This window comes from Pseudomonas sp. PNPG3, from assembly GCF_023093815.1.
In the GTDB taxonomy this organism is placed as follows: domain Bacteria; phylum Pseudomonadota; class Gammaproteobacteria; order Pseudomonadales; family Pseudomonadaceae; genus Aquipseudomonas; species Aquipseudomonas asiatica.
Genome location: NZ_JALLKV010000012.1, coordinates 1 through 55,592, shown reverse-complemented (window position 1 = coordinate 55,592; position 55,592 = coordinate 1). Strand labels below are relative to the sequence as shown.

General features: G+C 63.8%; 52 protein-coding genes. 26 read left to right on the top strand and 26 right to left on the bottom strand.

Going from position 1 to position 55,592, the window contains the following annotated elements; translation table 11 throughout:
• Window positions 1–41: 41 nt before the first annotated feature.
• Entirely contained in the window at window positions 42–470 is a 429-nt protein-coding gene (locus MJ643_RS10835; protein WP_013974196.1) for a PAS domain S-box protein, read from the bottom strand.
• Window positions 471–598: 128 nt separating this feature from the next.
• On the opposite strand from MJ643_RS10835, the gene MJ643_RS10830 reads away from it, so the two are divergent.
• Window positions 599–1,054 carry a flavodoxin gene (locus MJ643_RS10830; RefSeq protein WP_013974195.1) on the top strand — a complete coding sequence of 152 codons (456 nt, stop codon included), beginning with the start codon at window positions 599–601 and terminating at the stop codon, window positions 1,052–1,054.
• Window positions 1,055–1,181: 127 nt separating this feature from the next.
• On the opposite strand, the gene MJ643_RS10825 is transcribed toward MJ643_RS10830, so the two are convergent.
• Window positions 1,182–2,078, bottom strand: a complete 897-nt coding sequence (locus tag MJ643_RS10825) for a LysR family transcriptional regulator (protein ID WP_024087733.1) — start codon at window positions 2,076–2,078, stop codon at window positions 1,182–1,184.
• Between the two features lie 96 nt (window positions 2,079–2,174).
• On the opposite strand from MJ643_RS10825, the gene MJ643_RS10820 reads away from it, so the two are divergent.
• From MJ643_RS10820 to MJ643_RS10805, 4 genes are all read left to right on the top strand, one after another.
• On the top strand, window positions 2,175–2,561 hold the full coding sequence (locus tag MJ643_RS10820) for a CidA/LrgA family protein (RefSeq protein ID WP_013974193.1): 387 nt from the start codon (window positions 2,175–2,177) through the stop codon (window positions 2,559–2,561).
• Window positions 2,551–3,237 (top strand): LrgB family protein, encoded by a 687-nt coding sequence (locus MJ643_RS10815; protein WP_024087732.1) that lies wholly within the window; start codon window positions 2,551–2,553, stop codon window positions 3,235–3,237. Before MJ643_RS10820 ends, MJ643_RS10815 begins: the two co-directional genes overlap by 11 nt.
• A 176-nt stretch (window positions 3,238–3,413) precedes the next feature.
• Complete coding sequence (locus tag MJ643_RS10810) at window positions 3,414–4,319, top strand: alpha/beta hydrolase (protein ID WP_024087731.1); 906 nt, start codon at window positions 3,414–3,416, stop codon at window positions 4,317–4,319.
• A gap of 220 nt (window positions 4,320–4,539) precedes the next feature.
• Window positions 4,540–5,454 (top strand): SDR family oxidoreductase, encoded by a 915-nt coding sequence (locus MJ643_RS10805; protein WP_024087730.1) that lies wholly within the window; start codon window positions 4,540–4,542, stop codon window positions 5,452–5,454.
• A gap of 351 nt (window positions 5,455–5,805) precedes the next feature.
• Here MJ643_RS10805 and MJ643_RS10800 read toward each other — a convergent pair whose 3' ends face one another.
• Window positions 5,806–6,588, bottom strand: a complete 783-nt coding sequence (locus tag MJ643_RS10800; RefSeq protein WP_023661854.1) for an IclR family transcriptional regulator — start codon at window positions 6,586–6,588, stop codon at window positions 5,806–5,808.
• Between the two features lie 174 nt (window positions 6,589–6,762).
• On the opposite strand from MJ643_RS10800, the gene hmgA reads away from it, so the two are divergent.
• From hmgA to maiA, 3 genes are read left to right on the top strand one after another with little or no spacing between them, the layout of a single operon-like run.
• A complete protein-coding gene (gene hmgA, locus MJ643_RS10795) occupies window positions 6,763–8,064 on the top strand; it encodes a homogentisate 1,2-dioxygenase (RefSeq protein WP_013974188.1) in 1,302 nt (433 codons plus the stop codon).
• A gap of 3 nt (window positions 8,065–8,067) precedes the next feature.
• A complete protein-coding gene (gene fahA / locus MJ643_RS10790; RefSeq protein ID WP_013974187.1) occupies window positions 8,068–9,360 on the top strand; it encodes a fumarylacetoacetase in 1,293 nt (430 codons plus the stop codon).
• A gap of 12 nt (window positions 9,361–9,372) precedes the next feature.
• Entirely contained in the window at window positions 9,373–10,005 is a 633-nt protein-coding gene (maiA, locus tag MJ643_RS10785) for a maleylacetoacetate isomerase (RefSeq protein WP_013974186.1), read from the top strand.
• On the opposite strand, the gene MJ643_RS10780 is transcribed toward maiA, so the two are convergent.
• Window positions 9,999–10,805 carry a tetratricopeptide repeat protein gene (locus MJ643_RS10780; protein WP_013974185.1) on the bottom strand — a complete coding sequence of 269 codons (807 nt, stop codon included), beginning with the start codon at window positions 10,803–10,805 and terminating at the stop codon, window positions 9,999–10,001. The two genes, maiA and MJ643_RS10780, sit on opposite strands and share 7 nt — an antisense overlap.
• 124 nt (window positions 10,806–10,929) lie before the next feature.
• On the opposite strand from MJ643_RS10780, the gene MJ643_RS10775 reads away from it, so the two are divergent.
• Entirely contained in the window at window positions 10,930–11,949 is a 1,020-nt protein-coding gene (locus tag MJ643_RS10775; protein WP_013974184.1) for a Glu/Leu/Phe/Val dehydrogenase dimerization domain-containing protein, read from the top strand.
• Window positions 11,950–12,191: 242 nt separating this feature from the next.
• Here the strand turns inward: MJ643_RS10775 and MJ643_RS10770 are convergent, their stop codons facing one another.
• Window positions 12,192–12,455, bottom strand: coding sequence for a YebG family protein (locus tag MJ643_RS10770; RefSeq protein WP_003260692.1), 264 nt, complete (start codon window positions 12,453–12,455; stop codon window positions 12,192–12,194).
• A gap of 500 nt (window positions 12,456–12,955) precedes the next feature.
• On the opposite strand from MJ643_RS10770, the gene MJ643_RS10765 reads away from it, so the two are divergent.
• Entirely contained in the window at window positions 12,956–13,426 is a 471-nt protein-coding gene (locus MJ643_RS10765) for a phosphate-starvation-inducible PsiE family protein (RefSeq protein WP_013974183.1), read from the top strand.
• 3 nt (window positions 13,427–13,429) lie between these two features.
• On the opposite strand, the gene MJ643_RS10760 is transcribed toward MJ643_RS10765, so the two are convergent.
• Both MJ643_RS10760 and MJ643_RS10755 read right to left on the bottom strand, forming a co-directional pair.
• Window positions 13,430–13,720 carry a DUF3509 domain-containing protein gene (locus MJ643_RS10760; RefSeq protein ID WP_024087728.1) on the bottom strand — a complete coding sequence of 97 codons (291 nt, stop codon included), beginning with the start codon at window positions 13,718–13,720 and terminating at the stop codon, window positions 13,430–13,432.
• A 121-nt stretch (window positions 13,721–13,841) separates the two neighbouring features.
• Complete coding sequence (locus tag MJ643_RS10755; RefSeq protein WP_003260689.1) at window positions 13,842–14,189, bottom strand: HPF/RaiA family ribosome-associated protein; 348 nt, start codon at window positions 14,187–14,189, stop codon at window positions 13,842–13,844.
• A gap of 232 nt (window positions 14,190–14,421) precedes the next feature.
• Between MJ643_RS10755 and MJ643_RS10750 the strand changes: the two genes are divergently transcribed.
• The 6 genes from MJ643_RS10750 to MJ643_RS10725 all read left to right on the top strand — a co-directional run bounded on the left by MJ643_RS10750 (window position 14,422) and on the right by MJ643_RS10725 (window position 20,796).
• Window positions 14,422–14,727 (top strand): DUF3649 domain-containing protein, encoded by a 306-nt coding sequence (locus tag MJ643_RS10750; RefSeq protein ID WP_013974181.1) that lies wholly within the window; start codon window positions 14,422–14,424, stop codon window positions 14,725–14,727.
• Window positions 14,724–16,301 carry a PepSY-associated TM helix domain-containing protein gene (locus tag MJ643_RS10745; protein ID WP_208209247.1) on the top strand — a complete coding sequence of 526 codons (1,578 nt, stop codon included), beginning with the start codon at window positions 14,724–14,726 and terminating at the stop codon, window positions 16,299–16,301. Before MJ643_RS10750 ends, MJ643_RS10745 begins: the two co-directional genes overlap by 4 nt.
• On the top strand, window positions 16,301–16,627 hold the full coding sequence (locus MJ643_RS10740) for a DUF3325 domain-containing protein (protein ID WP_013974179.1): 327 nt from the start codon (window positions 16,301–16,303) through the stop codon (window positions 16,625–16,627). Before MJ643_RS10745 ends, MJ643_RS10740 begins: the two co-directional genes overlap by 1 nt.
• A 4-nt stretch (window positions 16,628–16,631) precedes the next feature.
• Window positions 16,632–17,207: an RNA polymerase sigma factor gene (locus MJ643_RS10735; protein ID WP_013974178.1), complete on the top strand. Its 576-nt coding sequence runs from the start codon at window positions 16,632–16,634 to the stop codon at window positions 17,205–17,207.
• Window positions 17,204–18,187 carry a FecR domain-containing protein gene (locus MJ643_RS10730; protein WP_024087726.1) on the top strand — a complete coding sequence of 328 codons (984 nt, stop codon included), beginning with the start codon at window positions 17,204–17,206 and terminating at the stop codon, window positions 18,185–18,187. Before MJ643_RS10735 ends, MJ643_RS10730 begins: the two co-directional genes overlap by 4 nt.
• Window positions 18,188–18,405: 218 nt before the next feature.
• On the top strand, window positions 18,406–20,796 hold the full coding sequence (locus tag MJ643_RS10725) for a TonB-dependent receptor (RefSeq protein WP_023661926.1): 2,391 nt from the start codon (window positions 18,406–18,408) through the stop codon (window positions 20,794–20,796).
• Window positions 20,797–20,886: 90 nt separating this feature from the next.
• Here MJ643_RS10725 and MJ643_RS10720 read toward each other — a convergent pair whose 3' ends face one another.
• Window positions 20,887–21,762, bottom strand: a complete 876-nt coding sequence (locus MJ643_RS10720) for an AraC family transcriptional regulator (protein ID WP_013974175.1) — start codon at window positions 21,760–21,762, stop codon at window positions 20,887–20,889.
• Between the two features lie 264 nt (window positions 21,763–22,026).
• On the opposite strand from MJ643_RS10720, the gene MJ643_RS10715 reads away from it, so the two are divergent.
• Complete coding sequence (locus MJ643_RS10715) at window positions 22,027–22,929, top strand: EamA family transporter (RefSeq protein ID WP_013974174.1); 903 nt, start codon at window positions 22,027–22,029, stop codon at window positions 22,927–22,929.
• Window positions 22,930–23,053: 124 nt separating this feature from the next.
• Here the strand turns inward: MJ643_RS10715 and MJ643_RS10710 are convergent, their stop codons facing one another.
• From MJ643_RS10710 to MJ643_RS10700, 3 genes are all read right to left on the bottom strand, one after another.
• Window positions 23,054–23,599, bottom strand: coding sequence for a hypothetical protein (locus MJ643_RS10710; RefSeq protein WP_208209246.1), 546 nt, complete (start codon window positions 23,597–23,599; stop codon window positions 23,054–23,056).
• A 217-nt stretch (window positions 23,600–23,816) separates the two neighbouring features.
• Window positions 23,817–24,791, bottom strand: a complete 975-nt coding sequence (locus MJ643_RS10705; RefSeq protein WP_013974173.1) for a D-glycerate dehydrogenase — start codon at window positions 24,789–24,791, stop codon at window positions 23,817–23,819.
• Window positions 24,792–24,968: 177 nt separating this feature from the next.
• A complete protein-coding gene (locus MJ643_RS10700; RefSeq protein WP_013974172.1) occupies window positions 24,969–25,916 on the bottom strand; it encodes a LysR family transcriptional regulator in 948 nt (315 codons plus the stop codon).
• Between the two features lie 191 nt (window positions 25,917–26,107).
• Between MJ643_RS10700 and MJ643_RS10695 the strand changes: the two genes are divergently transcribed.
• From MJ643_RS10695 to MJ643_RS10680, 4 genes are read left to right on the top strand one after another with little or no spacing between them, the layout of a single operon-like run.
• Window positions 26,108–27,637, top strand: coding sequence for an efflux transporter outer membrane subunit (locus tag MJ643_RS10695; protein ID WP_013974171.1), 1,530 nt, complete (start codon window positions 26,108–26,110; stop codon window positions 27,635–27,637).
• Window positions 27,634–29,811 carry an FUSC family protein gene (locus tag MJ643_RS10690; RefSeq protein WP_038410136.1) on the top strand — a complete coding sequence of 726 codons (2,178 nt, stop codon included), beginning with the start codon at window positions 27,634–27,636 and terminating at the stop codon, window positions 29,809–29,811. Before MJ643_RS10695 ends, MJ643_RS10690 begins: the two co-directional genes overlap by 4 nt.
• Before the next feature lie 4 nt (window positions 29,812–29,815).
• Window positions 29,816–30,016, top strand: coding sequence for a DUF1656 domain-containing protein (locus MJ643_RS10685; protein ID WP_003257154.1), 201 nt, complete (start codon window positions 29,816–29,818; stop codon window positions 30,014–30,016).
• Window positions 30,017–30,026: 10 nt separating this feature from the next.
• Window positions 30,027–30,887 carry an HlyD family secretion protein gene (locus MJ643_RS10680; RefSeq protein WP_013974168.1) on the top strand — a complete coding sequence of 287 codons (861 nt, stop codon included), beginning with the start codon at window positions 30,027–30,029 and terminating at the stop codon, window positions 30,885–30,887.
• A gap of 105 nt (window positions 30,888–30,992) precedes the next feature.
• On the opposite strand, the gene MJ643_RS10675 is transcribed toward MJ643_RS10680, so the two are convergent.
• Window positions 30,993–31,442, bottom strand: a complete 450-nt coding sequence (locus tag MJ643_RS10675; protein ID WP_013974167.1) for a universal stress protein — start codon at window positions 31,440–31,442, stop codon at window positions 30,993–30,995.
• 271 nt (window positions 31,443–31,713) lie between these two features.
• On the opposite strand from MJ643_RS10675, the gene MJ643_RS10670 reads away from it, so the two are divergent.
• From MJ643_RS10670 to MJ643_RS10650, 5 genes are all read left to right on the top strand, one after another.
• Window positions 31,714–32,622, top strand: a complete 909-nt coding sequence (locus tag MJ643_RS10670) for a LysR family transcriptional regulator (RefSeq protein WP_024087722.1) — start codon at window positions 31,714–31,716, stop codon at window positions 32,620–32,622.
• A gap of 236 nt (window positions 32,623–32,858) precedes the next feature.
• Entirely contained in the window at window positions 32,859–34,400 is a 1,542-nt protein-coding gene (locus MJ643_RS10665) for an MFS transporter (RefSeq protein ID WP_024087721.1), read from the top strand.
• A gap of 28 nt (window positions 34,401–34,428) precedes the next feature.
• Entirely contained in the window at window positions 34,429–35,490 is a 1,062-nt protein-coding gene (locus MJ643_RS10660; RefSeq protein WP_013974164.1) for an HlyD family secretion protein, read from the top strand.
• Complete coding sequence (locus MJ643_RS10655; protein WP_013974163.1) at window positions 35,487–36,938, top strand: efflux transporter outer membrane subunit; 1,452 nt, start codon at window positions 35,487–35,489, stop codon at window positions 36,936–36,938. The genes MJ643_RS10660 and MJ643_RS10655 overlap by 4 nt, the downstream gene beginning before the upstream one ends.
• A 56-nt stretch (window positions 36,939–36,994) precedes the next feature.
• Complete coding sequence (locus tag MJ643_RS10650) at window positions 36,995–37,789, top strand: SDR family oxidoreductase (protein WP_024087720.1); 795 nt, start codon at window positions 36,995–36,997, stop codon at window positions 37,787–37,789.
• A gap of 130 nt (window positions 37,790–37,919) precedes the next feature.
• On the opposite strand, the gene MJ643_RS10645 is transcribed toward MJ643_RS10650, so the two are convergent.
• The 14 genes from MJ643_RS10645 to MJ643_RS10580 all read right to left on the bottom strand — a co-directional run bounded on the left by MJ643_RS10645 (window position 37,920) and on the right by MJ643_RS10580 (window position 55,548).
• Window positions 37,920–38,732 carry an SDR family oxidoreductase gene (locus MJ643_RS10645; protein WP_208209245.1) on the bottom strand — a complete coding sequence of 271 codons (813 nt, stop codon included), beginning with the start codon at window positions 38,730–38,732 and terminating at the stop codon, window positions 37,920–37,922.
• Window positions 38,733–38,882: 150 nt separating this feature from the next.
• The gene (locus MJ643_RS10640; protein WP_023660659.1) at window positions 38,883–39,347 is read right to left on the bottom strand and encodes a hypothetical protein; all 465 of its coding nucleotides are present in this window, start codon (window positions 39,345–39,347) and stop codon (window positions 38,883–38,885) included.
• 97 nt (window positions 39,348–39,444) lie between these two features.
• Window positions 39,445–40,899 carry a mannose-1-phosphate guanylyltransferase/mannose-6-phosphate isomerase gene (locus MJ643_RS10635; RefSeq protein ID WP_024087718.1) on the bottom strand — a complete coding sequence of 485 codons (1,455 nt, stop codon included), beginning with the start codon at window positions 40,897–40,899 and terminating at the stop codon, window positions 39,445–39,447.
• A 35-nt stretch (window positions 40,900–40,934) separates the two neighbouring features.
• Window positions 40,935–41,582: an alginate O-acetyltransferase AlgF gene (locus MJ643_RS10630; protein ID WP_013974158.1), complete on the bottom strand. Its 648-nt coding sequence runs from the start codon at window positions 41,580–41,582 to the stop codon at window positions 40,935–40,937.
• Between the two features lie 16 nt (window positions 41,583–41,598).
• Window positions 41,599–42,756 (bottom strand): alginate O-acetyltransferase, encoded by a 1,158-nt coding sequence (locus MJ643_RS10625; protein ID WP_247726791.1) that lies wholly within the window; start codon window positions 42,754–42,756, stop codon window positions 41,599–41,601.
• A 10-nt stretch (window positions 42,757–42,766) separates the two neighbouring features.
• Entirely contained in the window at window positions 42,767–44,224 is a 1,458-nt protein-coding gene (locus tag MJ643_RS10620) for an MBOAT family protein (RefSeq protein ID WP_013974157.1), read from the bottom strand.
• 182 nt (window positions 44,225–44,406) lie between these two features.
• Complete coding sequence (locus tag MJ643_RS10615) at window positions 44,407–45,510, bottom strand: mannuronate-specific alginate lyase (protein ID WP_013974156.1); 1,104 nt, start codon at window positions 45,508–45,510, stop codon at window positions 44,407–44,409.
• Between the two features lie 7 nt (window positions 45,511–45,517).
• Window positions 45,518–46,960 (bottom strand): alginate O-acetyltransferase, encoded by a 1,443-nt coding sequence (locus MJ643_RS10610; RefSeq protein WP_013974155.1) that lies wholly within the window; start codon window positions 46,958–46,960, stop codon window positions 45,518–45,520.
• 13 nt (window positions 46,961–46,973) lie between these two features.
• Window positions 46,974–48,533, bottom strand: coding sequence for a mannuronan 5-epimerase AlgG (gene algG, locus MJ643_RS10605; RefSeq protein ID WP_208209244.1), 1,560 nt, complete (start codon window positions 48,531–48,533; stop codon window positions 46,974–46,976).
• Between the two features lie 22 nt (window positions 48,534–48,555).
• On the bottom strand, window positions 48,556–50,034 hold the full coding sequence (locus MJ643_RS10600; RefSeq protein WP_013974153.1) for an alginate export family protein: 1,479 nt from the start codon (window positions 50,032–50,034) through the stop codon (window positions 48,556–48,558).
• Complete coding sequence (algK, locus tag MJ643_RS10595) at window positions 50,031–51,458, bottom strand: alginate biosynthesis TPR repeat lipoprotein AlgK (RefSeq protein ID WP_196184561.1); 1,428 nt, start codon at window positions 51,456–51,458, stop codon at window positions 50,031–50,033. Before algK ends, MJ643_RS10600 begins: the two co-directional genes overlap by 4 nt.
• 12 nt (window positions 51,459–51,470) lie before the next feature.
• Entirely contained in the window at window positions 51,471–52,637 is a 1,167-nt protein-coding gene (locus MJ643_RS10590; protein ID WP_013974151.1) for an alginate biosynthesis protein Alg44, read from the bottom strand.
• A 36-nt stretch (window positions 52,638–52,673) separates the two neighbouring features.
• Window positions 52,674–54,155 (bottom strand): glycosyltransferase family 2 protein, encoded by a 1,482-nt coding sequence (locus MJ643_RS10585; protein ID WP_031324250.1) that lies wholly within the window; start codon window positions 54,153–54,155, stop codon window positions 52,674–52,676.
• 73 nt (window positions 54,156–54,228) lie between these two features.
• A complete protein-coding gene (locus MJ643_RS10580) occupies window positions 54,229–55,548 on the bottom strand; it encodes a UDP-glucose/GDP-mannose dehydrogenase family protein (RefSeq protein WP_247726792.1) in 1,320 nt (439 codons plus the stop codon).
• Window positions 55,549–55,592 lie beyond the last annotated feature (44 nt).

Below are 55,592 nucleotides of genomic sequence, written 5' to 3'. Positions count from 1 at the left end.
CGATTTCTTCAACGGGATTGACCGTGCGTGGCGAACTTGGTTCAGGTGCGTTCGTCGGGTTTCTGACGAACGCGCAGTTGTGCCAGTTCCCGCTCCAGTTCGACCTGGCGAGTGACGTCTTTCTGGATACCGATGAAATAGGTGCGCTGTTCAGTGTCGTGCCTTACCGGGGTGATCGACAGTTCGTTCCAGAAAGGGCTGCCATCCTTGCGGTAGTTGCGCAGCACTTCGCGGCACGGGCGGCCTTCGGCCAGGGCCTTGCGGATGCGGGCGCGGCCAAGCTGGTCGCGATCGTCGGCCTGCAGGAAGCGGCAATCCTGATAGAGGATTTCGTCACGGCCGTAGCCGGTCAGGCGTTCGAAGGCCGCGTTCACGTAGATGAGGATGGTGTCGTCGCCTTCCTGTTCGGCGACCACGATGCCGTCGTTGGACGCATCGACCATGGATTGCAGTAGTTGCGCATTGATCATGTTCGGGCCATTGAGTGAACAAAGGTGCGAAGCAGGGTTGAGGATGGTGACTTTGGTAGAGGCGGCCTTTTGCCAGCGCCGGATGCTAGTATCCTACGTTTTCACTCAGTTTCGGAATCCTCTACCCGATGAAAGTCGCCATTATTTCCGGATCGGTCTACGGCACCGCCGAAGAAGTCGCCCGTCACGCTGAATCGCTGCTCAAGGCTGCTGGCCTGGAGGCCTGGCATGCGGCGCGCGCCACCTTGCAGGACCTTGAAGGTTTCGCCCCCGACGCCTTGCTGGCCGTGACCTCGACCACTGGCATGGGCGAACTGCCGGACAACCTCATGCCGTTGTATTGCAGCATTCGCGATACCCTGCCTGCGGCCTGGCGTGGCCTGCCGGGTGCGGTGATTGCCTTGGGCGACAGCAGTTATGGCGATACCTATTGCGGTGGAGGCGAGCAGATGCGCGAACTTTTTGCCGAACTGGGCGTGCGCGAAGTGCAACCGATGTTGCGCCTGGATGCCAGCGAGACGGTGACTCCGGAGGCGGATGCAGAGCCTTGGTTGGCTGAGTTGGTGAGTACACTTAAAGCCTGACGGGTATTTTTCGCCTGTACCGGCCTCTTCGCGGGTGAACCCGCTCCCACAGGTACTGCACAGATTTCAGAGGCTGTGGTGTTCCTGTGGGAGCGGGTTTACCCGCGAAGAGGACGGCAAGGGCAACTCATCCCTTGCTGCCGAGCACCGGCCACCCGCTCACCAGTGCCAACCACGCCTGCGCCGCCCGTGACAGATACGCCCCGCGCCGCCAGATGAACGCGATATCCCAACGCAAATCTGCCGGCGAGCGCAGCGGCAAGCGCACCACACCGGGGCGCTCCAGCGCTTTCGCCACCACACGGGGCAGCAACACCACGCCCTGGCCCGCCGCTGCCAGCGCTGCGAGGAAATCCGCCTGGCCACTGCGCCCGCCTTCCTTGGGGGTAAAACCCTGCTGCTGGCACGCCTTCAGCAGCCGGTCATTGAGCACGAAGCTGCGTTGGTAAAGCAGGAACGGCGTATCGGCCAGCTGCCGCAGATCTACCACTTCCTGGCCTGCCAGCTCGTGCCCGGCAGGCAACAGGGCATCCATTGGCTCGTTGCAGAAGGGCTGGTAGTCGAACGCCTCGTCACTGGGCGTCAGGCTGCCACCCAGTTCCAGTTCGCCACTCCTGACCGCCTGTTCGATGCTGCGGCTGCCGCCTTCGAGCAACTGGATCGCGATGTTCGGGTGACGCCGCCGATATTCGGCGAACAACCCGGCGAACAGCGCGTCGCTGCCCAGCATCGGCAAGCCCAGGCGCAGCTCACCGCGGCCCATCTGGCTGAGGTCGTCCAGTTCGCTGAGCAGTGCCTGACGCTGGCGCAGCAAGGCTTCGCCACGCTCCAGCACGATGCGCCCGGCAGCGGTCAGGTGCAACTGCGAGGCCTGGCGCTCCAGCAGCGGCTGGCCCACATCTTGCTCCAACTGAGCCACCTGCTTGCTCACCGCCGACTGGCTGATGTGCAGGGTCTGCGCGGCCTGGGTAAAACCGCCGCGGTGGACCACTTCGATAAAGCTGCGCAGCTGTTTGAATTCCATGATCACCATTCCATTCTGGAATGGTGTTCAGTCTAACAATTCGCTTCTGGCCTAGGCAGCCAAATCTTAAAATGAGGGCCTGTAGAGGAACCCCCCATGAAACCCGCGTTGTTGAAAAAAGCCCTGCGCCTGCTCGTCGAGTTGGCGATCCTCTGTGCTCTGTTCCTGCTCGGTGGCCAGCTTGCCACTTGGCTGGGCTGGCCGATTCCTGGCGGCGTGATGGGCCTGGCATTGCTGCTGTTGCTGTTCGCCTCGGGTGTGCTCAAGCCGGCCATGCTGCAACTGGGCGCCGGCTGGCTGATGGCTGAGATGCTGCTGTTCTTCATCCCGGCGCTGATGAGCCTGCTCGATTACGGCGCCCTGATTCGTGACGAGGGCTGGCGCATCCTGCTGGTGATCGCCGTGAGCACCCTGATGGTAATGGTTGTGACCGCGTTGACCGTGGAACTGGTGTGCCGCTGGAGGTTGCGCCATGAGCCTTGAACCTATGCCGCTGTTCTGGCTGGCCCTGACCTTGCTGGCGTACCTGGGCAGCCGCTGGTTGTACCGGCGCAGCGGGCGCTACCTGCTGTCGCCGCTGATCCTGGTGCCGGTTTTGTTGCTGGCGGTGGCCGTGCCGCTGCACACCGCCTATGCCGAGTACGCCCGCAACACCCACTGGCTGATGAGCGTGCTTGGCCCGGTGACCGTGGCCTTCGCGGTGCCGATCTGGCAGCAACGGGCCATGCTGGCGCGCCACTGGCCGGCACTGATGGTGGGCATGGTCGCCGGCAGCAGCGCTTCGATCGCCAGTTCCTGGGGGTTGGCTCATATGTTGGCGCTGGACAGCGCGACCAGCCTGTCGCTGGTGCCGCGTTCGATCACCACGCCCTTTGCCATGCCATTGGCCCATGACCTGGGTGGTGTACCGGAGCTCACGGCGGTGTTCGTGATGTTCACCGGCGTGCTGGGCGCCATGTTCGGCGGTGTGCTGCTGCGCTGGTTGCCGTTGCGCACGCCGCTGGCGCGGGGCGCGCTGTTCGGCGTGGGCGCCCATGGTGCCGGTGTCAGCCGGGCACAGGAGGTAGGCCGCGAAGAGGGCTCGGTGGCCGGCCTGGTCATGGTCCTGACCGGGCTGCTGAACCTGTTCGCGGCACCGCTGCTGGCCATGCTGCTCTGACCGTTCGTGCCACTGACTCGCCAAGTCATCAAGCTGGCTGGCAACGCAAGTTCCAGCCCATGGGCTGCTGGCTAGACTCAGCCTCGACATAGAGAGCACATGTAAGTGCCGAGGTGACATGCAATGACCGCAGCCTTGCTCTATTCCGCCAACACCACTTCACCGGGACCGTTCTGATGCCCATGGCCGAAATTCCATTGTGCGTCTGGCGTACCCGGGGACAGAGTTTCAGCTTCCGGGGCCAGAGCATCCGCTACTGGACCGCAGGGCAAGGAGAGCCCCTGCTTCTGTTGCACGGTTTCCCCACCGCCAGCTGGGATTGGCACTACCTGTGGGGGCCTTTGGCCCAGCGCTTCCGGGTTATCGCCTGTGACATGCTCGGCTTTGGCGATTCGGCCAAACCGGTCGATCACGTGTATAGCCTGATGGAGCAGGCCGACCTGCAGCAGGCTTTGCTCGCCGAGCTGAAGGTCGACCAGCCGGTGCATCTGTTGGCCCATGACTACGGCGGCAGTGTGGCCCAGGAAATGCTGGCGCGGCATCATGAACAGCGCGCCAGCATTGCCAGCTGCGTGTTCCTGAACAGCGGGCTGTTCCCCGAAAGCTGCCGCATGCTGCTGGTACAGAAGCTGTTGCTCAGCCGCCTGGGCTGGCTGGTAGGGCGCTCGTTCGGTCGCGACGACCTGGTGCGCAACTTGACCCAGGTCTACGGCCCTTGCACCCACCCCAGTGAAAGTGCGCTGGATGACTGCTGGAGCCTGATAGCCGCCAACCGTGGCACGCGCATCCTGCACAAGCTGGTGGGTTACATGCCAGAGCGCAGGTTGCACCGGGACCGCTGGGTTGGCGCGATGCAGCACGAAGGCGTGCCGCTGCGCTTTATCAATGGCGTGGACGACCCGCTTTCCGGCGCACACATGGTGGAGCGCTACCGGCAACTGGTGCCGGAGCCGGACACCGTGCAGTTGCACGGCATCGGCCATTACCCGCATACCGAAGCGCCGGTGCAGGTGCTGCGCCATTACCTGGCCTTTCGTGAACAACCGTTGAGCTGTTTCCAGCAGAAAGTGGCGTGGTCCTGACAGGGCCTCATCGCCGGCAAGCTGGCTCCCACAGGTACAGCGCATGCCTGGAGGCCGGCGCGGTTGGTTTGGGAGCTGGCTTGCCGGCGATGGGCCGCAAAGCGGCCCCGTAACCATCGTGCTGCGTTATTGCCAGGCATTCAGCCTGCGTGAGCTTGATTGTCCACCCGCCGCTGGCGGCAGACACTCGGCCTACCTGAATCTGCCTGGAGCCATGAGCATGAGCGAGCCTGTCTGTCTGCAAGATCGCGTGGTGATAGTCACCGGAGCCGGGGGCGGCCTGGGCCGTGCCCATGCGCTGCTGTTCGCTGCCCGTGGTGCGCGGGTGGTGGTCAACGACCTCGGCGGGTCCACCCACGGTGAAGGTGCCAGCGCCTCCGCCGCCGACCGAGTTGTAGCGGAGATCCGCGCCGCTGGTGGCAGTGCCATTGCCAACCATGATTCGGTCAGCCAAGGCGCGCGTATTGTCGAGCAGGCCCTGGACAGCTTCGGCCGGGTCGATGTGCTGGTGAACAATGCCGGCATCCTGCGTGACAAAACCTTCCACAAGATGGAAGACAGCGACTGGGAGCAGGTGTATCAGGTGCATGTCGAGGGGGCTTACAAGGTCACCCGCGCCGCCTGGCCGCACCTGCGTGAGCAGAACTGGGGGCGGGTGATCTTCACCGCTTCCACATCCGGCATCTACGGCAACTTCGGCCAGGCCAACTACGGCATGGCCAAGCTGGGCCTGTATGGGCTGACACGTACCCTGGCGATCGAAGGGCGCAAGCATGGCATCCTGGTCAACGCCATCGCCCCCACGGGTGGCACCCGCATGACCGAAGGGTTGATCCCGCCCCAGGTGTTCGAGCGGCTCAAGCCTGAGCTGGTCAGCCCGCTGGTTGTGTACCTGGGCAGCGAGCAGTGCCAGGGCAGTGGTGAGTTGTTCGAAGTGGGTGGCGGTTGGGTGGGCAAGGTGCGTTGGGAGCGCAGCCTGGGGGTAGGCTTCGATCCGCGTGAAGGCTTTACTCCGGAGCAGGTGGCGGAGAACTGGGCACGGATTGGCGACTTCGACGGGGCAGTGCACCCACAGGACAGCTTGCAGGCGTTGCAGCAGATGATGGCGAACTTGCAGAAGTATCCGCTGGGCTGAAACTTGTATGCCTGTGCTGACCTCTTCGCGGGTAAACCCGCTCCCACAGGTACACCACAAGCCCCTGGGGTAGTGATATCTCTGTGGGAGCGGGTTTACCCGCGAAGAGGCCAGCACAGGCGAAGAAATTTTCAGGGCAGATAAAAAAGGCCGCTGCAAGCCGCAGCGGCCAATCGAGACGTCAGATCAAGGAGCTTCAAAATCTACGTCGGTGAACCTCGCAGGCCTGAAAGGCGGGGGGGAGAGCCCTTCATGCCGGCCAGTGAGGTAAGAATAAGCGCCTGATCCTGCAGGAAAAATAGCCGCTTATGACATTCACCTTTACGTATCGGGCAATAGTGCCGAAGGCGCTCAGTTGGCGGGCGAATAGCCCATGCGCCAGCTGGTTTCCCGTGCTGCTGCCAGCAACCGTTGCGCCGCCGGACCATGCTCGTCGGCATGGAAGATCGAGGTCGGCCCGACCACCGTCATCACCGCGGCGATCTGCCCCATGGCATTGAACACCGGGGCCGACAGCGCATCCACGCCCGGCATCAACAGCCCGTGCACATGGTGCAGGCCACGTTCACGAATGCCCGCCAGTACTGCCTGGTAGTCGGCGGCGCTGTGCTGCAGGGCGGCCAGTTCCCGGTCACGCAACTCCACGGTCTCGCGCTCGGGAAGATAGGCGGCGAACACCAGCCCGGTGGACGAAGTGAGTAGCGGCAGAACCGAGCCGATCTGCGTTACCACCGTGACCGCGCGTACTGCCGGCTCGATGCTGACCACTGTCGCGCCTTGGTTGCCCCATACGGCAACGAAGCAGCTCTCGTTCAGTTCATCGCGCAGCTGTGACAACGGCAGCGCGGCAATCTTCAGCACATCGATACTACCCAGCGCCGCCAGCCCTACCCGCAGAGCCTCGCGCCCCAGGCCGTAATGGTTGGTGGCCGCATCCTGTTCGGCAAAACCGCTGGCGATCAATGCCTGAAGGTAACGGTGCACCTTGCTCGCTGGCATCTGCACATGTTCCGCCAGGCGCGACAGAGAGGTGGACGGGGAGAGCTCGGCAAGAGCCTTCAGGATGTCGGTGCCGACCTCCGCCGAGCGGACTTTCTGCTTGCCGTTGTCGGCGGGGGAGCTGGCTTTGGCCATGGACATCTTCTTCCGGATTCGTCGAGTCGCGCCTTTATAGCTTGACGCATTGCCCGTAGCAAATTACGTTATTCGTAATCTGATTACGATAAAAACAATGCAGACGCGCTGCCACCCCGCCCCGGGCCAGCAGCCAGCTGCCAGCAACGGCTCGGCCAGAGCCCGGAGGCATCGATGAATCGCGATACGTCACCCGACCTTCACTACCTCAGCGGCTTCGGCAACGAGTTTGCCAGCGAAGCGCTGCCTGGGGCCTTGCCGGTCGGGCAGAACTCGCCGCAGAAGGCGCCCTATGGGCTGTATGCCGAGCTGCTCTCGGGCACGGCGTTCACCATGACCCGCAGCGAGCTGCGCCGCACCTGGCTGTATCGTATTCGTCCGTCTGCCTTGCACCCGCGTTTCGAGCGCCTGGCGCGTCAGCCGCTGACCGGCCCGCTGGGGCCCATCACTCCCAACCGCCTGCGCTGGAACCCCCAGCCGATCCCCGTCGAACCGACCGATTTCATCGAGGGCTGGCTGCCCATGGTGGCCAACGCCGCTGCGGAAAAACCGGCCGGCGTGAGCATCTACATCTACCGCGCCAACCGGTCGATGGAGCGGGTGTTCTTCAACGCCGACGGTGAACTACTGCTGGTGCCGCAACAGGGCCGCCTGCGCATTGCCACCGAACTGGGGGTGATGGAAGTCGAGCCGCTGGAAATCGCGGTCATCCCGCGTGGCATGAAGTTTCGCGTCGAACTGCTCGACGGCGAGGCCCGCGGCTATATCGCCGAAAACCACGGCGCACCGCTGCGCATCCCGGACCTGGGCCCGATAGGCAGCAACGGCCTGGCCAACCCGCGCGACTTCCTCACCCCTGTGGCGCACTACGAAGAGGCCGATGGCCCGGTGCAGCTGGTGCAGAAGTTCCTGGGCGAACATTGGGCCTGCGAACTGCAGCACTCGCCGCTGGACGTGGTCGCCTGGCACGGCAGCAACGTGCCGTACAAGTACGACCTGCGTCGCTTCAACACCATCGGCACGGTCAGCTTCGACCACCCGGACCCGTCGATCTTCACTGTGCTGACCTCGCCGACCAGCGTGCATGGCATGGCCAACATGGACTTCGTGATCTTCCCGCCACGCTGGATGGTGGCCGAGAACACCTTCCGTCCACCATGGTTCCACCGCAACCTGATGAACGAGTTCATGGGCCTGATCAATGGTGCCTACGACGCCAAGGCCGAGGGCTTCCTGCCGGGTGGCGCCTCGCTGCACGGGGTTATGAGCGCCCATGGCCCCGACGCCGAAACCTGCGAAAAGGCTATTGCTGCCGACCTGGCACCGCACAAGATCGACAACACCATGGCCTTCATGTTCGAGACCAGCCAGGTGCTGCGCCCGAGCCTGCAAGCCCTTGAATGCCCGCAGTTGCAGGCCGACTACGATAGTTGCTGGGCCACCTTGCCGAGCACCTTCAACCCGAACCGGAGATAACCCATGAATCAGACCGCCATTGCCCGTAGCTGGGTCGAGCACGCCAACGGGCACAGCGACTTCCCGCTGCAGAACCTGCCGTTGGGCATCTTCAGCCGGCCGGGTGAAGCCAAGCGCTGTGGCGTGGCCATCGGCGACGCGATCCTGGACCTGGAGGCGGTGCTGGCCGCCGGCCTGTTCGACGGTGCAGCCAAGGCCGCGGTCGAGGCCACCCGTGGTGGGGTCTTGAACGCATTCTTCGCCCTCGGCCGCGGTGCCCGCGTTGCCCTGCGCGAGCGCCTGCTGGTGCTGCTGGGCGAACACAGTGAACATAAGGCGGCTCTGCAGGCCGCACTGTACCCGGCAACCGCCTGCCAGCTGCATGTACCGGCGCAGATCGGTGACTACACCGACTTCTACGTGGGCATCGAGCACGCCAAGAACGTGGGCAAGCTGTTCCGCCCCGACAACCCGCTGCTGCCCAACTACAAGTACGTGCCGATCGGTTATCACGGCCGCGCCTCGACCATCCGCCCATCCGGCACCGATGTGCGCCGGCCCAAGGGCCAGACTCTGTCGGCCGGGCACACCGAGCCAAGCTTCGGCCCCTGCGCGCGCCTGGACTACGAGCTGGAGCTGGGTATCTGGATCGGCCAGGGCAACGACATTGGCCAGGCGATCCCGGTAGGCGATGCCGCCGAGCACGTGGCTGGCCTGTGCCTGCTCAACGACTGGTCGGCGCGCGATATCCAGGCCTGGGAATACCAGCCGCTGGGGCCGTTCCTGTCCAAGAGCTTCATCACCACCATCTCGCCTTGGGTAGTTACCGCCGAAGCGCTTGAGCCGTTCCGCTGTGCCCAGCCGTCACGCCCGGAGGGCGACCCGCAGCCACTGTCGTACCTGCTGGACAAGCGCGACCAGGCCGCAGGTGCATTCGATATCGAGCTTGAGGTATTGCTGCTGACCGAGCAAATGCGCGAGCAGGGCCTCGCCCCGCACCGCCTGACCCTGAGCAACACCCGCAGCATGTACTGGACCGTGGCGCAGCTGGTCGCGCACCACAGCGTCAACGGCTGCCAGCTGCAACCGGGCGACCTGTTCGGTTCGGGCACGCTGTCGGGCGCCACGCCAGGTTCGTTCGGCAGCCTGCTGGAGATAACCGAAGGTGGCAAGCACCCGGTGGAACTGGCCAGTGGCGAGGTGCGCAAGTTCCTCGAAGACGGCGACGAGATCATCCTGCGTGCCCGCTGCGTGCGTGAGGGCGTGGCCAGCATCGGTTTCGGCGAATGCCGCGGCAAGGTCGTCGCGGCCAACTGAGGAGGCAGGGGCATGGAGCTGTACACCTATTACCGTTCCACCTCGTCCTACCGGGTACGCATTGCTTTGGCACTGAAGGGGCTGGGTTACCAGTCCCTTCCGGTCAACCTGCTGCAGGGCGAACAGCGCGGCGCGGGTTATGTCGCGGTCAACCCGCAGGGGCGCGTTCCGGCGTTGCGTACCGATGGCGGTGAGCTGCTGGTGCAGTCGCCGGCGATCATCGAGTACCTGGAAGAGGTTTATCCACAACCTGCGCTGTTACCGGCCACGGCCGAGGCGCGTGCCAAGGTGCGGGGCGTGGCGGCGATCATCGGCTGCGATATCCATCCGCTGCACAACGTCAGCGTGCTCAACCGGCTGCGCCAGGCCGGCCAGGACGAAAGCCAGGTCAACCAATGGATTGGTCACTGGATCAGCCAAGGGTTGGGGGCAGTTGAGCAACTGATAGGCGATCATGGCTTCTGCTTCGGCGATGAGCCGGGCCTGGCGGATGTCTATCTGATCCCGCAGTTGTACGCGGCCGAACGTTTCAACGTCGACCTCGACAGCTTCCCGCGCATCCTTCGGGTTGCCGCCCTTGCGGCCGAGCACGCGGCGTTCGCCCAGGCCCACCCCGCCCGGCAGCCGGACAGCCCGGCTCAGTGAATGGAACGGTTCGCCGCCGGAAGCTTGCCGATACGTTCGGAAAGCTTCAGGCGCTGGACCGGGTCCTCTGTCAGCAATAACGCATGCTCCAGATCGAAGCGCTCGGCCTGCGGGCAATCCAGATGCTGGTATAGCGAAGCGCGAGTCACATAGTCGCTGACCTGCACCGGGCCCAGTTGCATGACCCGCTCGGCATCGATCAGTGCCGCCAGGTGGTTGTCGTTGCTTATATGCAACTGGCGCAGGTTGCGTGACAGGCGTTGCAGCATCTGCAGCGGGCTGGCACTGCGCATGTGCTCGGCAGTCAGCGCTACATGCGGGCCGAACTGGCGAGCCAGCAGCTCACGGCAGTCGTTGGGGTAGAGACGCCGGCCGCCACAGGGGTCAAGCAGGTGATCGGCACCCGGCACGCGCAGCAGGAAATGGCCAGGGAAGCCTACGCCCTCAAGGGGTATGGACAGACGCCGGGCCAGTTCCAGGGCGAGGATGGCAAGTGTCAGCGGTTGGCCACGTCGGCGTTGCAGCACCTTGTCCATCATCGCGGCATGCGGGCGCAGCGGGTGATATTCATCCTGCTGGAAGCCCAGGGCATTGAGTTGGCGCAACAATGGCTGTGCCAGTTCGCACAGCGGCAGCATCGGCAGATTGGTGCTTATCTCACGCTGCAGGTCATGCAGCTTGGCAAGGCTGGCCGCGGGCTCGACGCTTCGGTCGTGCTCGGCAGCAATCCATAATGCGGCTTCCAGCAGGGCGACGGGCTCGCGTTCCAGGCAGGCCAGGCAGGCTTGACGTGGCTTCATGGGGCTTCTCCACACACGCTTGAGTATTAGCCGCGGTGCGCGGTTTCGTCCAGTGGTCCGGCGGCGCTACCAGCCCAAGGGCCGTGCCTATACTGGAAAGAGCACCTCGTAGGGGAGCCTGTCGATGTTCGCGCTGATGCAAAGCACCCGTACCCAGTCGCTGCACTTGTTCACCGATCCGCCTACCGGCCTGAAGGCTGTGGTGGTGATCCACAGCGAGCAGTTGGGCCCCGCCATGGGCGGTTGCCGCTACCTGCCTTATGCCGATGATGAAAGCGCCATGACAGACGCCATTCGCCTTGCCCAGGGTATGAGCTACAAGGCGGCGCTGGCTGGCCTGCCATTGGGGGGCGGCAAGGCGGTGATCATGCGCAACCCGCATGTGGAAAACCGTGCCGCGCTGTTCGAGGCCTTCGGCCGCTTCATCGACACCTTGCAAGGGCGCTTCATCATCGCCGTGGACAGCGGCACCTCGACCCTGGACATGGACTGCATTGCCCAGAGCACACCGCATGTGACCAGCACCACGGCCTCGGGTGACCCCTCCCCGCATGCGGCGATGGGGGTTTTTGCCGGCATTCGTGCCACCACTTCGTTCCGCCTTGGCAGTGATGACCTGCAAGGGCTTCGGGTTGCGGTGCAAGGGCTGGGCAATGTCGGTTATGCGCTGGCGGAGCAACTGCATGCGGCGGGTGCTGACCTGCTGGTGAGCGACCTGGACCCCGGGCGGGTGCGGCTGGCGGTGGAGCAGTTCAATGCCCATCCGGTGACCAACGATGCGTTGATCAGCACCCCTTGCGACATCTTTGCCCCTTGCGGTGTGGGGCCGGTGTTGAACGGGCAGAGCGTGATGCAGTTGCGTTGTGCGGCCGTGGCGGGGGCGGCGAACAACCAGCTGACCACCTTGCAGGTAGCCGACCAGCTGGAGTCGCGCGGGATACTGTATGCGCCCGATTACGTGATCAATGCCGGTGGGTTGATCTACGTGGCACTTACCCATCGTGGCGAAGACCTGGGCAACATCACCGCGCACCTGGCGCGGATACCTTCACGGCTGACCGAAGTGTTTGGCCATGCACAGGCAGAGAAGCGCTCGCCGGCGCGGGTGGCGCAGATGTTGGCAGAGCGGTTGCTCTACGGCTGAGGGGCGATACCGGCTTTGCTGGCCTCTTCGCGGGCACGCCCGCTCCCACAGGGATAGCGCCCGAGCTCAGCGCTTGTGCCGTACCTGAAGCAGCAACTGTTCTGCCCAAAACTCTGAAAACCTGCGCGGTCCTTGTGGGAGCGGGCGTGCCCGCGAACACGGGCGCAGCCCGTGCCATCCACCTTGACCGCGCTGAACCTCAAGCCATGCGCAATCCTTGCAGAAGCGGCCAGTGCAGGTAATTACTCGGCCGCTGGCGCTTCGAGCAACTCGGCCAGCGCATCCGGCTGGCTCTTGAACGCCCGGGCGAACACATCGCGGTTCTTGGCCATGTAGATACCGGCTTCCTCAACCTGTTTCTCGCTCAGCGAGGGCACTGCCTTGTGCAGTACTTCGGCCAGGCGCTCGGCCAGTTCGAGCATCTTGTCGTGACGGTCTGCTTCGGCCTTATCCATGAACAAGCGCTCCGGGTCGCGGCTGCTGCGGTACACCACTTCGACGGCCATTCATCACCTCTATGCCTTTTGCTGGTTGCGTTTCGATTTACTGTATCTATATACAGTAATAGCAATGTTGATTGCTTCGCAAGCAGAAATTGTAGCGTGGTGCAGAGGGCTTACGGCTTCATGCCCAACTCAACATCATCCATCAGCGCCTTAGCCATCCGGGCCCTTTCGCGGGTGAACCCGCTCCCACAGGTACGGCATCTACCTCAAGGCCTGTGGAGATCCTGTGGGAGCGGGTTTACCCGCGAAAAGGCCAGCCCAGACAACGCAACACTCAAACCTCAGTGCAAACTCCGAGGCTCAGCGGGCATCTGCACCTGAACCAGTGCCGACTCAAGCAAAGCCCGCAACGTCTCTAGCTTATGCAACTTGCCACGCCTCAAGGTGCCTTGCGGCAATCGGTCGCCTTCCAAGGCAGGGGCCTGGCCCTTTAACTGCATGGCACAAGCGTCACACCGGTGACGCATCATCCTTCAAGACGTATCGGGGAATGGAACATCGTGAACATCAAATGGGCAGAAAAGCTGCGAAAGGGTCTGCACGGCTCGGCCGACTCGCTGGGAAACCTGTGCGTCGAGGCATTCCATTACCTGGCGCTGTTCGGCATTGGCGCGATCACCGCCTATGCGGCGGTGATGACGTTCCTCGACATGCTCGGCAAGGGCGGGGTCAGTGTCGATGACATCCTGCTGCTGTTCATCTACCTGGAGCTGGGGGCGATGGTCGGCATCTACTTCAAGACCAACCACATGCCGATCCGCTTCCTGCTGTACGTGGCCATCACCGCGCTGACCCGCCTGCTGATCGGCGACGTCTCGCACCACAAGGCGCCAGACGTAGGGCTGTTGTACCTGTGCGGTGGCATCCTGTTGCTGGCGTTCGCGATCCTGGTGGTGCGCTACGCCTCGTACCGCTACCCCTCGACCAAGGTACTGGATGCCAGCGGCAAGGAAGTGGAGGAGGGCAAGTAGCCCTCAGTTGGCGATGAAATGGCGCGGCTCGTGGCGGGCGTCACGGGTCAGCGCGGCCAGCACCTGAAGGGGGTTCTGGTTGTGCTCGATGGCCAGGCCCAGGCGGATGCTGTCGATCACCCGCTGCAGGCGCACCGGGTCATTGCGCTGGGCCTGGGTGATGAGGCGCTTGGCGACCACGCCAGCGTCGTCGGACAGGGTCAGCATGATGCTGCCGTCGAGGTTTGCAATGCTCAGGTTGACCCGGTATTCGGGGGCGAATGCAGCACTGATTCGTTCGAATGGGTTGTTCATGGTCATGCTTCTGCGGTGAATGAATGCAGAAGTTGACCGGGGAAATTACCTGTTGGTTCAGCGCCATCGATCGATACAAACGAAAACGCCCGGCATCAGGCCGGGCGTCTTGCGTTGCCGATCAGGCGTCTGGGTCACTCAGTTCCAGGGCGCCGCGCTTGCTGCGCAGTTTGCCGTAGAAGTGTTCCAGCGCGTGGTTGAGCTTGGTGGCGGCACCATCGACCGCCTGGTCCAGCGAAGTGGCGGTGTGGGTCACGGAAATCGGTTGATGGCCTTTGGGGCGAGCCTCCATCTGGCAGCGTTTGTCATGCGGTCCGGGCTTGGCGCCGTTCTCGTCGCGCAGGTGAACCTCGATGCGGGTGAGGTCGTCTTCGTAACGTTCCAGCGAGTTCTGCAGTGTGCTGCGGACCCACTGGTCGAGCCGGGCGTTGCCTTCGAAATGGTTGCTGCTGTTGACCTGGATTTGCATGATTCAATCCTTATTCAGCTTGCTCGCATGGAGACGCGCCTAGGCCTCTGAGACCCTTGGTATTTCTGCGTCTCTTGACTCTAAGGTCAGGCAACGGCGAAACGAATTCAAGCCCTTTTTGAAAATAAATTTCTTGTTGCATTCAAGGCAGCAGGCGGCTCATCGCGTGGCCTTTGCTTATGAGAATTGAAATCATTATTATTGCAGCCCCGAAAACGCCCGGACCATCGCCATGACGCGCAAAACCGCCGGTCTCTCGCTCAGCTATCGCCTGGCCGTGACGTCACGCAGCCTTGCCGCGCTGCTGGGTGGCTACCTGCTGGCGTCCGTGGCCAGCGTCTGCATTTCCCTGGTAGCGCCGCTGCCACGGGTCGATGCCACGCTCACCGGCCTGCTGCTGTCATTCGTTTTCTACCTGCTGGCGTTCATCTGGTGCTTTGCCTGCCGCAGCGCTTTGCGCGCCTGGCTGGGCGTACTGGCGCCAAGCGTGCTGCTGGGGGTGATCAGCGGGTTGGCTTACTGGATGAAAACCCCATGAAAGAAGGCTTCCGCCAGGCCATGGCCTGGCTGCACACCTGGACCGGCCTGATCTTCGGCTGGCTTTTGTTCGCCATCTTCCTCACTGGCACGCTGTCGTATTTCAAGGAAGAAATCACGCACTGGACGCAACCAGAAGTACGAAGCCATGCGCTGGACCCGAGCCATAGCCTGGAGGTGGCCCAGCGTTATCTGCAGGACAATGCAGGGCATTCGGGCACCTGGCTGATTCGTATGCCCAACGCACGCGAGGCCGCCTTGAACGTGGGTTATCGCGACCCAAATGGCGGGCCACGCGGTTTCGTCACCAAGACCCTTGATACCCAGACCGGGCAGCCGGTGGCGGCACGCGACAGTCGCGGTGGCGAGTTCTTCTACCGCTTCCACTTCCAGTTGCAGATGCCACACCCTTTCGGCCGATGGCTATCGACGTTGTGCGCCTTCATCATGCTGTTGGGGCTGGTCACCGGCATCATCACCCATAAGAAAATCTTCAAGGAGTTCTTCACTTTCCGCCCAGGCAAGGGCCAGCGCTCCTGGCTGGACGGGCACAACGCCATTGGCGTGCTGGTGCTGCCCTTCCACCTGATGATCAGCTACAGCAGCCTGGTGTTGTTCATGTACATGGTGATGCCGGCTGGCATCATGGCCAGCTACGGCAATGACACCGGCAAGTACTTCAACGAACTGTTCGGCCGTAACAATGCGCCCAAGGCGGCCCATGTGGCCGCGCCGCTGGTACCGTTGCCGAGCCTCTATGCCAAGGTGCAGGGCCTGCAACCGGGCGCGCGTATCGGCCGTATCCAGGTGGAAAATGCCGGCGACAGCAATGCCCGCGTTACCTTCACGCAATCGGCTGCCGACCACGTGGCTTACCGGCGTAGCGCCAACTGGACCTTCGATGGCGTCAGCGGTGTGCTGTTGAGCCAGGGCAAACCGGAGAGTGGGGCAATGATGACCGCCTTCAGCTTTGCCGGCCTGCACATGGGCAATTTCGCCGGGCCCTGGCTGCGCTGGCTGTACTTCTTCTTTGGCGTGGCCGGTACTGCGGTGATTGGCACCGGCCTGGTGATGTGGCTGGGCAAGCGCCAGCTCAAGCATGCCAGGAGCGAACGCCTGCCGGGTGAACTACGCCTGGTCGAGGTGCTCAATATCGCCAGCATGAGCGGCCTGTTGCTGGCCGTGGCGGGCTTCTTCTGGGCCAACCGCCTGATCCCGATGGGTGTCGAAGGCCGGGCCGACTGGGAGGTCAACGCCTTCTTCACCGCCTGGGGCCTGTCACTGGTGCACGCTGTGCTGCGTAGTGGGCGGCGGGCATGGGGCGAGCAACTGGCACTGGGCGCGCTGGCCTTCGCCTTGCTGCCGCTGCTTAACGGCCTGACCACCGGCCAGGGCCTGAACCATTCGCTACCTGCGGGTGACTGGGTCATGGCTGGTTTCGACCTGACAGCGCTGGGCACCGGCCTGTTCCTGGCCTGGATGGCCGGCAAGATGTTACACAGCCCGAAGGCTGTGGCCATGCGGGCCCCTCGTGCGGCAAGGAAGCCAAGCACTGAGACGGCGGAGGCGAGCTGATGCTGGGTAATGCACTGATCGCTTACGCCGGCTTCGTTGCCCTGTGCCTGGCCATGGAGAAGCACTTCGTCGACCTGCTCGGGCGCAAGCCGCGCCCCGGGCCGTTGCGCCTGTTGCGCAGTGCCGGTTGGCTGTTGCTGGTGCTGTCGCTGGTGCTCAGCGTGCACCTGCGGGGCTGGGCCCATGGCTTGGTGGAGTGGACCGCAGTGATGATGGCCGGGGTGACCCTGTGGGTGTTCGGCCTGCCATACCAGCCCCGCCTGTTGCTGGGCCTGGCCGCCGCCAGCGTGGTGCTGGGGCCGTTGCTGGCCGTGTTCGCCGAGTGACCAGGTGAGCGAACCGGGCGACATGATCGAGGCGGATGCCGAAAGCGGCGGCGGACGTGCGCGTTTCGTCCAGGTGTTCCAGGCCCAGCGGGCACGCATGGAAGCCCTGGTGAGCCGCCGGGTCGGCTGCCGGGCGACGGCATCGGACCTGGTCCAGGAGCTGTTCCTGCGCTTCTGGCGTCGCCCTGAGGTCAAGGTCGAGGCGCTGGATACCTACTTGCTGCGTTGCGCCGGGAACCTCGCCATCGACCACCTGCGCAGCGAAGGCAGCCGCGAGCGCGCAGCCGAAGCTGTGTTGCCGCTGGATGAAGCGGCCATGGCCCAGGCCCCGGAACAGGCCGTGGAGGTCGATCACGACTTGCAGCGCATCGACGCTGCCTTGCGCGCCTTGCCCGAGCGCACCCGGCAGATCTTCCTGCTCAACCGTATCCACGGCTGCAAGTACGGCGAGATCGCCAAGGCCATGCAACTGTCCCAGAGTGCGGTGGAAAAGCATATGATGCGCGCCCTCGAAGCGTGCAAGGCGAGTGTTGCCGAGCCCGCGTCCACCCCACGCCGGCCAGGGAGTGCCCGTCGATGAGCCGTTTACCGCCGATCACCGAGGCGCAGTCCCGTGCTGCACTTCAATGGCTCAGCCGCATCAACGAGCAGCCTGCGCAAGCCGAGGGCGCGGCGTTCAAGCGCTGGCTGCTGGCCGAACCTGGGCACCGTGAGGCCTACGCCCAGGCCCAGGCGCTGTGGCAGAACAGCGCCGCCCCGGCGGCGCGCCTGGCCGCTGAAGAACAGGCAAGCCTGCAACGTTACCTGGATGCGATGGCCAGGCCACCGACCAGGCACCCCTGGCGGCAGCGGGTCGCGGCGCTGGCGGTGGCTGCGTGCCTGGTACTGGCCGTGGGCGTTGCCGGTGGTTGGCACCCGGCCCTGTGGCTGCAGGACCTGCAGGCCGACTACAGCAGTGCTGGTCAAGTTCGCCAGGTGACCTTGGCCGACCAGTCGCAGGTGACGCTGGATGCGGGGAGCGCGATTGCAGTCGATTTTGTGCAGGGCGAGCGCCGCGTGCGGTTGTTGCATGGCGCGGCGTTTTTCCAGGTCACGCATACCGGCACGCCGTTCGTAGTGGAAGCTGCCGGTGGCGAGGTGCGCGTGCTTGGCACCCAGTTCGAAGTGCGCGAGCAGGTCGAGGGGGCCCAGGTCACTGTGAGCAGCGGGCGGGTGGCGGTGAGCCCGGCGCCGGGTGCAGCAGCGCGTGAACTGACGGCCAACCAGCAGGTGGCCTATGCTGCCGGCCAAGTCGGCGACACCCTGGCGGTGGATAGTGACAACCGCCTGGCCTGGCGCCAGGGCTGGCTGAATTACTACCAGGTGCCGCTGGCGCAGGTGGTCGAAGACTTGGGGCGCTACTACCCGGGGCGCATCCTGTTGCTCGAGGATGAGTTGGGGCAGCGCAAGGTCAGTGGCAGTTTCCCCGTGGCCGAGCCGTTGCTGGCGCTGGATTCGCTGGGCAAGGTGATGGGTTTTTCGCGGCAGACTGTGCTGGGGCGGTTGACCCTGATCCGGTAGTCGCCTGTGCGGGCCTCTTCGCGGGTGAACCCGCTCCCACAGGAAGGGCGCAAGTTTCAAATCCTGTGCAGTACCTGTGGGAGCGGGTTCACCCGCGAAGAGGCCCGCACAGGCAAAAATATTTTCAGATAGCGGGTGAGGTAACAGGACGTGGCATCCGTGTAATGAGTGGAAGTGCGATTCATTCGCAGTCATATCCCTCTCACAGGTCAGCGTCCATGAAGTTCACCCCGCGTTGCGTCCCTCTCTGGCTCGGCCTTTCCGCGCTCCCGGCATTCGCTGTCGCCCCCCTGGCCTGTGCCGCCGAGCAGCAGCAGGCGTATACCTTCGCCCAGCCGGCGCAACCCCTTGCCCAGGCACTCAGCGCCTTCAGCCGCACCACCGGCCAGAGCGTGGTCTACACCCTGGAACTGCCAGGTGTGCAGGCGCCGGCATTGAACGGCAGGTTCAGCGCCGAACAGGCCCTGCAACAGCTGCTGGGTACTACCGGGCTGGCCTGGCGCCGCGTCGATTCGCGCACGCTCACCCTCGAAGCGGTGGACACTTCCGGCGCCCTCAACCTGCAGGCCATCACCGTGACCTCGCAACTGGACGACTACAGCTATCAGCCCCCCGCTACCGCCTCGATCATGCGCGGGCAGGGCCCGAGCCAGGACATCCCCCAGGCCATCAATGTGGTACCGGTCCAGGTCATCCGTGACCAGGCCCCACGCAACCTTGATGACGCTCTGGCCAATGTCAGCGGCATCACCCAGGGCAACAATTTCGGTGGTACCTCCGATACCGTGATGAAGCGCGGCTTCGGCGACAACCGCGACGGCTCGATCATGCGCGATGGCATGCCCATCGTGCAGGGCCGCAGCCTCAACGCCAGCACCGAGCGGGTCGAAGTGCTCAAGGGCCCGGTCTCGCTGCTGTACGGCATCCAGGACCCGGGCGGGGTGATCAACGTGGTCAGCAAGCGCCCGCAACTCGAGCAGTACAACGCCCTGACCGTGCGCGGTTCTACCTACGGCAGCGGCAAGAACGGCAGCGGTGGCGGGTTCGACAGTACCGGCGCACTGGGCGACAGCAACTTCGCCTATCGGCTGATCGTCGACCACGAAGATGAGGACTACTGGCGCAACTACGGCGTGCACCGCGAATCGCTGGTAGCGCCGTCGCTGGCCTGGCTGGGCGAAGACACCCAGGTGGTGCTGGCCTACGAGCATCGCGAGTTTCTCTACCCCTTCGACCGTGGCACGGCGTTCGGCAACAACGGCCACCCGCTGGACATCCCAGCCACGCGGCGCCTGGACGAGCCCTTCAACGACATGGAAGGGCGCTCCGACCTTTACCGTCTGGAAGTCGACCACCAGCTGGCCGATGACTGGAAGCTGCACTTCGGCTACAGCTTCAACCGCGAAACCTATGATGCCAGCCAGGTGCGGGTGACCGGCGTGAATGAAAATAGCGGCACGCTGTCGCGCAGCATCGACGGCACCCACAACGCCATGAGCCGTGACCAGTTCGCCACCTTGAGCCTGGCCGGTAATGTGCAACTGGCCGGGATGCAGAACGACCTGCTGTTCGGCATTGATCACGAGGACCGCAAGATTTTCCGCGGTGACATGATCCGGCAGACCGCCCAATCCACCTTCAGCTATATGAACCCGGTCTACGGGCAGGAAGTGGAGGGCACCACTGTCAAAGCCAGTGACAGCGACCAGACCGACAAGCTGCGCACCGACGCGTTGTTCGTGCAGGACGCGCTGCACCTGGATGATCACTGGATCCTGGTGGCTGGTGCGCGCTTCCAGCAGTTCGACCAGTACGCTGGCCGTGGCCGCCCTTTCAAGGCCAACACCGACATCAATGGCCAGGCGTGGGTGCCGCATGCAGGTATCGTCTACAAGGTCGATGACCAACTGTCTTTTTATGGCAGCTATAGCGAGTCGTTCAAGCCCAACTCGACTATCGCGCCGCTGGTCGGCAATGTAGTGCTCGACTCGTCGGTGGCGCCGGAGGAGGGCAAATCGTGGGAACTGGGCGCCAAGCTCGACATGCCGGGCCGCCTGACAGGCACTCTGGCGTTGTTCGATATCACCAAGCGCAACGTACTGGTTTCCAACTTTGATACCAGTACTCGTGAAACGGTGTACAGCAATGCCGGGGAGGTCGGTTCACGGGGCGTTGAGCTGGACCTGACTGGCCAGCTGAGTGAGCGATGGAGCCTGATTGGCAGCTATGCCTACACCGATGCCAAGGTAACCAAGGACCCGGCCCTGCAGGGCAACCGCCTGCAGAACGTGGCCCGGCACAGTGGTTCGCTGTCGGCGGTGTATGACTATGGCAGCCTGTTCGGTGGCGACCGCTTGCGTCTCGGTGCCGGTGCAAGGTATGTCGGCGAGCGCGCGGGTAACTCGACCAACACCTTCGACCTGCCGTCCTATACCGTGGCCGATGCCTTTGCCAGCTACGAGACCAGGCTCGACGAGCACAAGGTGCTGCTGCAGCTGAACGTGAAGAACCTGTTCGACAAGGTTTACTACAGCTCGGCGGTGAACCAGTACTTTGTGGCCATTGGTGATGCGCGGCAGGTGAGCTTGTCCAGTACCTTCGAGTTCTAGGCCAGCCTGAACCGGCCTCTTCGCGGCTAAAGCCGCTCCCACAGGTACTGCACTGCCCTTGAGGGTGGCGCGATCCCTGTGGGAGCGGCTTTAGCCGCGAATGGCCGTACGGTATTCGCCTGGCGTTGCACCGACCGCCTGGCGGAACCGGTTGCTGAAATGGCTGGCACTGGCAAACCCGCACAACAGGGCAATCTCCCCCAGCGGCATCACCCCCAGCCGCAACAGCTGGCAGGCCCGATGCAGCCGTCGAGCCAGCAGGTACTGGTGCGGCGGCAGCCCGAAACTGGCGCGGAACATACGGGCAAAGTGGTATTCGGACAGGTTGCAGCGCAAGGCCAGTTCACCCAGGGTAATGGGCTGGTCCAGGTGCGCTTCGATGTAGTCGACCAGTTGCCGGCGCAGGCTCGGTGCCAGCCCGCCTTTCAGGCGCAGGCCCTGGCGCAGCCCGACCTGGTTGAGCAGCGCATGGTCGACGATCTCGTGCGCCAGGCTGCTGGCCAGCAGGCGTTCGCCAGGTTCATCCCAGTCCAGGGTTATCAGCTGGCGAAAGCGCTTGGCTTGCTGCGGGTCGTCGAGAAAGGTCGCTTCCTGCAGTTGCAGCTCACGGGGTTCACGATCGAGCAGGCGCACGCAGCCCAGGGCGAACTGCGTTTCGCTGACATACAGGTGCGCCAGGCGTATCGCACCATTGACCACCCAGTTCGATTCCTGTCCGGCTGGCATCACGCACAGCTTGTCGGGCGCCCCTTTGTCGCCGGGGCGCTGGCGGCGAAAGGTGCCAGTGCCGTCGGCGATGTAGCACGACAGGGTGTGATGGCTCGGTGCCTGGTAGTCGCGGGCATCGTCGCGGTTGCTCCACAACGCCGCCGCCAGCCCGTCGCCCAGGTGCGCGCTCAGCTCCAGCCGGGCGTGGGGCGAGGCGTGCATGGCGTTGAACACTTGCAGCTGGGTGAGTGGCGTCATGGGCGGTTCCTCTTGCCTGCCATCCTACTGCGCCTTGGGCAGGCTTACAGCAACCCGCGGGACAAATGCGCAAGTTTGTGCAAGCGCGTGGGTGTTCGACAGGAGAACACTGAGATGCCTCGGCGAGGGCTGCGCCCTCGATTCGCGGGTGAACCCGCTCCTACCGGGACCGCGCCAGCCTCGAGAGCAGCGCGGTCCTTGTGGGAGCGGCTTTGGCCGCGAAGCGCCGGGCACCGATCTTGAAAGGCCCAAGGAACCGTCGCCATGAACCTGTCACTCTACCTGCTAACCGTCCTGATCTGGGGCACCACCTGGATCGCCTTGAAACTCCAACTGGGCGTGGTCGCCATTCCGGTCTCGATCGTCTACCGCTTCGCCCTGGCCGGGCTGATCCTGTTCGCCTTCCTGCTGCTCACCCGCCGCCTGCAGCCAATGAACCGGCGTGGCCACCAGATCTGCCTGGCCCAGGGCTTGTGCCTGTTCTGTGTCAACTTCATCTGCTTCCTCAGCGCCAGCCAGTGGATTGCCAGCGGCCTGATCGCCGTGGTGTTCTCCACCGCCACCCTGTGGAACGCACTCAACGCGCGGATCTTCTTCGGCCAGAAGATCGCCAGCAACGTGCTCGGCGGCGGCGCCTTGGGGCTACTTGGCCTGGGGCTGCTGTTCTGGCCCGAGCTGTCCCACCACGCGGCCAGCCGCGAAACCCTGTACGGCCTTGGCCTGGCCCTGCTCGGCACGCTGTGCTTCTCGGCCGGCAACATGCTGTCGAGCATGCAGCAGAAGGCCGGGCTCAAACCCATGACCACCAATGCCTGGGGAATGGTCTACGGGGCGGTGATGCTGGCGGTGTTCTGCGTGGTCAGCGGTGTGCCATTCAGCATGGAGTGGAACGTGCGGTACATAGGCTCGTTGCTGTACCTGGTGGTGCCGGGCTCGGTGATCGCCTTTACCGCCTACCTGACCCTGGTCGGGCGCATGGGGCCGGAGCGGGCAGCGTACTGCACGGTGCTGTTCCCGTTGGTGGCGCTGAATGTGTCGGCGGTGGCCGAGGGGTATCAGTGGACAGCGCCGGCCTTGTTGGGGCTGGTGGCGGTGATGGCGGGGAATGTGCTGGTGTTTCGCAAGCCGAAGGGCCGGGTCATTGAGGCCGCTGCGGTAGCGAAGTGAAGCGTACATAGTCTGCACCGGCCCCCTCTTGAGCTTGTCGAGAAGAGCCCGGTGCAGGAGGTTCCAATAGAAGACCGTTCCAGATCCTGCGACTTCGTGCCATGAACGCTGGCAGCGAGAATATCTAGTCAGCTTCAACGGTGATTAGTGAATACCCCCAAAAGTCATCATTACTCTTGTCGTTGGCAAGAATGACTGTAGTTAAAGGGTTGTCGCCAGAGCTATAGTACTCGCCATTTTTTGGGTCCACGCGACCGTTACCGGTCAATGTATACCACTCCGTACTTTCCAGAGGGATTTCTACCCATCCTTCCAATTTTCTGTTTCTGTAAACTCGCAGCAGTTTCTGATTGTTGGAGGCTTCTAGTTCAATCTTGTACGAATTCGAAGTGAGATTGGTTGTTAGTATGGTCGCACTGTAGTACTTCCCATCTTTGAAAGCTGTCACGATGTCCTTTTTGAAATACGAAAGGATATCGTCAGATTCTCCGGGAATTATTTCATCTGGGGAAGTATAAATAGCATTTGCTCCCTCCTCTTTTAGTGTTCCCAGTTTTTCTCCTTCTAGCTCCCAGCGCAAGGGGGTATTCAAGGATGACTTAAGTGTGAAGCTTTGTCTCAGAGGGAGAATTAGAAAATTTGGCTTGATAGTGTCGATGGTGATTTTCATCATGCGCCTCCATGTGTTGAGGCGTTATTGTTCTATCGGTCCGCTAAAAAATGAAACTGGCAATTTTATCAGTTGTAAAACGACTTCAGATGCTTTCCTGCCGCTGATAGAGGGGCAATTTTTGACTTTGAGCTTTGTTCGCGGCGCTTACTGTGTTTAGACAGGTCGCGCCGTAAAGGTTACATGGCACTTTTGAAAAGAAGTGAATCTGAAGCTGTCAATTCCTCCACACCTGCGGGTTCACCAGGTCCCGCGGCCGCTCACCCAGCAGCGCCGCGCGCAGGTTGTCGATTGCCCGGTTGGCCATGGCCTCGCGGGTTTCGGCAGTGGCCGAGCCAATGTGCGGCAAGGTCAGGGCATTGGGCAGCTTGAACAGCGGCGAATCGCTCAGCGGTTCTTTTTCGTACACATCCAGGCCCGCACCGCGAATGGTGCCGTTCTGCAGTGCCTCGATCAGCGCCGCCTCGTCCACCACCGGCCCGCGGGCGATGTTGATCAGGAACGCGCTCGGCTTCATCAGTTGCAACTCACGCGCACCGATCAGCTTGCGGGTGGCATCGGACAACGGCACAACGATGCAGACGAAGTCGGCCTCGGCCAGCAGTTGCTCCAGGCTGCGGAACTGTGCGCCCAGCTCTTGCTCCAGTGCGGTCTTGCGACTGTTGCCGGAATAGATCACCGGCATGTTGAAACCGAACCGGCCGCGACGGGCAATGGCGGCACCGATGTTGCCCATGCCGACGATGCCCAAGGTCTTGCCGTGCACATCGCTGCCGAAGTGGGCCGGGCCTACGGTAGCTTGCCAGTTGCCGGCCTTGGTCCAGGCATCCAGCTCGGCGGTGCGGCGGGCGCAGCCCATGATCAGCGAAAAGCCCAGGTCGGCGGTGCTTTCGGTCAGCACGTCGGGGGTGTTGGTCAGGGCGATGCCGCGTTCGTTGAAGTAGTCCAGGTCGTAGTTGTCGTAGCCGACCGACACGCTGGATACCACCTCCAGCCTGGTCGCCCCTTCGAGTTGCGCCCGGCCGAGCTTGCGGCCAACGCCGATCAGGCCATGGGCCTCGGGCAGGGCTTCGTTGAACTGGGCATTGATGTCGCCGAGCTTGGGGTTCGGCACGATCACGTTGAAGTCTTGCTGCAGGCGTTCGGCCATGGCCGGGGTGATACGGCTGAAGGCCAGGACGGTCTTTTTCATCGGGCAACTTCTCTGCAAGGCGTGGGACGGTGGGGGCTTCTTCGCGGGCACGCCCGCTCCCACAGGTACCGCACAGATTGAAGGCCTGTGCATTACCTGTGGGAGCGGGCGTGCCCGCGAATGGCCTGACAATGGTTAGCAACCTACCATTGTCCGCCCCCGCAATGCAGCAGCTTTTTAGTTGGCAATCATCACCTGATGGGTTTTCAGGTCTGCCTCATGGGCTGCCAGAATCTCCGGCAGCGAGTTGCGCAGGTACTCGACCCAGGTCTTGATCTTGGCATCCAGGTACTGCCGCGACGGGTAGATGGCGTACAGGTTCAGCTCCTGCAGCCGGTACTCGGGCAGCACCCGTACCAGGCTGCCATCGCGCAGGCCGTCGATGGCCGAATAGATTGGCAGCACGCCCACGCCCATGCCGCTGCGGATGGCGGTCTTCATGGCATCGGCAGTATTGACCATGAACGGCGAGCTGGTGATGTTGACCATTTCCTGGCCTTCCGGCCCGTCGAACAGCCATTTTTCCAACGGGATCACCGGGCTGACCATGCGCAGGCAGGCGTGCTTGAGCAGGTCGGCAGGCTTGTGCGCCACGCCGTGGCGGGCGATGTAGGCGGGCGAGGCGCAGACGATGCTGTAGGTGATGCCCAGGCGCTGGGACACGAACCCCGAGTCGGGCAGTTCGGTGGCCAGCACGATGGACACGTCATAGCCCTCGTCGAGCAGGTCAGGCACGCGGTTGGCCATGGTCAGGTCGAAGGTCACGTCCGGGTGCGATTCGCGGTAGCGGGCGATGGCGTCGACCACGAAGTGCTGACCGACCCCGGTCATCGAGTGCACCTTCAACTGCCCGGCCGGGCGGGCATGGGCGTCGCTGGCCTCGGCTTCGGCTTCTTCGACATAGGTAAGAATCTGTTCGCAACGCATCAGGTAGCGCTTGCCGGCTTCGGTCAGCGCAATGCGGCGGGTGGTGCGGTTGAGCAGCCTTGTTTGCAGATGGGCTTCCAGGTTGGAGACCGCCCGCGACACGTTCGCGGTGGTCGTATCCAGTTGCCCGGCGGCAGCGGTAAAGCTGCCGAGTTGGGCTACGCAACTGAAAGCACGCATGTTTTGCAGGGTGTCCATGGGTCACTCTCGATGTAGAGGACAAAATTGTGTCACGAAGTAACGTAAAAGAGATGAAAAGTTGCCTTCGACCAAAGGCGGATTATCGCTGTTTTGGTAACAAAGATTCGCAGGAATCCACGCTTATCGCCAGTGCTGCCGCCCCCTAGAATTGCCCGGCCCCTTCACCTCTTCCTCGGGAAATCGCAGCTGTGCCGCGTCGCATCATCAGAACGCTCAATGCGTTCAGTGCCTGTGCCCTTGCCCTCACCTTGAGCGGCTGTATCGGAACCTGGGGCATTGCCCCGCAAAGCAAGACGCTGCAAGCCAATACCCTGACCACCGACGCGGCCATACGCGAAGCCGCGACCGACGCCCACTGGCCCGACCAGCAGTGGTGGCACGCCTATGGCGACCCACAACTGGACCGCTGGGTTGCCCTGGCCGTGGCCGGCAGCCCGAGCCTGGCCATGGCTGCGGCGCGGGTGCGCGAAGCCAAGGCCATGGCCGGCGTGGTCGAGTCGGCGGAAAAACTCCAGGGCAACGGCCAGGCCACGCTCAAGCGCCACAACTGGCCTGAAGACCAGTTCTATGGCCCGGGCGCGCTGTCCGGCGCCAATACCTGGGACAACAACGCCGCCATTGGCTTCAGCTATGCGCTCGACCTGTGGGGCCGCGAACGCAACGCCAGCGAGCAGGCCGTGGACCAGGCGCACATGAGCGTGGCCGAAGCCCGCCAGGCGCAGCTGGAGCTGCAGAACAACGTGGTGCGCGCCTACATCCAGCTGAGCCTGCACTTCGCCCAGCGCGATATCGTCAAGGCCGAGCTGGAACAGCAGGAGCAGATCCTGGCCCTGGCCAAGCGCCGCCTGGATGCCGGCATCGGCACTCACTTCGAAGTCAGCCAGGCCGAAGCACCGTTGCCGGAAACCCACCGCCAGCTCGACAGCCTGGACGAAGAAATTGCCCTGGCCCGCAACCAGCTGGCCGCCCTGGCCGGCAAGGGCCCGGGGGAGGGCGCGCAGTTGCAGCGCCCGAGCCTGGCCCTGGCCGCGCCGCTGAGGCTGCCGTCGAACCTGCCGGCCGAACTGGTCGGCCAGCGCCCCGACGTGGTCGCCAGCCGTTGGCAGGTAGCCGCCCAGGCGCGGGGCATCGATGTCGCTCACGCCGGCTTCTTCCCCAACGTCGACCTGGTCGGCAGCCTTGGCTTCATGGCAACCGGTGGTGGCCCGCTGGAATTCCTCACCGGGCGCAAGTTCAACTACAACGTTGGCCCGGCCATCAGCTTGCCGATCTTCGACGGTGGCCGCCTGCGCTCGCAGCTGGGCGTGGCCTCGGCGGGCTATGACGTGGCCGTGGCGCGCTACAACCAGACCGTGGTCGGTGCGCTGAAGAACATCTCCGACCAGCTGATTCGCCGTGAGTCGATGAAAGAGCAGTCGCACTTCGCCGCCGAGTCGGTAGCGGCCGCGCAGAAAACCTACGACATTGCCATGGTCGCCTTCCAGCGTGGCCTTACCGACTACCTCAACGTGCTCAACGCCCAGACCTTGCTGTTCCGCCAGCAGCAGGTGCAACAGCAGGTGCAGGCTGCCCGCCTGATTGCCCATGCCGAGCTGGTCACCGCCCTGGGCGGTGGCTTGCAGGCTGGTCAGGATGTGCCGAAAGAGGAGCGCCAGGCCGCACCGAAAACCCCGGCCACCCTGGCCATTCTCGACAAGAAGCCGGATAACGCCGAATGAGCACTTCCAGTTTGCCCGTGCGCTGGCTGCAGAGCCTGGAATGGCGCCGGGGCTTCTTTGCCTGGGCGCGCACCGACGGGGTGACCTGGGTGTACATCTTCAAGGTGCTGGCCGCTGCGTTCATCACCCTGTGGCTGGCCATGCGCCTGGAGCTGCCGCAACCGCGCACGGCGATGATCACCGTGTTCATCGTCATGCAGCCGCAAAGCGGGCATGTGTTCGCCAAGAGCTTCTACCGGGTGCTCGGCACCCTGGCCGGCTCGGCGATGATGGTGGCGCTGATCGCCATATTCCCGCAGAACACCGAGCTGTTCCTGCCCAGCCTGGCCCTGTGGGTAGGCCTGTGTTCGGCCGGTGCCATGCGCTACCGCACCTTCCGCGCTTATGGCTTCGTGCTGGCCGGCTACACCGCGGCGATGATCGGCCTGCCGGTGCTTGAGCACCCTGACCAGGCTTTCATGGCGGCGGTATGGCGGGTGCTGGAAATCGCCCTGGGCATTCTGGTGTCGACCTTCGTCAGCGCCGCGATCCTGCCGCAGTCGGCCAGTGCCGCCATGCGCAACGCCCTGTACCAGCGCTTTGGCGTGTTCGCCGGGGTGGTGGTCGAGGCCCTGCGCGGCGAAAGCCAGCGGGACCGCTTCGAGAGCAGCAACGTGCGCTTCGTCGCTGAAGCAGTGGGCCTCGAGAGCCTGCGCAACGTCACCGCCTTCGAAGACCCGCACATGCGCCGGCGCTCTGGTCGCCTGGTGCGCATGAACAGCGAGTTCATGGCCATCACCACGCGCTTCAATGCCCTGCACCGTTTGCTGGAACGCCTTCGCGCCCGCGGCCCGCTGCAGATCGTCGGCGCCATCGAGCCAGGCCTGAACACCCTGGTGGAGCTGTTGCAGCCTTACGTGGGCCGGGCGCTGACCGACGCCGATGCGCTGCGCCTGACCCTGGAGCTGGCCGCCTACAAGGAAGGCTTGCAGGCACAGGTGCGCGGCTTGCGCGCCGAGTACCTGGCAACCGAGCCGAGCGAGTCCGACCTGCTCGACTTCCATACTGCCTTCGAGCTGCTCTACCGCTTCGTCGACGAGATGTACAGTTATGCCGAAACCCATGCCTCGCTGGCAGCGCACCGGCACGAACGCGAGCAGTGGGATGAGCCCTACGTGGCGCAGACCAGCTGGCTGGTATCGTTGGCCGCCGGTGTGCGCGCCTCGGCGGTGCTGTTGTTGCTGGGCAGCTACTGGCTGCTCAGCGACTGGCCCAGCGGCGCCATGATGACCCTGATCGCCTCCGTCACCGTGGGCCTGTCTGCGGCCTCGCCGAACCCCAAGCGCATGTCGTTCCAGATGGCCTGCGGCACGGCGATTGGTGCCTTCGTCGGCTTCTTCGAAACCTTCTTTGTGTTCCCCTGGATCGACGGTTTCCCGCTGCTGTGCATGGTCCTGGCACCGGTGTTCGTACTGGGCGCGTTCCTCTCGTCACGGCCGGCCTATGCCGGCTACGGCATCGGCCTGCTGGTGTTCTTCGCCATCGGCTCGGTGCCGAACAACCTCACCGTGTATGACCCGTACACCTTCATCAACGACTACATCGGCATGGTCATCGGCATGTTCGTCTGTGCCGCTGCCGGGGCGATCATCCTGCCGCCCAACAGCCGCTGGCTGTGGAGCCGCCTGGAGCAGGAACTGCGCGAGCAGGTGCTGTTCGCCATCAGCGGGCGCCTGCGCGGCCTGGGTTCAGCCTTCGAAAGCCGCACCCGTGACCTGCTGCACCAGGCCTATGGCCTGGCAGCCGGCAAGCCGCAGGTACAGAGCCAGTTGATGGGCTGGATGTTCACCGTGCTGGAAATCGGCCATGCCATCATCGAGCTGCGCAAGGAGCAGGCCCGCGCACCGGTGCACCCGGCCTACGCCGAGTCGCAGCCCTGGCGCCAGGCGATCCGCGTGATGGGCCGTGCCCTGGCCCGGTTGTTCCTTCAGCCCAGCGCCAGCAACCACGAACGCGCGCTGGTGGCAGTGGACCACGCCATCGCCCGCGTGCAGGCCACCGACGAGCCCTTCGCCCGCCACTTCGACACTTCGGTGCTGCGCCGCGCGCAAAGCTACCTGCACTTCATCCGATCTTCCCTGCTCGACCCACAGTCGCCGTTGGCACCGGCGAAAGGACTGCACGATGCTCCGTGAAACCATGCCCCGTGAAATCGCCTTCCATGGCGTGTACATGCCCACCATGACCTTGATGTTCCTGTTCGCCCTGGGCCTGGCCTGGGGGCTGGACCGGTACATTGCCAGCCATGATGGCTACCGCTTCTTCTGGCACCCGGCGCTGCTGCGCCTGAGCCTGTTCGTCTGCCTATTCGGCGCCCTGGCGCTGTCGCTCTACTGGTGAGAATCCTTCGATGAAAAAGTTCTTCAGCCTGATCGCCACCCTGTTGGTGCTTGCCGCTGCCGTGGTGATCGGTCGCCAGTTGTGGCTGCACTACATGACCACGCCTTGGACTCGCGACGGCCGTGTGCGTGCCGACATCATCAACGTCGCTGCCGACGTGCCTGGTTATGTGGTGGATGTGCCGGTCAAGGACAACCAGCGGGTGAAGAAGGGCGACCTGCTGATCCAGATCGACCCCGAGCATTACCAATTGGCGGTCGACCAGGCCAAGGCGCAGGTTGCATCGCGCAAGGCCACCTGGGAGATGCGCAAGGTCAACGCCAAGCGCCGTGCCGACATGGACAACCTGGTGATTTCCAAGGAAAACCGCGATGACGCCAGCAACATCGCCAACTCCGCCCAGGCGGACTACCAGCAGGCCCTTGCCGAGCTGGCTGCCGCCGAACTGAACCTCAAGCGCACCCATATCGTGGCCACGGTGGACGGCTACGTGACCAACCTGAATATCCACAAGGGTGACTATGCGCGTACCGGTGAAGCGGTGATGGCGGTGGTCGACGAGAATTCGTTCTGGGTATACGGGTTCTTCGAGGAGACCAAGCTGCCGCATGTGAAGGTGGGTGACCAGGCCGAGCTGCAGATGATGAGCGGCGAGCGCATCAAGGGCCACGTGGAGAGCATCGCCCGCGGCATCTACGACCGCGACAACCCACAAAGCCGCGAGTTGATCGCCGATGTGAACCCGACCTTCAACTGGGTGCGGCTGGCGCAGCGGGTGCCGGTGCGCATTCATATCGATGAAGTGCCGGACGGGTTTTTGCTGGCGGCGGGTACGACTTGTACGGTGGTGGTGAAGCCGAGCGAGGGCTGAGCCGGGGTGAGGTGGTGCAGCTACTGGCCTCTTCGCGGGCTTGCCCGCTCCCACAAGTGGTGCGCTGCTCTTGGGGCTGGCGCAAATCCTGTGGGAGCGGCGCAGTTAGCTTGCTGCCCCCACCAACACTGGTACCCTCACCCGATCAATCACCTTCGCGCTGATCGACGGGTCCAGCATCCGCCCCAGCCGCGACAGGTGGCGGTGGCCCATGATGATCAGTTCACAATCCAGTTCCTGCGCCTTGGCCACGATCGCCTCGACCGGCTGCCCGGCCACCATGCAGCCCCGGCTGGCGAAGCCGGCTTGCTGCAACTCGCGCACCGCCTCGGCCACGGCCTGGTCGGCCTGGTGCTGCTCTTCGCAGGCGGCGGGGTATTCTTCCAGTTCTTCTGCGGTGTAAGGCGCGGGTTGGTCGTGGACGGCGAAGGTAGAGTCGATGGCCAGCAGCACGTGCAGTTCGTGGTCGTCGGGGCGGCAGTAGCGGCGGGCGAGGGTGAGCAGGGCAGTGGATGCAGGGGAGGCGTCGATGGCGATCAGAACGGGGCTGGGCATGTGGAATCCTTGTTTCAGGCTGGCTAAGGGGTTGTCTGTTCTGGCCTCTTCGCGGGTAAACCCGCTCCCACAGGTGCGCCACAGTATTCAAAGCCTGTGCAGTCACTGTGGGAGCGGGTTCACCCGCGAAGAGGCCGAACCTGCCATTCCTCATTCTTGGCTCAATCCACCCTCAGGATAAATGCCCCACCACGCATGAGCGCATTGCGTCTGGTGCAATCCAGCAACCTGCTACCATCGCCATTCCCCACAGCTGTAACGGAAAACGGCCATGCAACTCCCGGACATGAACCTGCTCGTCGCCCTCGATGCCCTGCTCGACGAAGGCAGCGTGGTCGGCGCGGCGCAGCGCATGAACCTCAGCCCGGCGGCGATGAGCCGGACCCTGGGGCGTATCCGCGATGCGTTGGGTGACCCGATCCTGGTGCGCGCCGGTCGCGGCTTGGTGCCGACGCCGCGGGCGCTGGCCCTGCGCGAGCAGGTGGCGGCGTTGGTGGAGCAGGCCGGCGAGGTGTTCCGCAGTGGCGACGAGGTCGACCTGCCCAAGCTTGACCGGGCCTTCAACATCCGCACCAACGACCTGTTCATCGCCCTGTACGGCGCCCAGTTGCTGCGGCGCATGCACGAACAGGCACCGCGCACGGTGCTGCGCTTCGTGCCGGAAAGCCCCGGCGGCGATGACGACAGCGTGCTGCGCGACGGGCGTACCGACCTGATCATCAGCTCGACCGTGGACCTGGGGCCGGAGATCAAGGTACAGAGCCTGTTCCAGACCTACTATGTGGGCCTGGCGCGGCGCGACCACCCGATCTTCGAGCAGCCGATCACGGCGCACAGCTTTGCCAGTTATCCACAGATCAGCGTGTCACGCCGTGGACGGGCCAATGGGCCGATCGATGTGGAACTGGCCAACTTCAAGGTGCAACGGCGGGTGGCGCTGATTACCCCGAGCTTTCACTCGGCGCTGTTCTCGCTGCCGGATTCCGACCTGATCCTGCCGATGCCGGCCAACATCCTCAACAGCGTGCACAAGCTAGGGCTGCCGCTGCGCTCGTTCGAGATCCCGGTGCCGCTAGAGCGGGTCAACGTGCTGCAGGCATGGCACCCACGGTTTCACAATGACCCCGCGCATCGGTGGTTGCGGCAGACCCTGAAGGCTTGCTGCAGTGTCGACCCTTGAGTGATGTTCTGCCTGGGCCGGCCTTTTCGCGGGTGAACCCGCTCCCACAGGTACAACACACCTCTCAAGGCCTGTGATGTCCCTGTGGGAGCGGGTTCACCCGCGAAGCAGGCGACTGGGTTTTGAAGTGGATTGCGCCTGACGCAACATAAACCTACCGATAAGTCAGTTTTCGTCAGCATTCGACCTTCTTAGACTTGCTCCAGTCGCAAATTTGTTGCTGGAGATGTCTGCCCATGAGTTCCCTGTCCGCCCCGTCTGCCGTGATTGCCGCCGCCCCCGCGCCGGCCGCGCCTGCGCAGACTGCGTTCGGCCTGCAGGTAGTGGTCGGGCTGTTCGGTGTGCTGCTGGCCGTGTTGTGCGCGGGCCTCAACGAGTCGGTGACCAAGATCTCCCTGGCCGATATCCGTGGGGCCATGGGCATCGGTGCCGACGAAGGCGCCTGGCTGCTGGCGGTCTACAGCGCCGCCTCGGTTTCGGCCATGGCCTTCGCGCCATGGCTGGCCACCACGTTCTCGCTGCGGCGCTTCACCATGAGCGCGATCGGTCTGTTCGCCGTGCTCGGCCTGCTGCAACCGTTCGCCCCCAACCTGCACAGCCTGATGCTGCTGCGTGTGCTCCAGGGCTTCGCCTCTGGTGCCTTGCCGCCGATGTTGATGAGCGTGGCCCTGCGCTTCCTGCCACCGGGCATCAAGGTCTATGGCCTGGCCTGCTATGCCCTCACCGCCACCTTCGGCCCCAACCTCGGCACGCCGCTGGCAGGGCTGTGGACTGAATACGTCGGTTGGCAGTGGGCGTTCTGGCAGATCATCCTGCCCTCGGCGCTGGCCATGTTCTGCGTCGGTTGGGGCCTGCCGCAGGACCCGCTGCGCCTGGAGCGCTTCAAGCAGTTCGACTGGCGCGGCGTGCTGCTCGGCCTGCCCGCCATCAGCTGCATCGTGCTGGGCCTGTCGCTGGGTGACCGCTGGGGCTGGTTCGATTCGCCGCTGATCTGCTGGCTGCTCGGCGGTGGCCTGCTGTTGCTGGTGCTGTTCATGTACAACGAATGGTCCGAGCCGTTGCCATTCTTCCAGTTGCGCATGCTGTCGCGGCGCAACCTGAGTTTCGCTCTGGTGACCCTGGCCGGTGTGCTGATCGTGCTCTCGGGCGTCGGCAGCATTCCGTCGGCCTATCTGGCGCAGATTCAGGGCTACCGCCCGGCGCAGACCAGCCCGCTGATGATGCTGGTGGCCATGCCGCAGCTGGTCGCCCTGCCGTTGACGGCGGCGCTGTGCAATATCCGCGCAGTGGACTGCCGCTGGGTGCTGGGGATCGGCCTGGCGATGCTGGCGGTGTCCTGTGTCGGCAGCAGCCTGCTGACCAGCGAGTGGATCCGGGGTGACTTCTACCCGTTCTACCTGCTGCAGGTGCTCGGCCAGCCAATGGCAGTGCTGCCGCTGCTGATGCTGTCCACCAACGGCATGACCCCACAGGAAGGCCCGTTCGCCTCCAGCTGGTTCAACACTGTCAAAGGCCTGGCCGCAGTGATCGCCGGTGGCCTGCTGGACGCCTTGGGCACCCTGCGCCGGCACTTTCATTCCAACCACCTGGTGGACAGCCTTGGCAACGCCCCGCTGGTCGACGGTAACGCAGCCGGCCTGGCCAGGCGCATCCACGACCAGGCGCTGGTGCTGACCTCGGCCGACCTCTACCTGGTCATGGCCTGCATTGCCGTGGCCCTGATCTGCCTGATTCCTTTCGTGCCTACCCGGGTCTATCCGCCGCGCGCGGTGGCCTGAACCCTGGATGAATTCGAGAACCACTTAAATGACCAACAACCGCAAAACCCTGTTCATCGGCTCGGTGCTTGCCGTGGCCGTCCTGGCTGCCATCGTCGGCCCGTGGATGTTTGGCAGCGACCACCGCCAGAGCACCAATGACGCGTATGTTGTCGCCGACTACACCGTGGTCGCGCCCAAGATCGCCGGCTTCATCAAGGACGTGCTGGTGGAGGACAACCAGCAGGTCAAGGCCGGCCAGTTGCTGGCTACCATCGATGCCCGTGACTACCAGGCCGCGCTGGATGCTGCGCAGGCGCAGTTGCTGGTGGCCCAGGCGCAAAGCGCCGATGCCCGTGCCACCCTCGAGCGCCAGGCGTCGCTGATTGCCCAGGCTGAGGCTGCAGTGAAAGCGGCCCAGGCCGAAGCTGCGTTCGCCGACCATGAGGTCAACCGCTACAGCCGCCTGGCCGAGCAAGGTGCCGGCACCGTGCAGAACGCCCAGCAGGCACGCAGCGGGGTCGACCAGGCCCGCGCACGCCTGGCCAATGCCCAGGCGGCACTGGTAGCGGCGCGCAAGCAGGTGGATATCCTTACCGCCCAGGTGGCCAGTGCCGACGGCCAGCTGAAGCGGGCCGAGGCAGGGCTGGAAAAGGCCCAGCTCGATCTGTCCTACACCCGCATCACCGCGCCGGTGGACGGCATGGTCGGCGAGCGTGCCTTGCGTGTCGGTGCCTACGTCAACCCGGGCGCCCGCCTGCTGTCGGTGGTGCCGTTGCAGCAGGCCTACGTGGTCGGCAACTTCCAGGAAACCCAGCTGACCCACGTACAGCCTGGCCAGGCCGTGAGCATCAGCGTCGACACCTTTGCCGGTGAGAAGCTGCAAGGCCATGTGGAAAGCATCGCCCCGGCCACCGGCGTGACCTTCGCTGCGGTCAAGCCGGACAACGCTACCGGCAACTTCACCAAGGTGGTGCAGCGCATCCCGGTGAAGATCGTTTTCGATGACGGCCAGCCGCTGCTTGCCCGCCTGCGCGTGGGCATGTCGGTGGAAGCGACCATCGACACCCGTGGTGACAAGCTGGACGGCAAAGAGGTAAGTGCACGATGAAAGCGGCATTACGCTTGAGCCCGTTGCTGCTGGCCGTATTGATGGCCGGCTGCACCTTGGGCCCTGACTTCCAGCGCCCTGACAGCCAGGCCCCGCAACAGTGGGCGCCGCTGCAAGGCGAGGCGGCGGCCAGCCAGCCGCAGGCCGAACCGCTGGAACTGCGCTGGTGGGAGAGCTTTCACGACGCCGGCCTGAGTGCCTTGATCCAACGCGTTGCCGAGCGCAATCTCGACCTGCAGATGGCCAGCGCCCGCCTGCTGCAAAGCCGCGCCCTGCGCAGCACCGTGGCTGCCGACGAAGTACCGTCGGTGGATGTGAACGCTGGCTACAGCCGCTCGCGCAACAGTGCCGAAGGCCTGAGTGACCCGTCCGGCAAGGCGGGCAAGGAAGCCTTCAACCTCTGGCAGGGTGACCTTGTGGCCGGCTGGGAGCTGGACCTGTGGGGCCGTGTGCGGCGCCAGGTCGAGGCTGCCGATGCCACGGTCGAAGTGGCCGAGAACGACCGCCGCGGCGTGCTGTTGGCATTGCTTTCGGAAACCGCAGGCAACTATATCCAGCTGCGCGCTGTGCAGCACACCATCGATGTGACCCGCGACAACCTCAAGGTCGCCCAGCACAGCCTGAAGTTGTCCGAGAACCGCCAGGCCGAAGGTGTCGCCACGCGCCTGGACGTGGCTCAGGCCAGTGCCCAGGTCGCCTCGATCGAGTCGCGCCTGCCTAGCCTGGAAGCGCGGCGCGACGACTTGATCAACGCCCTCAGCCTGCTTGCCGCCGAACCGCCGCGCAGCCTGCAGGCCGAGTTGCTGCAGGGCGGCGAACTGCCTGCGCCGCAGCAGAAGTTCGCCATTGGCCTGCCGTCCGAACTGGCCGAACGCCGCCCGGACATTCGCCAGGCCGAGGCTCGTTTGCATGCTGCCACCGCCAGCATTGGCGTGGCCAAGGCCGACTTCTACCCCAGCATCCGGCTGTCGGGCAGTGTCGGGTTCCAGGCCATGCAGCTGTCCGATTTCGGCGCCTGGGATTCACGCCGCTTCGCCTTCGGGCCGCAGCTGTCGCTGCCGATCTTCGAGGGTGGCCGGCTCAAGGGCACCTTGGAGCTGCGCGAGGCGCAGCAGCAGGAAGCGGCGCTGAACTACCGCAAGGTGGTGCTGGGTGCCTGGCATGAAATCGACGATGTGCTACGCCTGTACAACGCCAGCCAGCTGCGCCGCGACCACTTGGCCGAGGCGGTGCGGCAGAACCGCATCGCCCTGGAAACTGCCCAGCGCCAGTATGTGGAAGGGGCGGTGGACTTTCTCAATGTGCTGACGGTGCAGGGGGCTTTGCTGGCCAGCGAGGAGCAGTGGATCGACAGTTCTGCGGCGGTGTCGCAGGCGCTGGTGGGGTTGTACAAGGCCCTGGGTGGTGGCTGGCAGGCGTTTGATGAGCAGCCTGTGAAGAAAGTGTGATTTTTTGGGGCTGCAAAGCAGCCCCGGCAATTGTCATGATTACCGAGGAGGCACAGATGCACATTTCCCTGAACGGCAAGCGCGCCATCGTCAGCGGCTCCACCGCCGGCATCGGCCTGGCCATCGCCATCGGCCTGGCCGAGGCGGGGGCCGAAGTGGTCCTCAACGGTCGCACCCAGGCCCGGGTCGACGAAGCCCTCAAAGTTGTGCGCGAGCGCCTGCCGCAGTCGCGCATCATCGGCATCGCTGCCGACCTGGGCACCCAGGCCGGTGCGCAGACGCTTTTCAAGCAGGTGCCGCACACCGACATCCTGGTCAACAACCTGGGCATCTTCGAGCCCAAGCCGTTCTTCGAGATCGAGGATGAGGACTGGCAGCGTTTCTTCGACGTCAATGTGCTCAGTGCCGTTCGCCTGTCGCGCCACTATGCCCCGGGCATGGCCGAGCGCAACTGGGGGCGAGTGGTGTTCCTGTCCAGTGAGTCGGCGCTGCAGATCCCGACCGAGATGATTCATTACGGCATGACCAAGACCGCATTGCTGGCGGTGTCGCGTGGGCTGGCCGAGACCCTGGCCGGCACCGGGGTGACGGTGAATTCGGTGTTGCCGGGGCCTACGCGTTCGGAAGGTGTGGGCGACTTCTTTACCAGGCTGGCCGAGGAGCAGGGGGTGTCGACTGAAGAGCTGGAAGCCAACTTCCTGGCCGAGCACCGGCCGACCTCGCTGATCAAGCGGCTGGCGACGGTGGAGGAGGTGGCGAACATGGTGGTGTACCTGGCATCGATGCAGGCCAGTGCCACTACCGGGGCTGCCTTGCGGGTGGATGGCGGGGTGCTGCGTTCCATTGCCTGATCTGTTTTGCCTGTACCGGCCTCTTCGCGGGTAAACCCGCTTCCACAGGTATCGCACAGGGCTCAAATTCTGTGGGGTACCTGTGGGAGCGGGTTTACCCGCGAAGAGGCCAGCACAGACAACCAATCAATCAGAGCGGGCGCAGCAGGCCAAACCGCTTGCGCAACGCCCAATCCAGCACCCGCCGCGGCAGTAACCGGGCCATCAACGGCAACGCCGTACTGCCGTTCCCCAACCGCACCACCGCCGGCACCGGCGACTTCCCGACCGCTGCCAACACGCCCTGGGCAAACACCGCCGCCGAGGTGGGCTTGTCCTGCGAAGCCCGTGCCCGTGCCTGCACGTGCTCGCGCAACGGCCACCACGCCGAATCCGTCGCCAGCACCTGCTCGGCCTGGCGCTGGGCATTGCTGGCGAACTGCGAGGCAATCGCTCCTGGCTGCACTTCCATTACCTGCACACCAAACGGCGCCAGTTCCAGGCGCAAGGCATCGCTCAGGGCATGCACGGCGGCTTTCGAGACGCAGTAGGCGCCGGCGAATGGCGTGATCAGCACGCCTGATACGCTGCCGATGTTCACCACCAGGCCCCGTGAGCGGCGTAGCTGGGGGAATAATGCGCGGGTAACGCCGACCACGGCGAATACATTGGTTTCGAACTGCTGGCGCAGGGCATCCACACCACCATCGAGCAGCGGGCCCATGGCGCCGTAGCCGGCGTTGTTGATCAAGATATCGAGGTTTACCAGTTCCTCGGCCAGGCGGGCCAGCGCCTCGCTGTCGTTCACATCAAGTTGCCGCGCGGTGAAGCCGGCGGCGTTCAGTTGCTCGACATCCTCAGGTTTGCGGGCGGTAGCCCAGACGTGGTGGCCGGCATCGCGGAAGGCGTCGGCCAGGGCGCGGCCGATGCCGCTGGAACAACCGGTGATCAGGACGGTGGGCATGGTGGGGCCTGCTGTCAGGGAGGATTGGTTTTTCCTGTGCCGGCCTCTTCGCGGGTAAACCCGCTCCCACAGGTACACCACAGAATTTGAGACCTGTGTAGTCCGTGTGGGAGCGGGTTTACCCGCGAAGAGGCCGGCACAGGCGATACATTAGTTGGCAAACGTACCTTGCAGATGCTCTGCACGAAACTCCAGGGTCTGCGGCCGGTACCCGGAGCGCAGTGGCGGCAGTGGCAGGCAGTCCTTCCACTCGGCCCCTGGCTGCAGCTCACCCGGCCCACGGTAGCGCGGGGCGTTGTAGGTGTTCTCCGCCAGGTTCACGGTATCGCCCGGCGCATACGCCGCCACCCGCCAGCGCAACTCGGTCAGCGGCACGTCGTTACCGTTCTTCATGCGCACCTGCAGGGCGCGGTCGGCGGGGCAGTGTTCGGGGGCGTAGGTCAGGCGTAGGTCCAGGCGGGCCAATTGCGAGGTTTCGCGGGTGTCCTGCCAGACGACGAACAGGGCCACCAGGCCCAGGCCACAAACGGCTGCCATCGAGATCGGCAGGGCCTTGGCCGGGTAGCGCAACAGCAGCACCAGCCAGGTGAGGATGAGGAAGGCACCGATGATCATGGGACGTGCAGACCTTGATTGCGCGGGGTCTGACCATCGTAGCCCGAAATGGAGAGTGGCTCAAAAAGCGGGGCCGCAAAGCGGCCCCAGGGTTGCATTACTGCGCGATGGTCTTCACCGAAACACCCCGTTCGATCGGAGTGGAGGTACGCCCGTAAACATCCTCGAAGCGCTCGATGTCATCCTCGCCGAGGTAGCTGCCGGACTGCACTTCGATGATCTCCAGCGGGATCTTGCCCGGGTTGCGCAGGCGGTGCACCGAGGCGATCGGGATGTAGGTGGACTGGTTCTCGGTCAGCAGGAACACGTTCTCGTCACAGGTCACTTCGGCGGTGCCGGATACCACGATCCAGTGCTCGGCACGGTGGTGGTGCATCTGCAGCGACAGGCTGGCGCCCGGCTTGACGGTGATGTGCTTGACCTGGAAGCGGCCGCCCATGTCCACCGAGTCGTACGAGCCCCACGGGCGATACACTTCCAGGTGGTTCTGGGTTTCGCTGCGGCCCTGCTCGTCGAGGGTCTTGACCATCTGCTTGACGCCCTGGACCTTGTCCTTGTGGGCAATCATCATGGCGTCCTTGGTCTCGACCACCACGATGTTCTCCAGGCCGATCACCGACACCAGCTTGCCGTTGCCGTGGATCATGCAGTTGTGGCTGTCCTGCACCACCACATCGCCCTTGGTGACGTTGCCGTTGTCGTCCTTCTCGTGCACTTCCCACAGCGACGACCAGCAGCCCACGTCGCTCCAGCCAGCCGACATCGGCACCACGCAGGCGCGCTGGGTCTTTTCCATCACCGCGTAGTCGATGGAGTTGTCCGGGCAGCAGGCGAAGGTGGCTTCGTCGATGCTCAGCACATCACCGTCTTCCTGGCTGCGCTCCAGGGCCAGCACGCAGGTGTCGTAGATGTCGCCGTCGTGCTTTTTCAGCTCTTCGAGGAAGCGGCTGGCACGGAACAGGAACATGCCGCTGTTCCAGAAGTAGCCGCCGGCCTGGACGAACTCGGCGGCGCGTTTTTCGTCGGGCTTCTCGACGAACTGCGCCACGCGCGCCACGCCTTCAGGCAGCAGGGCGTCCTGGCTGGAACGGATGTAGCCGTAGCCGGTTTCCGGCTTGGTCGCCGGCACGCCGAACAGCACCATCTCGCCACGCTCGGCGGCCACGGTGGCCAGGGCCAGGGCGCGTTGCAGGGCCTTCTGGTCATCGATCACGTGGTCGGCGGGCAGCACCAGCATCAGCTCGTCGCGGCCTTCGTTGACCAGTTTCATGGCAGCCATGGCCACGGCCGGCGCGGTATTGCGGCCGAACGGTTCCATCAAAATGCCTTGGGTTTCCAGCTTCAGCGCGGCCAGTTGCTCCTGGACGATGAACTTGTGGTCCTTGTTACAGACCACGATCGGCGTGTCCATGCCTTCGAACACCAGGCGCTCGAGGGTTTGCTGGAACAGTGTGTGTTCACCGGTCAGGGCCAGGAACTGCTTGGGGAACTGCTTTCGCGACAGAGGCCACAGACGGGAACCGCTACCACCAGAAAGAATTACCGGGATCATCATGTTTCTCCAATAGTCGTTGAGAGGCAGGGGAATCAGTTGCTAGCCACGGGGCGAGTTACCCACACCGGCGACAAGGCGTTGCCGGAACCCGTTACGTACAGCACTGCGGCTTCGCCGCGCTCCAGGGCGACGGGTTTGACGTCACCCACTTTCTTGTCTCCTTGGAACAGCGCCAGGTTGACCTTGACCGGGTTGATTTCGCGTTCGCCGCGGCCGTTGGCGGCCACCGGCTTGACCACTTCGGTCTTGCCGTCGGCGGTCTTCAGGGTCAGTTGCTGGTCACTCAGGTTCTGCACGCGAACCAGGGCTTTCTGCTTGTTCTTGAACGGCGGCTCTTCGATCAACTGCGGGTTGCCGCTGGCGCTGTTGACCAGGGTGTAGTACTTGTCCGCAGCCAGCTTGACCGGCACGCTCTTGCCACCGACCTGAGCGGTGTAGTCACCCCCTGGCAGGAAGCTGAAGTCACTGCTGCCCTGTGCACCAACCTGTTTGATCTGGGTGTTGCCGACCGAAGCTGCCGCCGGTGCGCTGGAAGCGTTGTAAAGGCGCACGAAGGTCGAGCCTTTCGGCGCGCTCGGGCCATACAGCGCGGCGTCGGCGCCGGCGAAGGCCTGCATGGAGGCCAGGGACAGGCCGGCAGCGAGGGTGAGGGCTTTGGCAATGGAAGTCTTGGTAGTCATATGTATGTTCCTCTGATTAGTGGTTAGTCCGGGTGGACGACAAAGCCAGGTTTTCTTCGGATTTACGGGTGTTCTTCAGCTGGGCGATCCACTGTGGATCGAAGCTGCTGAGGTCGTTCTTCATTGGCAGATAACGTTCGGGGAATTCCCACACCACCACTTGGGGTGCGGCGTTCTTGAAGGCATCGCTTTGCAGGTACTTGAGCATCGGCAGCAGCGGGCCATGGCCGTCTTCGGCGTAGTTGGCCACATCGCTGCGCAGGGCCTGCTGCAGCGCGCCGAGGAAGTTCCAGTGCGGGTTGGCGCTGTAGCTGGTGCCCACCAGCGCAACCGGGATCTGCGTGTCGGCGAACAGTGCGTCACCGGCTTCACCTTCGGCCTCGACCGGGCGAGTGGTGCGTTGCTGCAGGTTGTCCGGGGCCGGCAGAAGGTTGCTGAACAGCGGGTCCAGTGGCAGGAAGTTGGTCAGGTCGCCCTTGTATGGCGCGGTGCTGCCGGCTTCGGTGATGAACGCCTGCGGGTCGCCGTTGAGCAGGCTCTGGCGGCTGACCGCTTCGGCCAGTGCCTGCGCAGCCACTTCGGCGCCCATCGGCGTCCAGTGGGTGTCGGTGCGCAGGAACACCTGGCCGCGCGCCTTGGCCTGCTCCATGGGTGCCATCAGGTCCGGGGCGAACACGTTGGCCTGGCGTGCCTGGGCATGGAACTGGTTGTACAGATCGTCATGCAGACTGGTCGGCAGTTCGTTGCCCAGGTATTCGGCGTACACCCGCGCCTTGGCTGGCACGATCGCCAATACAAGCTGGCTGCCGTGCTGCTGCAGGGTGTCGCGCACGCCACGGATCAGCGCCAGGTTTTCCTGCATCAGCTGCTCGGCACCGGCGGTGGGCTTGAACTCTTCGTCACTGAACAGCCACTGGTCGCGGCCCAGCACCACGCCAGGGCGGCCTTCGTTGAACAGCTTGAAGTCCATCGCCGCCCAAAGGTTGGTGCCCAGGAGCTTGATCGGGAACTGTTCGTCGTAGTGGGTCTCGGCGGCCTTGGCCAGCTTGCCGTTGAGCAGGGTCATCTGCTCGGTACGCTGGAAGCTTTGCAGGCCACCGGTGGACCAGACGCCCATGCCCACCAGCAGGCCGAGGAACGACAGCGAATAGGTAATGCGTAATGTCCGGGTCATGTCATCAACCTCAGAACTGGAAGTAAAGGAACGGCGAGTAGCTCTGCGCCGAAAGCTTGAGGATCGAGGCTACGAACAGCAGCAGCACCAGGGCGCGGGTCATCACCCGGGTCCAGTCCAGGCCGATCGAACCGTCGCTGTTGACCTCCACCGGGGTGGCCTTGGGCGTTGGCCGGGCGTTGCGGTAGAAGTCGCGCAGGCCGAAGAACGCCAGGGTGATGTAGGCGACCACCAGGGTGGCTACCTGCAGGCCGGTGAGCTGGGCACGGTTGAGTTCCGACAGCTGCCAGTCGCCGAAGCTGAACATGGCGCCGTACATGCGACCGGCCACTTCCAGGTTCTCGGCACGGAAGATTACCCAGCCGACCACCACCAGCAGGAAGGTGAATGCCCACTTCACCGGGTTGAAACGCTGTGGGTTGGTGTCGATGCCCAGCGCGCGCTCGATGGCCAGCCACATGCCGTGCCAGGCGCCCCAGATGATGTAGGTGAAGTTGGCGCCGTGCCACAGGCCACCCAGCAGCATGGTCAGGAACAGGTTACGGTAGGTGTTGAAGGTGCCTTTGCGGTTACCGCCCAGGGTGATGTACAGGTAGTCGCGCAGCCAGGTCGACAGGCTGATGTGCCAGCGCCGCCAGAACTCGGTGATCGACTGGCTGATGTACGGCTGCTTGAAGTTCTCCATGAAGCGGAAGCCCATCATCAGGCCCAGGCCGATGGCCATGTCGCTGTAGCCGCTGAAGTCGAAGTACAGCTGCGCGGTGTAGGCCAAAGCGCCGAGCCAGGCATCCCCGGTGGTCGGGTTCTGCAGGGCGAAGCAGTGGTCGGCCACTACCGCCAGGGTATCGGCGATGAACACTTTCTTGATGAAGCCCTGCATGAAGCGGGTGCAGCCTTCGGAGAACTTGTCCAGGGTGTGGGTGCGGTTGTTGAACTGGTCGACCAGGTCCTTGAAGCGCAGCACGGGGCCGGCGATCAGGTGCGGGAAGATCGCCACGAACGCCGCGAAGTCGATCAGGTTGCGGGTGGCCGGGGTGTCGCCGCGGTACACGTCGATGATGTAGCTGATCGACTCGAAGATGTAGAACGAGATACCGATCGGCAGCAGCACGTGGGTGAGGATGAACGGCTCCAGGCCGAACGAGGAGATGATCGCATTGAGGCTGTCGACACCGAAGTTGGCGTACTTGAAATAGCCGAGAATCGCCAGGTCCACACCGACGCCGAGCAGCAGCCAGCGCTGGGCCGGCTTGGTACGCACGCCGGCGGCGCCGACTTTCAGGCCGATCCAGTAGTTCCACAGGGTCACGCCGGCGAACAGGGCGAGGAAGTCGACCCGCCACCAGGCGTAGAAGATGTAGCTGGCGACCAGCAGCAGCAGGTTGCGATAGCGTTGCCCGCTCAAGTAGTACAGGCCGAGGAAGATCGGCAAGAACAGGAACAGGAACACGTTGGACGAGAAGACCATCCCGGTTCTCCTTTTTGTTCACAGCATCCGGGGCAAAGCGCCCCCCAAACCCCCCACATGTTCGTGGCGGGCTACCTAGATTCCTGTGGGAGCGGGTTTACCCGCGAAGAGGCCGGCACAGGCACCGCACATGGCAGGTCTGGCCTTTTCGCGGGTAAACCCGCTCCCACAGGGGTTTTACGTTACTTTTTCGATTCCGCGCTCGGGTCATAGACCCGGGTCAGGTCGCCGCCCAGCCGGAAGCTGTTGAACGGCTGCATACCGCGCTTGCGCTGCAGGGTGTCGCCACTGCACGCATACAGGCTGCAATAGGGCTCCATCCACGAATACTTGCTGTCGATCTTCAGGTCTTTCATGTCCTGTTTCTCGCCATTGCGGGCCTTGAACGCGCTTGGGTCCTTCGAACCGTTCAGTACCCGCTGCGCCAGGCGCTGCAGGGCGTTGTTGTTCTCGCCGCGCACGTCCACGCCATTGACCTGGGCGAAGCTGGCGATCATCGTCAACGGCGGCAGGGCGTAGTTGTGGTAGGCCAGGGCGCGTTGCTTGCGCTTCAGTTCGTTGGGCAGGAAGCCCTGCTCGTCTACCTGGTTGGCGCCAACCCTGTATTCCTTCACGGCCCAGTCGAACAGGTCGCGACGGTCGGTGGCCACGGCGGTGGCCATTACCGCCCAGGCCGCCCAGTAGCTGTGGTTGTTGATCTTCTCCAGTGGCAGGTCGCTCCAGTCGCGCACGGTCTGCTCGGCCAGGCGGGCGAACCATTTTTCGATCAGCTCGGCCTCGGCCTGGTGCGCGGCCAACGGCTGCGAATTGGAGAACTTCAGGCGCAGCCACGAACCACTCATGCTGCCCAGCGCCCATTTGCGCATCGACTTGCCGGTGTGGTTGTAGTCGGTGGACATCAGCGCATCGGCGCGTGCCCAGCTGCCCAGCCAGGCCAGGGTGCAGTCGAGCTGCGCCGGGCGGCCGTCACGCATGTACTGGCCGATCATCTTGCTCACGCCTTTCTCAAGGGTGGTGATGTCTTCGGTGGACTTGCGAAAGGCCTTTTCCGAGTCGGCGTTGAGTGTTGCCCGCGCCTTGTCCGAGCCTTCGTACTTGCTGCGGAACTGCAGGGCACCGGTATACGGTTTGGGGGCAGCTTCGCAGCGGAAGTTACCGTCGCCGGTCTTGAGCTTTTCGATCCCCTCGTAGTAACCCTGGGGCGGTACCAGCGCGGCGTGCGCGGCACCGCCGCACAACGCCAGGGCGAGCAGGGCGGGGCGGGAAATTCGCTTGAACGGGATCATGGTCGCCTCACTGGCCGGCCTGCGCGGTCTGCGCAGGCACGGCGAAGTTGTTGCGTTTGCAAAGCTTGGCTTCGACCTTCTGGGTACCGCTTTCCGGTCCCTGCACCTCGAACGCCAGCAGGCTCTGGCTGGCCCAGTCCTCGTCTTCGCGCATCTGGAAGACGAAGCGGCCGTCGGTGTCGGAGGTTTCCGGTTTTTCCAGCTTGATGTCCTCGTGGCGGCCGTTGAGGTACCAGAGGGTCGCTTGCAGCACCTTCACCGACGGGTCTTCGAACTTGATGTCCATCTGCATGTTGCGGTTGATCAGGTCTTTGATCACGCCGCCCTTGCCATTGACCATCAGCTCGTTCTTGCCGGGCTTGAGGGTGGCGCTGGCGCTCATCAGGGCCGGGCGGTCATCGCAGCCGTCGTCGAGCAGGCCAAGGATTTGCCGCCAGATGGTTTCCTGGTCCAGGCGATACAGCGGGGAGAATTCCCAGATCAGGATCTTCGGCGGGTTCTTCTGGAATTCTTCGCTGCCCAGGTACTGGATCATCGAACCTTCCAGGCCACCACCAGGGAAGGCCACGTTGAGCACGTCGGCGCCGATGTACTGCTCGAGGAAGCCGGAGAAGTTGTAGTTCTTGCCACTGTGGCTGGTGCCGACCAGGGTGATCTGCGCGTTGCCGCCGTCACCGAACAGGTCGTCGCCGCCGCCGGTGGAACCTTTCGGCTCGGTGGCGAACTGGTCCATGTATTGGACGGCATAGCTGGTGCCGCACAGCTGGCCGGCCACGTTATGCAGGGTGCCGGTCTTGCCCATGCGCCCGGACTTTTTCGTTTCGAATTCCTTGCGCGGGATGCCTTCGAAAGCCGGCATCTTGTGCACGGTATCGGCCACGATCCTGGCCGCGCGCTCGGCGCCGTAGGGCGTCCAGTGCTGGTCGCCGCGGAAGTAGAAGTCCTTGCCCTGGTCGGCAGCGGCCAGCTGTTCGTTGGTCAGCGGCGACAGGTCGGGCACGTTGTAGCCCATGCTGGCAAAGCGTTTGAGCATGGCCTGGTAGTTGCCCAGGGCCTTCTGGTAGTCGAAGGCAGCCTTTTCCGCCGGGTTGAGCATGTTGCGGTTCACCAGGCCGCGGGTCGGCTGGTACACCACCACCAGTTCCACGCCGCGCTTCTTGAATGCGTCGTGCACTTGCTGCAGGCGCTTGTAGCCGGCCGGGGTGGTATTGAACTCGGTGCGCAGGTCTTCGCGGGTACGGAACAGCCAGTCGCCCTTCGCCTGCACCAGCGTGGTGAAGTTCTGCTGGTAACGGGTGGTGTAGCGGCTTGGGTCATGCGCTTCAGGGCACAGCTGGCAGCAAGGCTCGGCGCTGAAGGTGGGGGCCTTGACGTCTTCGGCGCGCACGCCCTGGCTGATCGCCAGAAGGGCGGCGGACAGGCCCAGCAGTTTCATCAGATGTGGAGTCATGGTCTGGGCTTCCTTAATCGATCATTTCGGTCTGGCGTTCGACCGGGTCGATCAGCACAGCCTTTTGCTGGCGTACCAGCAGGTCGAGGATTTCGTCCTGGCGTCCGCCGAGGATGCCGTTGAGGCTGATGCCGTTGGCCTTGCGCGGGGCGAGCATGGATACCTTGTACAGCTCGACCGACAGCGGCGAGTCGATCGACAGCGGGCCCGAGCCGTTGGCCGCCAGTTCGCCACCGACCAGGATCAGCGACACCTTGGTGTCGAACGGGTCGAGGGCGATGTCGCGGTCGGTGTTGGACAGGTCCTTGATGTGGCCGTACACGCCGACCAGGCCGTTGGCCATTGCGACGTTCTCGTACAGGCGGATGTTCACGCTGTTACGCACGCGGATGCCGTGGCGGCGGTTGTTGATCAGCTTGTTGCCCCAGATCAGGTTGTCGCCACTTTCGTACAGGGTGATGCCGTCGGTGTGGTTGCGGTAGATCTCGTTGTAGGCAATCAGGTTGTTGACGCTGTTACGGTCGATCACCACGCCCGAGAGCTTGTTGTCGAAGCTCTTGTTGTTGATGATCCAGCTGTCGTTGACCTCACGCGAGACGATGATGCCGTGCTTTTTCTTGGTGCCGTACACCGTGTTGCCGGCGATGATCAGCCGGTGCGAGCGGTCGTGCGGGTCGATGCCGTAGACGATGTTGTCGCGGTAGGTGCTGTCCTTGACCACGAAGTCCTGGGTTTCGTAGCAGTAGAAGCCGTACCACATGTCGCTGAACTCGGAGCCGATGATCCAGCCGGTGGGTTCCGGGCGGCCCATGCGCTTGGCCATGTTCGGCGTGTACTGCGAGATGCTCACGCCGTACGACTTGGACTTGGCGTAGCCGAAGCTGGCCATCTTGGTATTGACGATGTAGGTCTCGGTGCCGCCCCACGACAGCAGGAACGGGCGGAATTCCTTGGGCGAACGGAAGGTCGCCGGGCCGTTTTCCTTTTCCCGCCAGCCGGTCACCTGGGTGTCGGTGACGAACAGCTTGCCGTCGTTGACCAGGAACGAACCGCCTTCCTGGGACAGGCGCAGTTGCTTGACCTTGCCGTCGATCTCGAGGATGCCCTTCTGCCCGACCACGATCGGCAGGCGCGCCAGGTATACGCCCGGCTCGACTTCGCTGAGGTACTGCTTGGGTACCTTCTTGCTCAACTCGAGCAGGTCGACATGGCCGTCATCGACGAAGATCGCCTGCGGAATGCCATGCTGGCGCTGGACCCACTCGGCCGCCTTGTTGTCGCCGCCGACGAATTCCTTGAGGGTATCCTCCTGGAACATGCGGCGCAGGCTGACCTTGCCTTTGTGGCGACGGTCGATTTTCTTCTGCACCGCCTCGGCGGTGTAGCCGGTCAGGTCAGGCAGCTTCGGCGGGTCCATGTGCAGCGGCTCGACCGGTGCACTGGAGACCGTGTAGGTCTTGGCCTGCTGCAGTTCCTTGGCGATCACCTGGGGCTCTGCGGCAGCCACCAGGCCGCTGGCCAGCAGCAAGGCGCTGGCCAGCAGGCTGTGACGTAAGTGCGGGTGAAGGTTCATAACGGTAAGTCCTCTACCGGCCTCAGAAGCGCCAGATCACGTCGACGAAGGCGCGGTGCATGTACGAGTCCGCTTCCTTGCCGTAGGCGTCACCCGGCTTGAACACACCGGCGCGCAGGCGCACCAGGGCAGATGGCTCGTCGATGGCCTGGCTCATCGAAGCCGGCAGCAGGCCTTGCTTGAAGTACTTGGTCACGACCACGTCCATTTCCTGGCCAAGGTCTTTTTCGCCATCGACCAGCGGGCGGTTCACACCGTTGTCGTTGACCACCGCGTTGATGCCGCTGGAACCGATGTTCTGGTTGCCATCGACACGCCAGAACTTGTGGTAGATGAAGCTGGCGTCGTAGTCGTCGCGCAGTTGCCAGGAGGCGAACAGGGTGGCCGCCTGCAGGTTGCCCAGCTCGCCACGGAAGGCTTCACCGAAGCGGTGCACGCGCGAACGGGTGCCGGTGTAGTTGGAGCGGTTGCTCTCCAGGCCGGTCTGCTCGTAGTTGCTCGAACCGTCGTCGCCACCGCCGCCGCTGCCACGGGCATAGGCCGCACCGACCTGCCATTGCGGGTCGAGGCGCAGGCGGATGCCGAGGTCGGTGGCCCAGGCGTTGACGTCACCGCTCTGCTTGCCGGTGGCCACGGTTTCGTCACCGACGACCTGGCTGCTGAGGGTGTCGCGGTCACCGGTCAGCCAGGTGACGCTGCCCCAGTAGTTGACGGTGTGGTCGTTGCGCCAGTTGTAGGCGTCGCTGTTCGCTTCCAGGCCCAGCCAGGTGAGGTCGCCGGTGCGGGTCTTGTCCAGCGCATCGACGGTTTCGCCCGGGTTCTTCAGGCTGCCGCCATCGTGGGTATGGTGGGCGCGAACGCCGACCCAGTGGCCAGGGGTCCACTGCGTGGCGACGTTGCCGTAGAGGTGTGTGCGGTCCTTGTCTTCCGGGGCCAGCTCGGTGAGGTCGGTGCGGTATTCGCTGAAGCGCTGGGCCACGCCCAGGTCGGCCTTGAGCAGGGTGGTGTCGAAGGTCCAGTTCAGCGCCTCGATATTGGTGTCACGCCACATGCCATCGTCGCTGCGCAGGCGCTGGCGACCGAAACGCAGCTGTTCGCCGGGGTAGGCGGTGAGGCCGCTGTAGCCGACCCAGAATTCGCGCATGGCCAGGTAGCTCTTGTCCTGTTCACGGCCGTCGGCGGCGGTGTCGGTGCTGGTGCCGTCGTCGTTCTGGCGCAAGGTATCGGTTTCAATGGTGTCGGTCGCGGTGACGGCTTGGCCCATGGCATAGGCGCTCCAGTTGCCACGCTCGCCATATACCCAAGGGCGCAGATCGAGACCGAGGCCGTTGACGTCACCGCCGGAGCGGGTGCCAAGGTCACGGTCGTCTTCCGACTGGCCGGTGATTTTCACATCCAGGCCGAAGTTCTTTTCAGCGGTCATTTCCGCCAGGGTCGGGCAGGACCACAGCAGGGCGAAGCTCAGGCCGATGCCAGCTTTCACGAAGGGATTGAGCGTCATAGCGAGTCCTCACCGGTTACTTCTTTTTCGTCGTCTTGCAGGGCTTCGATGGCCAGGGTGCTGTTGGCACCTTGCGCCATGCTGCCGCGCGCCTGCTTCTCTTGTGCCAGCAGTTGCTGGGCCTGGCTGCGCTGGTCAGGCGTAAGTTGCTGGTCGAGCTGCTGCAGCAGTTCAGCGGATTGCGGCGACGGGTTGGCCTGGGCGAGCTGGGCGAATACCCAGGCGTTGCCCGGTTGCGGGCGAATGCCGTGACCTTCGCTGAACAGCTGGGCCAGGGCATAGTCGGCGCTGTTCTGCCCGCCACGGGCGGCGGCCAGCAGGTGGTCGACGGCCTTCTGCGGCTCGACATTGCCCAGGTAGCCGCGGCGGTACAGCTGGCCCAGGTAGTAATGGGCGCTGACTTCGCCGGCGTCGGCGGCAGCCTGCAGGTGTTCTTCGGCTTTGGCCGCGTCCGCAGGCACGGTCTTGCCTTCGTAGTACAGGCGGCCCAGCAACAGTTCGGCGCGTGGCTGTTCGGCTTCGCGGCCCTTGTCGATGTAGGCCATCAGCTGGTCGGTATCGCCCAGCTCGGGGAAGTCGTACACCAGTTGCGCCAGGCTGACCCAGGACGCCGGGTTGGCCGGGGCCACCTGCTCGAGCAGGTCCTTGGCGGTTTTTTCGTCGGTCTGGCCGAGGCTGCGGTCAGCCAGTACCCGGGCAACGCTATCGACCCGGGTGGCCGGCACTGCGCCCTGGGCGTAGGCAGCCTTGAGCTGGCCGAGGAGGGCAGCCTGCTGGTCGGCCTGGCCGCGCTTCTGGTACACGGTGGCCAGTTCGACGTAGCAGATGTCGGTGGTGTTCAGCGCGGCCTTGCAGATTTTCTCCACTTCGCCCAGGTGCTGGTCGTAGGTGCCCTGGGTGCGGTACAGCAGCACCTGGGCCAGGCCCGCTTCCGGGTTACCGGCGGCGCGCCACTGGTCGATCTGCTGCTGCGCATTGACCTTGGGGAAGCTCTGCGGGTAGGTCAGGTAGAGCATCGCCAGCGGGATCAGAGTGTTGCTTTCGCCCTGCTTGGCGGCTTGCTTGAGCAGGGTTTCGGCTTCTTCGCGCTCGGCCTGGGTGCTGTCGGGCTTGGCCACCAGCAGGCGGCCAAGGCGCGCCTGGGCACGCGGCGAGATGGCGGCCGCGGCGCGGTAGGTGGCCTCGGCTTCCTTGATTTTCGCCGGGTCGCGGGTGGCGACCTTGATGTCGGCCAGGCCCACTTGCGCTTCGCTGTAGCCCAGGTCGGCCAGCGCCTTGTAGTTGCGCTCGGCCAGTGCCGTGTCACCGCGCTTCATGGCTTCGTTGGCCAGGCGCTGGTCGGGCAGGCCTGCACAGCCGGCCAGGGTGATGGCTGCAGCCAGGGCACACAGGCCCAGGCTGGCGCTTTTCTTGTGGGGAATCATGTTGTGGTCCTCTTACAGCCCACGGGCCATGGCTTTGTCGATCAGCCAGTTCAGCGATGGGCCACGGTCGCTGTTGACCGAAGCCGGGCGACCGGCGAGTTCGGCGGGCAGGGCGCTGTCGGGCTTGATCTGCACGCGGATGTCGGCGGCCAGGTCTTCGCTGTTGAGGCTGGCGCTGCTGACGATCTGGCCGGTACGCACTTCGTCTTCGCCGGCTACCTGGAAGTTGACGCGGGTGCCTGGCTTGACCTCGTCGAACTGGCGGTAGGTGAAGCGCGCCTCGACCATCGGGTTGGTGGTGCGCGGGATCAGCTGGAAGATCGGCTGGCCCTTGGCGGCGTACTGGCCGTTGTCCACCAGCTGGCGGGCAACCACGCAATCACACGGGCTGGTGAGGGTGCCGGACAGCTGCTTGCCGAACAGTTCCTCGATCTTCGCCGGCTCCAGCTGTGCGTCTTCCAGGTTGCCCTTGAGCATGTCCAGCATGCTGGTGGTGAAACTGGCCAGTGGCGCGCCCTTGGCGATCTGCCCACCGCTTTCGACCAGGCTGTTCACGGTGCCGTCGCGCGGCATGGTGACGTTGGTGGTGGGTACCGCGACCACGCCGGCTTCGGCATGGCTGACGAAGTACATGCCGTACAGCGACTTGGCGATGAAGCCGAAGGCGGCGACACCGACCACGAACACGCCGAGGGTGACGGTGACCGCCTTGAGACGGCCGAACGCGCTCAGGCCGGCACCGCCGTCCTTCTGCTTGCGCGCCTTGGTGAAGTTGTCGCGCTGCAGGGTGCTGAGCACATCGCCGGCAGTGATCAGCTCACCCGACAGGTGCGAGGTGATGATGTGGCGCAGCGTGGCGATGTCGCGGAGCTCGAGGTTCTGAAACTGCGCGCCGGTACGGCCACTGCCCGGATTGTAGGAGCGCACCTGGAACTCGATGTCCATCGACAGGCCGAGGTTGTCGACCGTGAACTGCAGCCGCCCGCGGAGCACGTCGCCAACCGACAGTTGTTGCTTGGTGTGGAAACTCAGGCCACCGGCGGAGAGGTCGTCGACCTTCACATCGTGGGCCTGGCGCTGAGGGTCGAGGAACCGCAGCTTGGCGGGGATGCGTACCCGGGCATGCTGGCGCTGGGCTTCGGACTCATGCACGACGTTGACGTTCACGGCGGTATTCATGTGGTTTGTTCCTGTTAGTTCCGATCCGGGTTGGGCTCACACGACCATGAACAGCACAGCAACGAAGATGCTGGCAGCCGAGAAGGTCATGGTCCGCGAGGACCAGGTGTTGAACCATTGTTGAAAGCTGGCGAGGTCACGCTTGAGGGCAGTGGGCTGACGCGTCCAGGACTGCTTGTCGAGGCGGAAGAACACGTAGATCTTCATCAGTGCGCCGATGATCTGGTTGTAATAGAGAATCAGCGGGTAGGCCGGGCCTACGTTGTGGCCGGAGCACAGCAGCATGATGGTGAGGATCAAGCGGGTGATGCCGATCCACAGCAGATACACCAGCAGGAAGCCCAGGCCGAACTTGAGGCTGGCGATCACCGCCACGGTCAGGCCCAGCAGGCTGGTCCACATCGACACGCGCTGGTCGAACAGCACGATGCTGGTGAACAGCCCCAGGCGGCGCAGGCCCAGGCCAAGCGCGCGGGAGTTCTGCCGCAGGTTGTTGCCGTACCAGCGGTACATCAGCTTGCGGCTGGCCTTGAGGAAGCTCTTCTCCGGCGGGTGCTCGACCGTGTTGATGGCTGCGTCCGGCACGTAGAAGGTGTCGTAGCCCAGGCGCATCAGGCTGAACCAGCTGGACTTGTCGTCACCGGTGAGGAACTTGAAGCGGCCCAGGCGCCAGTGCATCAGCGAGTCGCTTTCGACGTCGGCGATGAACTCGGGGTTGGTCACCACGCTGGCGCGGAACATCGACATGCGTCCGGTCATGGTCAGCACGCGCTTGGACAGGGCCATCGAGCACATGTTGATGTGGCGCTGGGCGAAGCGCAGCTTGTGCCACTCGCTCATGATGTAGCCGCCACGCACTTCGCAGAACTCGTTGGTGGTCAGGCCGCCGACATTGGGGAACAGCTTGAACCACGGCACGGTCTTGCGTACCACGCCATCGCCCAGCACGGTGTCACCGTCGATTACCGCCACCACGGCGTTCTCGTCCGGCAGCATGCGCGAGATCGCACGGAAACCGTAGGCCAGGCCGTCACGCTTGCCGGTACCGGCGATGCGCACGATGTCCAGCTTCACGTGGGCTGGCGGGTTGTATTTGGCCCACAGGCTTTTCACCAGCAGTTCGTCCGACATCTCCACCAGCGAGCAGACCACGGTGGTGGGGAAGCCACAGTTGATCGCCTCGCGGATCACCGAGCTGTACACCTGGGCGGTGGTGAGAGCTTCGATGCGAAAGCTGGTCACCATCAGATACACATGGGACGGGTCGGCGTCCTTGCCCATTTTCTGAACCTTGCGGCGCAGGTACGGGTATACGCCGTAGAGGAAGATCATGCCGCGGATGAAATGGGTGGCGCCCATGGAGTAGCGCCAGATGCCGACTGCGCCGACCAGGAAGATGAAGTGCTTCGACTGCGAGTCGAAGATATCGGCTGGCAGGGCCAGGGCGATCAGCATGAGCAGACTCACGTAGAGCAGCCAACCGGCGCACTGCAACAGCACTGTCTGGATCCTTTGCATGTTCAGCATCCGTCGAGAATTCGGGAAAAGGTGGGCAGCGGGGGTGGGGAGGCCCCCGCTGCCCGGCCAGCACTTACCAGCAGATGCCTTCGGTGCGGCTGGTGGCGCAGGTCGGTTTGCTCATGAAACCGACCAGGTCGATCACGTGCTTGCCGGCCGGTGCTTGTTGGGCCAGTGCACGGAACTGCTCGTCACGGTTGCCCAGGACGATGACGTCGGCGTTGTCGATCACCTTCTGGAAGTCGGCGTTGAGCAGCGACGACACGTGCGGGATCTTCGATTCGATGTAGTCCTTGTTGGCGCCGTGGACGCGGGCGTACTGGACGTTGTCGTCGTAGATATCCAGCTGGTAGCCCTTGCCGATCAGGCGTTCGGCCAGTTCCACCAGCGGGCTTTCACGAAGGTCGTCGGTGCCGGCCTTGAAGCTCAGGCCGAGCAGGGCGACCTTGCGCTTGTCGTGGGCTTCGATCAGCTCGAAGGCGTTCTGCACCTGCGATTCGTTGCTGCGCATCAGCGAGTCGAGCAGCGGTGCGCGTACATCGAGGCTGGCGGCGCGATAGGTGAGGGCGCGCACATCCTTGGGCAGGCACGAGCCGCCGAAGGCGAAGCCAGGGCGCATGTAGTACTGGGACAGGTTCAGCACTTTGTCCTGGCAGACCACGTCCATCACGTCACGGCCATCCACGCCTACGGCCTTGGCAATGTTGCCGATCTCGTTGGCGAAGGTGACCTTGGTGGCGTGCCACACGTTGCAGGTGTACTTGATCATCTCGGCCACTTCGATCGGCTTGCGGATGATCGGCGCGTCGAGCTCTTCGTACAGGGCCTGCAAGATGTCGCCGCTGGCGCTGTCCAGTTCGCCGATGACGGTCATCGGTGGCTGGTCGTAGTCCTTGATCGCGGTGCTTTCACGCAGGAATTCCGGGTTGACCGCGACGCCGAAGTCGACGCCGGCTTTCTTGCCCGAGCAGTCTTCGAGGATCGGGATCACCACGTTCTTCACGGTGCCCGGCAGCACGGTGCTGCGTACCACGATGGTGTGGCGGCGCTCGCTGTCACGCAGCACGTAGCCGATTTCGCGGCACACCGACTCGATGTACTCAAGGCCCAGGTCGCCGTTCTTCTTGCTTGGGGTTCCCACGCAGATCATCGATACGTCGCTGGCACGAATGGCTTCGGCGAAATCGGTAGTACCGCGCAGGCGGCCGTTGGCGATGCCCTGTTGCAGCAGTGCTTCCAGGCCAGGTTCGACGATGGGCGACTTGCCCTGATTGATCAGGTCGATCTTGGTGCTGGATACATCCACACCGATCACTTCATGGCCTCGCGCCGTCAGGCAGCCAGCACAGACTGCACCCACATAACCCAAACCAAAGATGCTGGGCGGCGGCAAAAACTGAGTGCAACACCTGACCTTTCCGGTACGGTGCTGCCCCT

Excerpts from the sequence above, each read along its gene's own strand:
- MJ643_RS10835 (WP_013974196.1), bottom strand. The coding sequence starts at position 470 with ATGATCAATGCGCAACTACTGCAATCCATGGTCGATGCGTCCAACGAC.
- MJ643_RS10830 (WP_013974195.1), top strand. The coding sequence starts at position 599 with ATGAAAGTCGCCATTATTTCCGGATCGGTCTACGGCACCGCCGAAGAA.
- MJ643_RS10825 (WP_024087733.1), bottom strand. The coding sequence starts at position 2,078 with ATGGAATTCAAACAGCTGCGCAGCTTTATCGAAGTGGTCCACCGCGGC.
- MJ643_RS10820 (WP_013974193.1), top strand. The coding sequence starts at position 2,175 with ATGAAACCCGCGTTGTTGAAAAAAGCCCTGCGCCTGCTCGTCGAGTTG.
- MJ643_RS10815 (WP_024087732.1), top strand. The coding sequence starts at position 2,551 with ATGAGCCTTGAACCTATGCCGCTGTTCTGGCTGGCCCTGACCTTGCTG.
- MJ643_RS10810 (WP_024087731.1), top strand. The coding sequence starts at position 3,414 with ATGCCCATGGCCGAAATTCCATTGTGCGTCTGGCGTACCCGGGGACAG.
- MJ643_RS10805 (WP_024087730.1), top strand. The coding sequence starts at position 4,540 with ATGAGCGAGCCTGTCTGTCTGCAAGATCGCGTGGTGATAGTCACCGGA.
- MJ643_RS10800 (WP_023661854.1), bottom strand. The coding sequence starts at position 6,588 with ATGGCCAAAGCCAGCTCCCCCGCCGACAACGGCAAGCAGAAAGTCCGC.
- hmgA (WP_013974188.1), top strand. The coding sequence starts at position 6,763 with ATGAATCGCGATACGTCACCCGACCTTCACTACCTCAGCGGCTTCGGC.
- fahA (WP_013974187.1), top strand. The coding sequence starts at position 8,068 with ATGAATCAGACCGCCATTGCCCGTAGCTGGGTCGAGCACGCCAACGGG.
- maiA (WP_013974186.1), top strand. The coding sequence starts at position 9,373 with ATGGAGCTGTACACCTATTACCGTTCCACCTCGTCCTACCGGGTACGC.
- MJ643_RS10780 (WP_013974185.1), bottom strand. The coding sequence starts at position 10,805 with ATGAAGCCACGTCAAGCCTGCCTGGCCTGCCTGGAACGCGAGCCCGTC.
- MJ643_RS10775 (WP_013974184.1), top strand. The coding sequence starts at position 10,930 with ATGTTCGCGCTGATGCAAAGCACCCGTACCCAGTCGCTGCACTTGTTC.
- MJ643_RS10770 (WP_003260692.1), bottom strand. The coding sequence starts at position 12,455 with ATGGCCGTCGAAGTGGTGTACCGCAGCAGCCGCGACCCGGAGCGCTTG.
- MJ643_RS10760 (WP_024087728.1), bottom strand. The coding sequence starts at position 13,720 with ATGAACAACCCATTCGAACGAATCAGTGCTGCATTCGCCCCCGAATAC.
- MJ643_RS10755 (WP_003260689.1), bottom strand. The coding sequence starts at position 14,189 with ATGCAAATCCAGGTCAACAGCAGCAACCATTTCGAAGGCAACGCCCGG.
- MJ643_RS10750 (WP_013974181.1), top strand. The coding sequence starts at position 14,422 with ATGACGCGCAAAACCGCCGGTCTCTCGCTCAGCTATCGCCTGGCCGTG.
- MJ643_RS10745 (WP_208209247.1), top strand. The coding sequence starts at position 14,724 with ATGAAAGAAGGCTTCCGCCAGGCCATGGCCTGGCTGCACACCTGGACC.
- MJ643_RS10740 (WP_013974179.1), top strand. The coding sequence starts at position 16,301 with ATGCTGGGTAATGCACTGATCGCTTACGCCGGCTTCGTTGCCCTGTGC.
- MJ643_RS10730 (WP_024087726.1), top strand. The coding sequence starts at position 17,204 with ATGAGCCGTTTACCGCCGATCACCGAGGCGCAGTCCCGTGCTGCACTT.
- MJ643_RS10725 (WP_023661926.1), top strand. The coding sequence starts at position 18,406 with ATGAAGTTCACCCCGCGTTGCGTCCCTCTCTGGCTCGGCCTTTCCGCG.
- MJ643_RS10720 (WP_013974175.1), bottom strand. The coding sequence starts at position 21,762 with ATGACGCCACTCACCCAGCTGCAAGTGTTCAACGCCATGCACGCCTCG.
- MJ643_RS10715 (WP_013974174.1), top strand. The coding sequence starts at position 22,027 with ATGAACCTGTCACTCTACCTGCTAACCGTCCTGATCTGGGGCACCACC.
- MJ643_RS10710 (WP_208209246.1), bottom strand. The coding sequence starts at position 23,599 with ATGAAAATCACCATCGACACTATCAAGCCAAATTTTCTAATTCTCCCT.
- MJ643_RS10705 (WP_013974173.1), bottom strand. The coding sequence starts at position 24,791 with ATGAAAAAGACCGTCCTGGCCTTCAGCCGTATCACCCCGGCCATGGCC.
- MJ643_RS10700 (WP_013974172.1), bottom strand. The coding sequence starts at position 25,916 with ATGGACACCCTGCAAAACATGCGTGCTTTCAGTTGCGTAGCCCAACTC.
- MJ643_RS10690 (WP_038410136.1), top strand. The coding sequence starts at position 27,634 with ATGAGCACTTCCAGTTTGCCCGTGCGCTGGCTGCAGAGCCTGGAATGG.
- MJ643_RS10685 (WP_003257154.1), top strand. The coding sequence starts at position 29,816 with ATGCCCCGTGAAATCGCCTTCCATGGCGTGTACATGCCCACCATGACC.
- MJ643_RS10680 (WP_013974168.1), top strand. The coding sequence starts at position 30,027 with ATGAAAAAGTTCTTCAGCCTGATCGCCACCCTGTTGGTGCTTGCCGCT.
- MJ643_RS10675 (WP_013974167.1), bottom strand. The coding sequence starts at position 31,442 with ATGCCCAGCCCCGTTCTGATCGCCATCGACGCCTCCCCTGCATCCACT.
- MJ643_RS10670 (WP_024087722.1), top strand. The coding sequence starts at position 31,714 with ATGCAACTCCCGGACATGAACCTGCTCGTCGCCCTCGATGCCCTGCTC.
- MJ643_RS10665 (WP_024087721.1), top strand. The coding sequence starts at position 32,859 with ATGAGTTCCCTGTCCGCCCCGTCTGCCGTGATTGCCGCCGCCCCCGCG.
- MJ643_RS10660 (WP_013974164.1), top strand. The coding sequence starts at position 34,429 with ATGACCAACAACCGCAAAACCCTGTTCATCGGCTCGGTGCTTGCCGTG.
- MJ643_RS10655 (WP_013974163.1), top strand. The coding sequence starts at position 35,487 with ATGAAAGCGGCATTACGCTTGAGCCCGTTGCTGCTGGCCGTATTGATG.
- MJ643_RS10650 (WP_024087720.1), top strand. The coding sequence starts at position 36,995 with ATGCACATTTCCCTGAACGGCAAGCGCGCCATCGTCAGCGGCTCCACC.
- MJ643_RS10645 (WP_208209245.1), bottom strand. The coding sequence starts at position 38,732 with ATGCCCACCGTCCTGATCACCGGTTGTTCCAGCGGCATCGGCCGCGCC.
- MJ643_RS10640 (WP_023660659.1), bottom strand. The coding sequence starts at position 39,347 with ATGATCATCGGTGCCTTCCTCATCCTCACCTGGCTGGTGCTGCTGTTG.
- MJ643_RS10635 (WP_024087718.1), bottom strand. The coding sequence starts at position 40,899 with ATGATCCCGGTAATTCTTTCTGGTGGTAGCGGTTCCCGTCTGTGGCCT.
- MJ643_RS10630 (WP_013974158.1), bottom strand. The coding sequence starts at position 41,582 with ATGACTACCAAGACTTCCATTGCCAAAGCCCTCACCCTCGCTGCCGGC.
- MJ643_RS10625 (WP_247726791.1), bottom strand. The coding sequence starts at position 42,756 with ATGACCCGGACATTACGCATTACCTATTCGCTGTCGTTCCTCGGCCTG.
- MJ643_RS10620 (WP_013974157.1), bottom strand. The coding sequence starts at position 44,224 with ATGGTCTTCTCGTCCAACGTGTTCCTGTTCCTGTTCTTGCCGATCTTC.
- MJ643_RS10615 (WP_013974156.1), bottom strand. The coding sequence starts at position 45,510 with ATGATCCCGTTCAAGCGAATTTCCCGCCCCGCCCTGCTCGCCCTGGCG.
- MJ643_RS10610 (WP_013974155.1), bottom strand. The coding sequence starts at position 46,960 with ATGACTCCACATCTGATGAAACTGCTGGGCCTGTCCGCCGCCCTTCTG.
- algG (WP_208209244.1), bottom strand. The coding sequence starts at position 48,533 with ATGAACCTTCACCCGCACTTACGTCACAGCCTGCTGGCCAGCGCCTTG.
- MJ643_RS10600 (WP_013974153.1), bottom strand. The coding sequence starts at position 50,034 with ATGACGCTCAATCCCTTCGTGAAAGCTGGCATCGGCCTGAGCTTCGCC.
- algK (WP_196184561.1), bottom strand. The coding sequence starts at position 51,458 with ATGATTCCCCACAAGAAAAGCGCCAGCCTGGGCCTGTGTGCCCTGGCT.
- MJ643_RS10590 (WP_013974151.1), bottom strand. The coding sequence starts at position 52,637 with ATGAATACCGCCGTGAACGTCAACGTCGTGCATGAGTCCGAAGCCCAG.
- MJ643_RS10585 (WP_031324250.1), bottom strand. The coding sequence starts at position 54,155 with ATGCAAAGGATCCAGACAGTGCTGTTGCAGTGCGCCGGTTGGCTGCTC.